This is a genomic window from Alcanivorax sp. MD8A (assembly GCF_002888555.1).
Lineage (GTDB): Bacteria > Pseudomonadota > Gammaproteobacteria > Pseudomonadales > Alcanivoracaceae > Alcanivorax.
Genome location: NZ_AQOQ01000001.1, coordinates 57,672 through 115,342, shown reverse-complemented (window position 1 = coordinate 115,342; position 57,671 = coordinate 57,672). Strand labels below are relative to the sequence as shown.

Genomic DNA, 57,671 nt, shown 5'->3' with positions numbered 1-57,671 from the left:
TGACCGCCACAACCCGCTTTGGCGACAACAGTGCCAATCTGCAAGGCAAGCTTCTGCCTGGCTGGCAGCTCGACAGCACACTGAAGCTGCAACGCCTCAGCCAGATACACCCGGACCTGGAAGGCCGCCTGTCCGGGCAGATCGCCCTGCGTGGCGAACTGGCGACCCCCAGGGTGAGTGGCCAGCTAAACGGTCAGCAAACCGGCTGGCAACAATGGTCCGTCAGCACCCTCACCGCCCGCTTCAAAGACCTGGGACTCGGCACACAACCCCAGCAGCTGACCCTCAATGCCGATCAGATCCAGCAAGACGAGCAACGCCGACTGGAAACGCTTGCCCTGACCCTGACAGGCACCCGCCAACAGCACCAACTGACCGTCAGCGCCACACAGCAGAGCGTTACCCTGGCAACCCGGCTTGGCGGTACGCTGGACAGCTCACTGGGTTGGCAAGGCGACGTCACTCAAAGCCAGATCAGCCACGAGACCCTGGGACAATGGCAGCAACAACAAAGCAGCGCCTTGACCCTGTCAGCCGAGAGCCAGTCACTGGCGCCGTTCTGCCTTCGCCAGGACGACAGCGCCCTGTGTGTGCAAGGTAACCACCAGGCGGATAACCGCATACAGGCACACGGCTCAGTCCAGGCGCTCCCCCTGTCACTACTGTCCCCCCTGACCGGTCCGGACTTCACTGTGGAAGGGCTTCTCGAGGCGACGGTCGCCATCGAGGGCAGCATCGACAATCCTCGGGGTGAGCTGCACGCACAAACACAAGAGGCCCGCATCAGCATCAATGCGCAGGATGCCCCCCCTCCCCTGGACATCCATACCCTGTCAGTACACAGCCAGCTACAAAACCGGCAACTCGACAGTGAGCTGCAGCTGGCGTCGAGCCTGGGTCAGGCCAAAGCAACCCTGCACCACGGCCTGCAAGCTGATTCACCTCTTGGCGGGAACGTTAACCTGACGCTCCACTCGCTGGGCATTATCGAGTTGTTTACCGCCGACCTGCGCGATATCGAGGGCACTCTCCGGGCCGATGTCGGCCTCGCCGGGACCCTGCGCGCACCGCACATGAATGGCCAGATTGAGCTCCAGAACGGGCAGGCGCTGGTGCCGGCACTGGGCACCGCCATCAGTGATGTCTCACTGGTGCTGTCGGGTTCCCCCGACGGAGACATCGCCGTCAATGGTCAGGCCACCATGGGAGACGGCAAGGCCACCTTGTCAGGCAGTATCCAACCACATCCCTGGCCCCTGTCGTTGTCCCTCACGGTTCGTGGCCAGAACCTGCTGGTGGCCAACCGACCCGATGCCCGCGTTCTTCTCAGCCCCGATCTGCAATTACAGGGCAACCTCGAAGGTCTGGCACTGACCGGAAGCCTGGTCATCCCGGAGGCAGACATCCGCCCGGTGGAACTGCCGGAGAATGCCATCACCGTCAGCCGTGACCAGGTGCTGGTGCATCAGCAAGGCGAAGACAACGGCAGCCTGCCCCTCTCTCTGAATGTCACCGTGACATTGGGCGACCAGGTGTACTTCAAGGGATTCGGTCTGGATGCCACTCTGGGCGGCACGCTGGCGATTGAACAGAAACCCCAACGCCCCCCTCAGCTGAACGGAGAGCTGGTCGTTCGCGAAGGCCGCTACCGGGCCTACGGCCAGAATCTGGCGATCAGTGATGGCCGGCTGATTTTCCAGGGCGCGCCGGATAACCCCGGGCTGGATATCCGCGCGATCCGCAAGGTGCCCAGCGAAGCGATCACCGTAGGAGTGCAATTGGGCGGCACCCTGCAAGAGCCGGAAGCCAGCCTGTTTTCGGACCCTGGTATGGAACAGAGCCAGATCATGTCCTACCTGCTCACCGGCCGGCCACTGGAAAGCGGGTCCAAAAGCGACGCCAGCCGCATTGCTCAGGCTCTGGCACTTTACGGACTGGAAAAAGGCAGCGGCGTCACAGAAAAGATTGGCGACAAGATCGGTGTGGATGACATCAGTGTTGGCAGCGACTGGGAAACCGACGATGCCTCCCTGATGCTGGGAAAACAGCTATCAGACCGGCTCTATCTAACCTATGCCATCGGCCTGTTTGATGCGGTGTCCACTGTCATGCTGCGCTACACCCTGACCCGCAGCCTGCACCTGGAGGCGCGTTCCAGCTCGGAGGCAAACAGCCTGGATATTATCTGGGAGAAGGAACTGCGCTAGAAGGGCAAGCTACCAGCTACCAGCTACCAGCTACCAGCTACCAGCTACCAATTGGACGGGCCTGGTTGGAATGGTTCCTTTTTCTGTTTGGCTTAATCCCCAGACTTTCCTCGTGATGCAGTGCAGCGCGGAGTGAATAGGGATTCGTGTAGCTCGGGCATCACCTCGTGTTGAAGCTTGTAGCTTGTAGCTCATAACTGATAGCTGATAACCGTCAGCATTAAGCCGGCAAGGCGTAGGTCCCGGTAACGTGGGCGACCATCTCATCGCTGCCTTCGCTGAACAGCTGCACTTCCAGCACCGCCGAACGACGCCCCAGTCGCAGGATTACCGCCTCCGCTATCAGGTCTTTCTGCGCCGGGCGAGAGAGGAAGTTGATATTGAGATTCTGGGTCACCGCCATTTCCACTCGTCCCAATGCACCAAGCACCGCAGCATACATGGCAGCATCCGCCAGCCCCATCATGGTCGGACCGGAAAGGGTGCCACCGGGGCGCAGGGCGGAAGGCCGGAACGGGCTACGCACCCGCGCCCGACGATCCCCAATGGACTCCACTACCAGCCCTTCTTCCGAGGCCGCAGGCAACCCTTCGTAAATCACCGCCTGCACCTGTTCAGCATTCAACATTCAGACTCTCCCAAAAAGGGCCCCGCAGGGCCCTAAAATTAGTGTGTTGTGGTCGTGCGTCTGCGCAGCGCAATCAGGAGCAACACCCCCAGGAGCGAGCCCATTGCTCCCCCTCCGCCACCGCCACTGCTAAAGCCGCTGCCTGATACCGCAGAGCTGTTACCACCACCCGAACTGGAGCCCCCTTCCGAGTCGGGTTCATCATCACCCGAATCACCACCTCCTGCTGCTGCATCGGGCACAAAACCCGGCGCATTGGTGATGTCTTTATCAATCGGAGTGAACCGGTACTGACCCTGATAAACCGTCGTTAGCAAAAGCGAATCAGTGGCAGGATCCACTACATCAACTCGCAGCGGGAAACCTGCCAGAGTCCCTTCACCTGCAGGCTCAAACGTCGCGTGCCCATCTGCGCCCAAAGTGAGGTGCCAGTTCTGGATTGTTGACGCCACCGACCCCGCTACATCGCCACCACTCAGATTATAGAATGCTGGAAGCCCTGCCCCTCCCTGAGCGGTCTCTGACCATACTCCCGCTTCCACCAGGGAAGGGAGAAAGTCCTGGGCACGCCCCTCTGAATACGCCTGACCGGTAGTATCAAACAAGGCAATGCTGTCTTGCTCCATATTCATGGCAATAAACGTCTGGGAGCGGGAAGCCACCAATGGCGCCTCAACAATCTCAAAAGCCTTATCCAATCTTCCGTTGTCATGCGGAGCAGAGAACGAAAACATGGTCTCACTCTCGGAGAAATTGAGCAGGCTGAGATCTTCTTCAGCCTTCAAGGCTAGCGTAGCCGTTTCGCCAAGCACCGCTCTGGCATCCCAACCATCAATCACACTGAAGGGGGAGCAACCTGACTCGCTGTCACAATGAGTGTACTGATCAAATCCACCATCCGGCCCCAACCCAGTGATCAGGCTGTAGTCAGGAAAAGAACTGACCTCCACCTGAAACAGCACCGCATGGCGGCTACCTTCAACGGTACCCAGATTAAAATGATAGGCGCCATAATCTGCGAAGTCCCGAGCGGGATCCTCAACAGGGCTGGGCGCATTTACGTCAATAAAAGATGCGTAAACGTCACTGCTACCATAAACATCGTAGGCTGACTCATACACCACCGCCAGCCAGTCATCACTAGTGCCCGGTGTCGCCCCACCCAACGTGGCCAACGCATCTGCCCGCCAACGCAGAGGAATCGTTGACTCCCAGCTTTGCGTACCCAAGTTATAAACCCGCACCATGGATTGACATCGCTCGTTACCCTGATGCAGCACATAAGCGTGGGAATTATCGTCACTTAACGCCACATGTCGGGGGGAAAGTCCATTTTGCAACTGGTAGTCAGACAAACCCGCATTGGCGTCTACGGAATAAGGTACTTTTCCATCATCGAAATCCAGCCCTTCACTTCGAGTAGACGCATCCACCTGAAGTACACCTGGCGCACTCTCACGAAACAGGTGTGAATCTGGGTCTGCACCGCTTCCCCAAAGATGCACAACTTCATACAGTTCTTCAGGAGTACCCGCCTTGTAGCGACTGTCAAACGCCCGCGCAGTATCATAGTGGATCAGATCAGAGCCCCAGGTTTGCTGGTCGACAGGCTCACAGGCAATAATTTTGTCACGCACTACAGACCAGTTGTCATCCTCGGCCTGATCCAGAAAACGGAAGCCGACTCCGGCAATCCAACCATTGTAGCCGCCGGCCACAGTCCACTCTGTCCCGTTATCCATCAGCAGCATGTCTCCAGTGCCACCTTCCAGCAGGAAAATATCTTCCGGTTGCCCAACATAGCTTTCCTGCCCCGGTGGAAGCGCAAACAGCTCTACCTCTGCTTCATTATCCGCCGACAAGGAAACGGGAAAAGCGAGTCGCAACAAATCGCTGCCGCCCGGGCTGTAAAGAGCCTGTATTGCGCCACTTGATGGATAAGCCCGAATTTTACGCATAGGGTCAGTAAGCGTAAGAGGGGCTGCCCCACCGACCGCACTGAGGTCCGTAGTACTCAAAGCGTAGACTGAGGTGCCGTCATTGAAGCTCGCATACAGAGTCGAACCCTGCACAGCAATATCCGTGGCCAAATTCAGGTTACGTTCGATCCGCCCGGTGGCATCAATCATGATGTCACCATTCAAGTCTCGTTTTTCCACCTTGCCTTGGTATGCGACGAAAACGCCATCGGCTACTGCATCTACCGCAATGGGCTCCATCTCAAGTTCAATGGCAGTGGAGCCACCACTGGTCGAGTTGTAAACATAAAGATGGGAAGCCGAGATCATGTAGGCGAAATCGCCAACCCGAACAGAATCAACGAGTTCTGCCTGGGCCCCTGAACACAAAGCAACCCCAAGGGCGCATCCTGACGCCCACGTCTTGAGACGGTTCATTCCTTCCCCCATGTACCCTGGATTATGGTTATTGCTGATACTTTATTCTGAACTCGATTCTAGACAACCTCGAATGCAAATGCCAAGACTGGAGTCACTGGCGCTTTATCCCTAGAATCGGCGTTCCCTTATAAATACTGATACAAAGACCCCTATGCGCACCTCCCAATACCTGCTCGCCACCGTCAAGGAAACCCCCTCTGATGCCGTCGTCATCAGCCATCAGCTGATGCTGCGTGCCGGTCTGGTGCGCAAGCTGGCTTCCGGCCTTTACACCTGGCTGCCCAGCGGGCTGAGGGTGCTGCGCAAGGTGGAACAGATCGTCCGCGAGGAAATGGACAAGGCGGGTGCCCAGGAAGTGCTGATGCCCGTGGTTCAGCCCATGGACCTGTGGGAAGAGTCCGGGCGGGCGCCGGCCTACGGCCCCGAGCTGCTGCGCATCACCGACCGGCATGACAATCCTTTCTGCTTGGGCCCCACCCATGAGGAAGTGATTACCGACATGGTCCGCAACGAGATTCACAGCTACAAGCAGCTGCCGGCCAACTTCTATCAGATCCAGACCAAGTTCCGCGATGAGATTCGTCCCCGCTTCGGCATCATGCGCTCGCGGGAATTCATCATGAAAGACGCCTACTCTTTCCACACCGATATGGATTCCCTGGCTGAGACCTACCAGATCATGCACCAGGCCTACTGCGCCATTTTTGACCGTCTGGGTCTGGATTACCGTCCGGTAGAAGCCGACACCGGTGCCATCGGGGGGGCGGCCAGCCATGAATTCCATGTGCTGGCAGAGTCCGGCGAAGACGACATTGCGTTTTCCGACAGCTCCGATTTCGCCGCCAACGTGGAACTGGCCGAAGCTCTGGCCCCCGCCACCGAGCGGCCCGCCCCCGGCGCGGCCATGGAAAAGGTCGATACCCCCAACGCCAAGACCATTGACGACCTGGTACAGCAGTTTGATCTGGCCATCGAGAAGACCATCAAGACTCTGGTCGTCAAGGGCGCCGAAGAAGGTACCCTGGTGGCGCTACTGGTGCGTGGCGATCACGAACTGAACGATATCAAGGCAGAAAAGCTGGATGCTGTTGCCTCGCCGCTGGAATTCGCCAGCGAAGACGACATCCGCAAGGCCATCGGTGCAGGCCCTGGCTCCCTCGGTCCCGTCAACCTGCCCATCAAGGCGATTGCTGACCGCAGTGTCGCGGTAATGAGCGACTTCGGCGCCGGCGCCAACGAAGACGGCCAACATTTCTTCAACATCAACTGGGAACGCGACGTGGCGCTGCCGGAAGTGGCCGATCTGCGTAACGTGGTCGAAGGGGATCCCAGCCCGGATGGCAAAGGGTCACTGACCATCAAGCGCGGCATCGAAGTGGGCCACATCTTCCAGCTCGGCACCAAGTACTCGGAAGCTCTGGGCGCCAAAGTGCTCGACGAAAACGGCAAATCGGTCATCATGCCCATGGGCTGCTACGGCATCGGGGTCACCCGGGTAGTGGCAGCAGCCATCGAGCAGAACCACGACGACCGCGGCATCATCTGGCCGGAAGCCATCGCCCCGTTCCAGGTTGCCCTGGTGCCCGTGAACATCAAGAAGAGCCCCCGCGAACGTGAACTGGCCGAGCAGCTGTATAGCGAACTCAGCGCCGCCGGTATTGAGGTCCTGTTTGACGACCGCGAAAAAGAGCGTCTGGGCGTCAAGCTGGCCGACACCGAACTGCTCGGCATCCCCCACCGGATCGTCATCGCTGAACGCGGCATGGACAATGGCGTGCTGGAATACAAGGGCCGTGGGGATGCGGAGAATACCGATGTGGCAGCGGATGAGGTGGTTGCGTTCGTGAAGGCGAAGTTGGGGAAGTGAACAGTTAACAATGAATAGTGAACAGCGCGCGGGCTATGCCCGTGCTGTTTGCAACGCAAGAGGCCGCGTCCAACTGCTGGACGCGGCCTCTTGCGTTTGAAGGATAGAAGCGTCAGGTACGCTGTTAACTGTTAACTACAGTTTGACGCTGCGCTTAACCGCCATCACCTGACTCATCGTATTGTCGCCATGGGCCGTCAATTGCCATAGAGGCAGGCCTCGGTTATCGGTTTCCTGGGCTTTGCTGATGAGCCCCAGGGCGCGCAGGTGGATCTTGAGCTGGTTGAAGGAGTGGGCGGCGAGCACCACGTTGCGCACAGCATGGGCGCGGGGGAAATCCGTCTGCACGTCGGCAAGCGCCTTGCGCACGATGAAATCTTCGAGTGCCTTCTGCATGACAGGCTCAGAGGCAGGGTTCAGCATCAGTGGCGCCACACAGGAAAACGCCTGATCCCAGCTGATCCGGGTGGTGACCATGGCCAGTTTGCAATCACCACCTTCGTACACATTACAAGAGTAGTCCAGCGCCACCTGGTCGCCGCCCCGGGCCAACGTCTTGAGCGCCGGGCGAGATTGAGCCAGAGACTCTTCCCGTTCTTTTTCCAGCTCACTGATACGCGCTTTTAGCGACTCGGCTTCTGCCCCGCCGCCAAGTCCGGTCTGATCCGCTCGCACCCAGCCGGGTGTACGATGCTCACGCATCAGGTTGGGGATCACCTTGTGAGCCAGCTCAGCCAGATTCGCTTCGGTGGTCCAGCGGAAACTGGGGACTTTTTCTTCCAGCAGGCGGACGAAATCATCACGGCGCACCTGACCATCACGGGTCGCTTCACGCTGGTCCGCTTCCAGCATGTCCGGGTTGTCATGAATAAAAGCAACGATGGGCTTGCGCTTGGTGGCCGCAAAAATGTATTCACGGTGAATCTCACTCAGCCCCATCGGCGACAAGTGCCCATAACGACCGCCCACCACCAGAATGAAGTAATCGCTGGTCTCGATCAGTTTCTGGATCACCGGCAGCAGGGTATTACCATCGGCCGCCGCGCTGTCCAGCCCGGTCGGAATCATGCCGTGCTCGATCATGGGCAACATCAATGCCTGCCTGGCCCCCTGCATATCGGGGTAGGTGGCACTGATAAAGACCTGGTAGCGTTTTGAGGCACTCACCCTGTTATCCTGCGTCCTGATGTCTGTGGCTGGCACCCATCATTGGGCTTGCTGGTGGGCTATTAAAGCGCCACCGCCCCCGGATCACAAGTTTCCGGCCCAATACGGCAGGCCTGCACTGGAGCCAACATGGGCCTGTGTGTCAGTTCATGCTAGCCTGAGCCCAGCCATAAGGATAGCGGCAGGCGTATTGGCCCAGCATTCGCCGCTGGCAAGGCTATAATTGACCTTTCTCTGGACAGGAATGGAACGCCATGCAAACCATCGCCTTTTACAACCTGAAAGGGGGTGTGGGGAAAACCGCCTCGGCCGTGAACGTGGCCTGGCATGCCGCCCGCTGGAAACACCGCACCCTGCTTTGGGATCTGGACCCGCAAGGCGCCGCGAGCTTCTATCTGGGGGTAGATGATGGCGATGGCTACAAGGCTGGCAACCTGATCAAGGGCAAGCAGCCTATTGGCCGGCTCAAGCGGGAAACCCGCTGGGCCAACCTGGATGCCATCCCCGCCGACCTGTCCATGCGCAATGCGGATATCAAGCTCACCGAAAACGGTGGCGCCAAGACCCGGCTTAAACAGCTGATCGCCCCGCTGGGCGAAAGCTACGAGCTGGTAATCCTGGATTGCCCGCCGACACTCAGCCCGGTAGCCGAAAGCATCTTTGCGGCGGTGGACTACCTGTTCGTACCGGTAATCCCGACCCACCTGTCAGTGCGGGCCTTCCAGCAGGTACTCGACTGGATCGACAGCAAGGACTACAAGCACCTTACCGTCGTGCCCTTCTTCAACATGGTCGACCGCCACCGCGACCTGCACGTAGAGATGCTGGTCAAACGCCCGAAAGTCATGAAAGGCGGCCTCAAGACCTGGATCCCCTACTCCACCCATGTCGAACAAATGGGCGACCACCGCGCCCCGGTAGGCGAATTCGCCCCCTACACTCCCAGTGCCCAGGCATTCAGGGCCATGTGGTTTGAGATTGCGGGGAAACTGAAGCTTTAATTAATAATGAATAGTTAATAATTAATAACGTCGCGAGACGGGTTTTCGTGTTTTGAAACGCATGAGGCCGCGCCCAGTGTTTGGGCGCGGCCTCATCGCTTGGTATGACGACAGTCGCTGCTCGCGCAGCTATTAATTATTCATTGTTCACTATTAATTGCTTTCCCACGGGTTCGCCCGCGCCAATATCTCCCCCAGATCCAGCCCCCGCGGCAAGGTGCCATAGTTGCGGTCACCGTGTGACCCGAGGCGTGAGGCGATGAACGCTTCGGCGACGGCCTGGTTACCGGCGGCGACCAGTTGGCTGGCCTGCATGGTCAGGGACAAGCGGTCGACGATATCGCGGGCGCGGTACTCCGCCTGATCCATATCGGCGAATTCCTGCTTCACGCTGTTCACCGCCTTGTCCAGCCGGGCATCGCTGCCTGCGGTTTTGGCCAGTTCGGCAAACCAGGTTTCCAGCACCGCCGGGGTTTTGGCCAGGGCACGCAGCATATCCAGTGCCTGCACATTGCCGGAGCCTTCCCAGATGGCATTGATGGGCGCCTCCCGGTACAGCCGCGCCATGATGAAATCTTCGGTGACACCGTTACCCCCCAGGCATTCCATTGCCTCGTAGGCATGAAACGGGGTGCGCTTGCAGATCCAGTACTTGCCCGCGGGCAGCCCCAGACGCAGCAGCAGCTTTTCATGAGTATTCGACGGGTCCAGTGAGGACTGGTCCAGCGCTTCTCCCATGCGCATGGCAATGGCCAGCGACCCTTCCACTTCCAGTTGCAGATCGGCGAGCACATTGCGCATCAGCGGCTGGTCAATCAGTGTCTTGCCAAAGGCTGCCCGGCCCATGGCATGGTTCACCGCCTGGGCAACCGCCTGGCGCTGGCCCGACGCGGAGCCAATCATGCAATCGAAACGGGTCATCGCCACCATCTCGATGATGGCGGGCACGCCGCGCCCTTCTTCGCCGACCATCCAGCCCAGCGCCCCCCGCAACTCGATTTCCGAGGACGCATTGGAGACATTACCCATCTTGTTCTTGAGGCGCTGCACCTGGATGGGGTTCTTGCTGCCATCCGGGCGCCAGCGCGGCACCAGAAAACAGCTCAAGCCGTTGGCCGTCTGCCCCAACACCAGAAAGGCATCGCACATGGGCGCCGAGGTGAACCACTTGTGGCCCACCAGCTCATAGGCCTCACCCGGGCCTTCCGCCCCAATGGGCAAGGCATGGGTGGTGTTGGCGCGCACATCAGAGCCGCCCTGCTTCTCGGTCATGCCCATGCCGATGGTCAATGCCTGTTTTTCTGTGTGCGGCACATTACGCGGGTCATAGGCATTGTTGAGAATCTTGGGCAGCCATTCCTTCGCCAGTGATGGCGTCAGATGGATAGAAGGGACTGCCGCAAACGTCATGGTCAGTGGACAGCCATGGCCGGCCTCCGCCTGGGCTTGCAGGTAGCTTTGCGCCGCACGGGCCACATGGGCTCCGGGTTTGGGATCGCGCCACGGCGCAGAATGAATACCTGACTCAAGCCCCAGAGCCATCAGCCGATGGTAAGACTCGTGGTATTTCACGTAGTCCACCCGGTATCCCTGACGGTCATGGGAGAAAAACTGCGGCTTGTGCTCGTTGGCCAGAAAGCCCCATTCAATCACTTCCGCACTACCGGTTTTCGCCCCGTGGGCCGACAGGGCATCTTCCGCCCAACCGGCACCATGGCGCTGCACCGCCTCACGCAAGGCGGTATCGCTGTCATAGGCGTTGTAATCTTCCAGCGCCCGGGCCTGGTTAAAGACCTCATGGGTCTGGGCCAGAGGGTCTGCGTTCAGGTTAGCATGTTTGGCATTCATGGGTTCTCTCCCGAAGAACTGGACTGCGGCATGATCGGGTGCGCCGGGGACATGCCCACCGCACGGAGACAAAATTGGGTCAGGGATGCCGCCAGGTCAGACCGGGGCAAAGGTTCAGACAAGGGACCGACCAAGGCTTCGGCAATGGCTCCAACCATGGCCGCGGCGCTGATGGCCGTGTCCTGCGCCGGCAGCACACCGCTGTCCACCCCCTCTGCCAGGAACTGCTGGTAGAGCTCGGCATAACGACGACGGTAGAGCAGACGCTCCGCGTCGACTGCCGGATCTACCGGCTCGGCAATCAGGGACCAGGCCAGTCGGGGAGCCGACTCGGCACGGCTGACAAACACCCGCAACACGTGGCTGAGCCGCTGGGCAAACGGTCCATCGTGGTCCATGGCCTCAGCCACGGCAGCCACCTCCCGCTCGGTAGCACAGCGAAACACTTCCGCCGCCAGCACCGACTTGTTGTCAAAATAACGATACAGCGTACCCACGCCCACCTTCGCCTCGCCGGCAAGGGTCTGCATGGTCAGGTTGGCAAAGCCGCCGTCCCGTACCAACGACTCCGCGCAACGCAGTAAATGCGCGCGCTGCGCCGCCTTGCGGGCACGGACAGTATCGGTTTCCCGGTAAGCCATGATCGGAATCCACATTCACTTCTTTAAAGAAGTGAACCATTATTCCGCTCTTCAGGCAAGGCCGGTAGTCGGGCTGGGGATGAGTTGAACTTTAAACTGCTCTTCACAGCGCCCCCGCCACGACGCCAAGCCCCGTCATCCCCAGCACCATCCCCCACAACGGCACCTTGCCACTGCGCAGCAGCCAGAAGCCAGCCACCACCACCAGCAAATCCCAGAACCCCTGCACTGCAGACACAAACACCGGCTGATACAGGGCCGCCAGCAGCAACCCCACCACCGCCGCATTGATACCCGCTACGGCACCGGCCAGCGCCGGGCGAGAGGACAGCCATTGCCAGGCGTCCATCAAACCGAGCACCAACAGAAAGCCGGGGAGGAAAATAGCCAGGGTGGCAACCAGCGCCCCCAACCAGGGGCTCGACGGCAACAGCACCGCCCCCAGATACGACGCCAGGGAGAACATGGGCCCCGGCACCGCCTGAGCCGCCGCATAGCCGGTCAGGAACGCATCCGGGCTGAGCTGTGGCCCCACCAATTCCTGCAGCAACGGCAGCACCACATGCCCGCCACCAAACACCAGAGCCCCGGCCGTGAAGAAATCATTCCACAGTCCCAGTAACCGGCCGCCAGCCAACACGGCAACTCCCGCGAGCAACGCCAATATCAGCAACGGAAAGCGCCGAATCACAGGCTGACCTTCGGCTGGAGCAACGGTGCCCGGTCTTAACCAGCGCCAACCCAACCCGGCCGCAACGATCAACGCGACAATCTGCCCATAAAGTGACGACCCGATAATCAGCAAACCCGCTACCGCCACGGCCAGGACGCGGGTCAGGCGGCCGGTGCAAAAACGCTTGCTCATGTTCCACACCGCATCGGCCACCACGATCACCGCCAACCATTTCAGTCCAGTGATGGCCCCACCTTGCAACGCATCCGGTAACCGGTGGGCATAGATACCCAGCAAGGCCATCAGCACAAACGAGGGCAGCGTGAAGGCCACAAAGGCGGTAAAGGCCCCCGCCACACCGCCTCGCAGACGGCCAATCGCGAAGCCCAGCTGGCTGGATGCCGGGCCGGGGAGAAACTGGGTCAAGGCCAGCAAACGGGCGAACTCAGCGTCATCCAGCCATTTCAGCTCTTCCACGAAACGGCGGTGAAAATAGCCCACATGAGCGGCAGGCCCTCCAAAGCTGACCAGACCCAGGAGCAAAAACTGACGAAAGATATCTTTCATGACTGACTCAAAAATCCGTTAATTCAGCCCCGGAACCTAGCACATTCAGGCGTCTGGAAGATGTCAGGTTTCGCCCCCGACAGGTATACTCCCGCCATGCAATCCGATGCCCACTCCGTCCTCCAGCATGTGTTCGGCTATCACCAGTTCCGCGGTGAGCAGCAGGCCATCATCGACACCCTTGTGAACGGCGACGACGCCCTGGTACTGATGCCCACCGGCGGCGGTAAATCCCTCTGTTACCAGATTCCTGCCCTGGTGCGGCACGGCACCGGCGTGGTGATCAGCCCACTGATCGCCCTGATGCAAGATCAGGTGGACGCCCTCAAGGCGCTGGGCGTCAAGGCGGGGTTTCTCAACTCCACCCTGAATTTCGAGCAGGTAAGGGCATTGGAAGACGCCTTGCTCAATGGCGAGCTGGACATGCTCTACATTGCGCCAGAGCGCCTGATACAGCCACGCACCCTGTCGCTGTTGCAGCAGGCAGATATCGCCCTGTTCGCCATCGACGAAGCCCACTGTGTATCCCAGTGGGGGCACGACTTCCGTAACGACTATCTGCAACTGTCGCTACTGCACCGGGAATTCCCCACCGTGCCGCGTATTGCGCTCACCGCCACGGCAGACCAGCGCACCCGGACAGAGATCGCCGAGCGGCTGGACCTTAGCCAGGCGCGGCACTTTGTTTCCAGTTTCGACCGCCCCAACATCCAGTACCGCATTGAACGCAAGGACGGCGCCCGTAACCAGCTACTGCGCTTTATCCGCACGGAACACAGCAGCGATGCAGGCATTGTCTACTGCCTGTCGCGCAACAAGGTGGAAACCGTGGCCGACTGGCTGTGCCAGCAGGGTATCCGTGCCCTGCCCTACCATGCCGGGCTCGCTCCCCAGGTAAGAGAAACCCACCAGCAGCGATTCCTGCGCGAAGACGGTATCGTCATGGTAGCCACCATCGCCTTCGGCATGGGCATCGACAAACCGGATGTCCGCTTCGTCGCCCACCTGGATCTGCCCAAAAGCATCGAGTCCTACTATCAGGAAACGGGCCGGGCCGGCCGCGACGGTGAACCGGCCACTGCCTGGATGGCCTATGGGCTGGAAGATGCCATCAAACTCAAGCAGATGCTGGCCCAGAGCAGCGGTAGCGAGCAACACAAGCGCAACGAGAACCAGCGCCTTGAAGCCATGCTTGGGCTCTGTGAAGTAACACACTGCCGGCGCCAGGCCCTGCTGCATTATTTCGATGAAACCCTGGACGCCCCCTGCGGCAACTGTGACACCTGCCTGAACCCTCCGGAAACCTTTGATGCCAGCGTTGCCGCCCAGAAAGCCCTCAGCTGTGTCTTTCGGACCGGCCAGCGCTTTGGCGTCAGCCACCTGGTGGATGTGCTCACCGGCAATCGCAGCGACAAGGTTGCCAGTGCCGGTCATGACCATGTCTCCACCTGGAATATCGGCAGTGAATTCAGTGCCAGCCAGTGGAAAAGCATCTACCGCCAGCTGGTTGCCCGCGGCCTGCTCAGTGTGGACATGAACGGCTACGGCGCCCTCAAGCTCACCGAAACCTGCCGCCCTTATCTGCGTGGCGAACAGCCCTTGCTCCTGCGCAAGGAGCTAGCCAGAGCAAAGAAAGCCACCACCCGCAAAAGCCAGGCCCATATCGCCGACGCCGACCGCACCCTGTGGGAAGCCCTGCGGGCCTGCCGCAAACGGTTGGCAGAGGAAGAAGGCGTACCGCCCTATGTGGTCTTCCACGATGCAACCCTGATGGACATGCTCGCCATCCGCCCACGCAACCGGCAGGAAATGGCCGCTGTCAGCGGCGTCGGGGATCGCAAGCTGGAACGCTATGGCGACGAATTCCTGGCGGTCCTCAACGACAGCGACGCCCCCACCGGGGTGGCTGAAACCGCCGGCCCGGACAGCAACGATATCCTCGCCCTGGCCCTGGCCAATATGCGCCCTGCCGACATTGCCCGCCAACAGGGTGTCAACGAGCAAACCGTTTACCGGGAGCTCAGCCAGTTGGTGGTCGGTAACCAACTCAGTCTGGAACAGGCCCTGGGTATCAGCGACGTGGAAATCGGCATCATTCAGGACGCCCTGCTCAGCCAGCCAAATCTTGCGGAAGACACCTTCAGCTACCGGCAACTGCGCGAATACCTGGCCGACGATTGGCCCACGGGCGTTTTGCACTGCGTCCGCCAGGCCCTTCTGTCACAGCACTGATTTTCGTTCAGTACGATCGTTCAAATAACATTCACGAGAGCGTTAACTCGCCAACACAATCCCCCGCCACACTCCCCTGGGAGCAATCATCAACCACTGGGGATACGATCGTGAAATTACTGAATTCGGGCCTCGCAGCACTGGCTGCGGCATTGATACTGAGCGGCTGCGGCGAGGATTCTTCGTCAGACAATGGCGACACCACCACGGAAAAAGACAGCACCTCAAGCACCACTGAAACCGTAAAGATTGGGATACTCCCTGATACCCAGGGAGGCGGCGACAATGTGGCCATGCATCCGATGAAGGCTGTACTGGACAAGGAACAAGCTCTGGGGGTCAACATCGTGATTCCCGTGGGCGACCTGACCGATCACGGCACCACCGGGGAGTTCGAGCAGTGGACGTCAATTGCCGAGGGCTACCGGGAGGCAGGCATTGAGTTCCTGCCACTCATGGGGAACCACGAGGACAGCTACGCCTATTCGGTCGAATGGATCGAAAACATGAAGCACTACATTCCGGACGATGCCGTTCACATGGCTGGCGCCCAATACCTGAATTACTACGTGGTCCGCGAAAACGTGCTGATCATTCTCCTCAAGTACTACAACCTGCCCATCGCCTTCCAGTGGATCAAGGACGCGGTCAACACTCACCGCGACGAGGTCGAACACATTGTCATCGCCAGCCACGACGGCCTGATTGGCGCCAAGTACGGTGAAACCCGGGAAATGATCGTTGAAGGCACCACCGGTGACGATTTGTTGCTGAACCAGTGGGATGACATCCGCGCGTTTTTTGCCCGTAACGACATCATCTGGGTGCAGGGTCACGAACACATGTACCAGCGCTCCGTGATTACCGCACCCATCTATGTTGATCCAACATCGTGGACCGAAGAAGAAGGTAATTACCGGATTCCCCAGTACACCCAGATTGCTTCCGGCAATGCATCCTACAAGGGGTATGAATTCCGCTATGGCGAGAGGGAGCTGGTGCAACGGATCATCCAGCAAAAAATGAACACCATGAGCAATGGCTCTACTGCCTACGACGCGAATGCCTCAGTACTGACTTTCAGTGGCCCTCGTGTTGACTACGAATCGTGGTTCACCGAACACACCATCAAGAGCAATGAGGACGGCGTAAAGGAACTGGCCGAGCCCGACTGGAAACTACTGGACCGTTTCTCCCGTACCACCAACCGCTGCGAGCGAGTGGTTTACCCCAACTCCATCCCCGAGGGCACACGCCCGGTGATGTATCTGGATAGCCAGTACATCAGCAATGACTGCCAGGGCGAAGATGGCAGCATCGCCCGTATGGTGGCCGGCACCAACAACACCTTCAACCGCCTCGAGAGCCGCACCCGAGACATGGAACTGACCCCGGGATTCAGCCGCGCGCAATCCGTTGAAGACCTGATGCGACTGTCATACCAGTTCCTGTTTCAGTACAACCAGCCCTGGACACCCAATCTCAACGCGGAAAACCGGGTGGTACCCAATGGTGGCGACAGCAATGTGCTCGACATTCCCGAAACCACCATGGATCTGAAGGAAGATGTGGCCATGAGCTGGCTGGCCAGCGATGGCAGTACGCTTAGCGATATCCTGATTATCAGCGGCACCCAGAACCAGACAGGCACCTATTCCAGTGCCTACGGGGCCGTCAAGGACATCGAAGCGGATGCAGGTCTGCCCGGCAGCCAGCCCGACGGAAGCGCCAAAACCGCGCACTCCCTACCGGACAGTGCCAGCAAGGACTGGGATCTCGCCACCGCCATTTCGGACCGTTATGCCCTGACATTTGATGCATCAGACAACCTTGATACGGCATCAGCCACGCTGGGCATCATGACTTCAGCGGGCTGGGAGGCAGTGACTCCTGAAGGCTGCGTGGTGGAGCAACCCTTTGACAGTAGCTTCCTGTCCACGCCCCCCGTGCGGGAGTCGCTCTGTGATGGCAGCCCCCTTGTCGGTTTTGACTCCGACCATGGCCAACGCTGGTGGGCCGTGCTGGAGCAGGACGCCGAACTCGCCCTGATTTCACGGTAAACACCTGACTCCCCCGCCTGACGGGGGAGTCAACTTTCCTCCTCCTCTCTTTTAAAGGAGCGCGAAAACTGCAGGATCAGGAAGTTGATGATCGACAACACCAGCGCGATTTCGTAGCGGCTATAGGCCACCGAGATGCCGATGGCGCCGGTGTTCCACAAACTCGCCGCCGTAGCGGTACCGCTGACATTGCCCCCGTTTTTCAGGATCGCACCACCACCGATAAAGCCCATCCCTGTGATCAGTCCATACATCACCCGCGCTTCCGCATCCGAGCCGGTATAGACCTGCATCCCGACCAGCATGTATCCACAGGCCGCAATAGAGACCAACGGGAAGGTTCTCAGCCCCGCCCCCCGGGCCATTTGTTCACGGTTCCACGCCACTGGCAGTGCGAGAACAAAGGCAATACCCAGCTGATAAAGATGGGTTAATACCTGATTCCAATCCAGATCATTCATTCGCCACCTCCCTGCGACATGGACAATATCCTGCATTGCATAACCGCACTTATCAGTCACGCTCTGTAAGAAAAAGCTTACAACCGAGCAACAGAAACGCCATCGCTCCGGGGCTACTTTAGAGCCTGAAGCTTAAAGAATAACCACAGGGGATCGAAAGATGGAACATGATGAGATGCTGGATATGGATTGGGTTCCGGAATCACTGGAGTCTATCTTTGAAGATAATCACGCCGACATTACTGGCGGCTGGGAGTCGGTCACCGACCATCAGGACAGCCACGCGGCCTAACCACTGTCACTGGTCGGAAACCGCTCGAACCGGGACCTCGAATCAGGTAGGCTTGCCGCCCTTTCCCCGTTGATTCGTCCCCCATGCATTTTTCTGATCTTGGGCTTTGTGAAGCCCTGCAAACTGCTGTTGCCGATCAGGGCTACAGCACTCCATCCCCCATTCAGGCGCAAGCGATCCCCGCTGTACTGGAAGGCCGCGATGTCATGGCAGCCGCCCAGACCGGTACCGGTAAAACCGCCGGCTTCACCCTGCCCCTGCTGGAACGTCTGCGTACCGGCAAGGCCGCCAGCCATAATCAGGTGCGAGCGCTGGTGCTAACGCCAACCCGCGAACTGGCCGCCCAGGTGGCCGATAGTGTTGCCACCTACGGCAAACACTTGCCGCTGAAATCCACGGTGGTCTTCGGTGGGGTCAAGATCAACCCGCAAATGCAGCGCCTGCGTGGCGGCGTGGACATTCTGGTGGCAACCCCGGGTCGCCTGCTGGATCTGTACCAGCAAAATGCCGTGAAGTTCGATCATCTGGAAGTGCTGGTACTGGACGAAGCCGACCGCATGCTGGACATGGGTTTTATCCATGACATTCGCAAGATTCTCGCCCTGCTGCCCAAGCGTCGCCAGAACCTGATGTTCTCAGCGACGTTCTCACCGGACATTCGTGCGCTGGCCAAGGGGCTGGTGAATGATCCGGTGGAAGTGGATGTCAGCCCGCGCAACACCACCACCGAGCTGGTCACTCAATGGATTGCTCCGGTGGACAAGAAACGCAAGCCCGCCTTGCTGACGCACCTGATCCAGGAACACAACTGGTATCAGGTACTGGTCTTCAGCCGCACCAAGCATGGGGCCAACCGTCTGGCCAAGCAGCTGGAAGGCAGTGGCATCGAAGCGGCCGCGATCCATGGCAACAAGAGCCAGAATGCCCGCACCCGCGCGCTGGCGGACTTCAAGAGCGGCAAGATTCGCGCTCTGGTGGCCACGGATATCGCCGCCCGGGGCCTGGATATCGAGCAGTTGCCTCAAGTAGTCAACGTGGATCTGCCCAACGTCCCGGAAGACTATGTGCACCGCATTGGCCGCACCGGTCGCGCCGGCGCCACCGGTCAGGCCATTTCGCTGGTCAGCGCAGACGAATTCCAGCAGCTCACCGATATCGAACGGCTGACCCAGCAACAGCTGGAACGCAAGATTGTGGCCGGTTTCGAACCGGGCGAGCCGCTGCCTGCCGCACGCCCGCTGCAAGCACCCAAGCGAAAACGGCCCAAGAAGCCTAAGAAACCCGGGGTAGCTCAAGACCAGCGTCAGTCATCGTCAGGGAGTCAGGGCGATCAGAAAGCGGCCCGCCCTGCCGGCAATCGCCCGCCTCGTGGCAACAAGCCTGGCGGCGGAAATGGCCAGCAACGCCGCCGGCGCCGCCCTGGCGGCAACCGTGCACAGCCCAAGACCGGGTCATAACCTACCCCTGATCGCGGCTCCCACCGGGGGCCCCAAACGGTAAGAGCAGTCGCTCCACCGCGAATAAAGGGTTCTTCGCGGATTTGCGGGAAAAGCCAGGCTTGATCCTCCCACCTATCCGTAGGAGCGTCGCTGGCGGCACGATAGCCCAAACCCACAGAGGGCACAGAGACCACTGAGCAAAGACGCTCTTAAGCTCTGTACCCTCTATTGCTATTAACGGTTGTGGTTATCGCGCCGCCACCGAGCGTAGCGAAGGAACGCCCGCAGGGTGGCCCCCCAAAAAAAGAGAAGGCGCCCACGGCGCCTTCTCTGGATCAAGCTGGAGAGGAAACCCTTACCGCTGCATCAGCAACGACGCATAGTGCCCCATGTAGTTCTTCAGCTCGGCATTACCCAAATCACGCAGCACCTTGTTGTTGACGGAGTGGACCGCCTTGCGGCTTCCATCCACGCCCACGTTGAGGGCTTTCTGGGTAACGAAACCAATCTTCACGTGTTTGGTGTTCACCACAAAGACCTCATCGATGATCTTGTCTGCCAGCTCGCCCATCACACGGGTGACCAGCGCCACATCTTCGGCGCCACGACCTTCAGCACACAGATCACAGGCTTTGCGGAAATCCGCTGCAAAGGCGTCTTCGACGGGAAAAGCAATATAGGCCTGATTGCCGTTATCTTCGCCAGCCTGCCAGTACATGTCCTTCACGTTGGCCACAACAGGGGCAAATTCCTTGTTGGAGACTTTCTTGAAAATCTGGCGGGTCAGCATGCTGGAGGCCTTCCCTGCGGTAGACACAGCAAAATCGATCACCTTCTTCTGACCACCTGAGAGGTTGGCCATATTGGCAGGCTCCACCAGAAACAGGCTGATGACACGGTCAGTGAGGAAATCCACCATGTGGATGAATTTCTCGGCACTGTCCTTGTGGTCGTGCTCGATGGCATGAAGGAAGTCTTCGGTGCTGTTCACCAGCGCCGGGTTAGCGGGAATCGCTACCACGTTCTGCATGGGATAAGTCCTGGCCTGTTCAAAGAGCCCGCCATGATAGCTGTGCAGCAGGGCGATTTGAAACTGCCACAGGGGCCAAATTACAAGACCCGTACGTCAATCAGGTAATTCAGAGACATCTGACTCGGCCAGTGCTGCGGCGGTCTCCGCGGCCTGTATATCCACCGGAGGGGACGTCAGCATGGTCCCGTTCATGGCGCAGTCCGGCCCCAAAGTGACGGCATCGAAGGTGGCTGCCGCATCCTGGTTTGTCCAATCCAGACTGACAGGCCCGGGGCCACAAATGCCGCCCAACAACGGTACCCGCACTTTCACCTGCATATCCTGAACCGTGAGCTGACCGGGGTGATCCACCTGTCCCTGCCACGGCAACCCCAGTGCCTTGAGGCTTTTGCACAGCGGATTAAGGCCACCAAAAGACACCGCGGTCACTTCAATCGCCCCATCGCCGGCCACATGGCCGTCGAACGTCGTATCGCAACTCACCGGAATACTGCCTTTCTTCATTGCCAGATCACCGCTGGCCGAAAATCCCCCTGCTGGCACCACCACCACGGGCGTTTCCGCCCACAAGGCACTCGCCAGCATTGCTACCCCCGCAGCAATCGCTGTCCTTATCATTATTATCCTTCCTTGAATCTATCACTTGAGCGATGGTGTCACGACAGGGCGAGACTGCCAAGAGAGAGTATCGGCAGAAAGACAGCAGGCCTTGCCGGCCTGCTGAAGAAAATTCAGAAAAATCGATCAGGCGATCTGGTAACCGAGGGTGCCAAGCACGCCGAGAATCACACACCATTTGGCGGTGACATAGAAAGGCTTGTTGCGGCGCTTGACGGATTTAAGAAACTGCTTGTAGGCCAGCACGCCCTTGCCCAATTTGTTACCCACGCCGGTATGTTCCGGGTCCAGGTTATCGATGAAGAACAAGCGATTGAAGAACCAGCCAAAGCCCCAGTAAATCTTCTCGACAAACTTGAGCTTCATGGGGCGGTCTACGTCCGTCATCAAAATGATGCGCGGAGTATCGGTGTTGTTCCAGGCGGAGTGGATATAGGTCTCGTCGAACACCACGCTGTCGCCATCGCGCCAGATATAGTCTGCTTCATTGATCGTCAGGCCACACCCTTCGTCGTTGGGGGTACTCAGCCCCATGGAATAACGCAGGGTGTAGGCGAACGGGTCGTGGTGGCGATTCAGCTTCTTGCCCGGCATCAGCACCGCAAACAGGGCGATATTCATGGACGGAATCTGATCCAGCAAAGCCATGGTCTTCGGCGCCAGCGCGTAGGCCGATGGCAACTTGTTGTCGTACACCTTCAGATAAAAGCTGGTCCAGCGGCCATCCTTGTAAAAGCTGCTGGCAGGCAGGTCGTCCTTGGCGGTGATGTTGCCGCCGGTGTACAGGGCCAACGCCTCATCACGGATGGTTTCCCAGTTATCTTCGATCAGCTGCAGTTCCGGGAAGTGAGCCTTGTCGACCTGGGGAGTGGTCGGCACCTTAGACAACAGGTAGGCCGGGATATTGAACGGCACCATAAAGGTGGAAAAGTCCGTCAACTGGCGCTTGAGCCCGAAGGGCTCCGCATTACGGATACGAATAAAAATGATACAGCCCACATAAATTAGCAGGGCGCTAATAATCACTGCCATGAATGAACCCTCGACAACATATCGCCCGCCTTCCGCGAGCCCTTTTACCGGGGCATTCTAAAGCAAAATCCGCTGCAAATCCGGACCTCCATCTCCCCAGCCCCACCTTTGCTCGGCCAATCCTGCCATCAGGCCCTATCTGCGATTGGCCTTGGCGACGCCACAGGGTACATTCTCAGGCTGTTACCCATAATCGAGATCCCGTTCATGCCACGGATTCAGGCCCTGTGTGCCCTGCTATTGCTGCTTCCTGCCCTGTCACTGGCCCAGGATGCCCCTCCCACCTTCAAGGACGTGCTGGACACCGGCGAGAAATCCGAAGCAGTCATCGCAGAAGCATTAGAGAACGATAGCCTGCAACCGGGCGAAACCCCACTGTCTACCCTTCTGGCGATCATGGACGCCGGCAATCGCAACGACTGGAAAAGTGCCAGTCAGTACTTGGACATGCGCTATCTGCCAGCGGATATGGCCGATGCCGACCCGGCCGTGCTGATGGAGCAGCTGGCCATTGTCTGGGGACAGCAGCGGGTCCTCGATCTCACTCGTCTGTCCAATGAGCCGCAAGGGCACCAGGAAGATGGCCTACCCAGTTACCGCGACAAACTCGGCACCCTGACCCTGCCGGACGACACCCTGGCCCTGTACCTGCAGCGTATCCCGGAAAACGGTCGCCGGGTCTGGAAAATTTCCAACGCCACGGTGCAAGACATTCCCATGCTGTGGGAACAATTTGGCTATAACCCGGTGGTCATCAAGCTGGGAGACTTCCTGCCGGAATTCACCTTCCTGCATATGCAGAACTGGCAAGTTGCCGGCTTTTTGCTGATTCTGATCGGCGCCTGGCTGATTGCTGCGCTGCTCAGAAAGATCCTGCTGCAGCTACTGGAGCATTCCGAACGATATCGTGACACCTTGCACCGTTTTGTGGTGATGCCGCTGCGCTGGTTCGTGTTCTTCAAGCTGCTACAAATGGGAGTGGGCGAGCTGGGGCTGTCGATACGTGCCCGCGTCTACCTGAATGAATCCGCTCTCGGCTATCTGGCAACGGTATTCCTGGTGCTGGGCATCATCGAGCTGCTCTCTGCCCTGTTTCTCAGCAATGCCAATAACCAGAAATACTGGTCCGGCATTATTCGACCGGTTCGCACCATTCTGAAAATGATCGCCATCGTGGTGATCTTCCTGCTGTGGTTGAGCGACTCGGGTTACGATATCACCACGGTTCTGACGGGCCTTGGCATTGGCTCCATTGCGGTGGCACTGGCGGCGCAGAAGACCCTGGAAAATGTCATCGGCGCCTTTACGCTCTATATCGCCAAACCCATTCAGCCCGGCGACTTCTGTGTCGTGGGCAGTACCGCCGGGGTGGTGGAAGAGATTGGCCTGCGCTCCACCCGGATACGCCGCATGGATCGTAGCGTGGTCTATGTTCCTAACTCGGTTCTGTCCAGTGCCAGCATCGAGAACATCAGCGAATCGGACTTCCGCCGCTACCAGCGAGACCTGCATATCCGTTTGGGGGCCAGCCCGGATCAACTACGTAACCTGCTCGCCGACTTGCGCAGGCTGATTTACAGCCATCCGCGACTGACCGAGCGCGCGGCCCGGGTACGCTTTGTGGAGATTCTGCGCGACAGTTACCGCCTGCAGATCAACTGCTACGTGGACAGCAGCGAATTCAGCCAGTTTCTGGCCGTCAGCGAAGATCTGAACCTGCGCATCCTGACCTTGCTGGAGCAACACGGGATGCAGCTGGCCGTGCCAGTCCAGCAATGGGTGCGAGGCGATGCCCCGCCCTCCCAACAGGACAACACCCTGCCGCCGGAAACACTTCAGGCCTTTCCCGACTTCGACAAGGAAGAAAAATCCGGTATGAAAGGCTCACTGGACTACCCTGAAAAAGGTCGACATGAATAGCCATAATCCAACCCTTGCCCCCCTTTCACTGCTCGCCGGGTTACTGCTACTCACTGCCTGCAGCTTTCGCCCCGGCAACGTGGATACGGACACCCTGCGCGCCGAGGCGAGACACCATCACGAAACACAATTGACCGTCAGCGCCACCGTGATCAGCGACAGCGACGCCCGCGACATTTTTGGCGTCGCACTGGGAAACCATGGCATCCAGGCGGTCTGGATCGAAGTGGATAACCGCACCGACCAACAGCTGTATTACCTGCCCGTCACCACCGACCAACAGTATTTTTCTCCTCTGGAAGTGGCCTGGAAAGTGAAAGGCAAGTTCAACAGCGAGGGAGAGCAAGCTATCGACCGAATGTTCGTGTCCCGTGCCATGCCTATCAATGTCCCTGAAGGTGAGCGTACCAGTGGCTTTGTTTTCACCAATCGTGACCTTGGGGTAAAGGTGATCAATGTGGACCTGCTGGGGGGCGGAAAAAGCTGGCAAACCTCTTTTCTGGTGGATGTGCCAGGCATCAAACTGGATGTTGAGAAAGTCAATTTCTCCGGCTTGTATGAAGCGCACGAATACCAGCAACTCGACCGTGAAGGCCTGCGCGAATGGTTAGCTGAGCAGCCCTGTTGTACCGCCAATGAAGACAGCAGCAACAGTGGCGACCCGGTGAACTTTGTCCTGGTCGGCAACAGTCAGCTATTGCTGAGTGCCATGGTTCAGCGTGGCTGGGACGTTACCGAGCGCATTCACGGCGGCTCCATCTGGAAAACCACCAAATCGTTCCTGCTGGGTTCCAGCTACCGCTACTCGCCAGTGAGTTCGCTCTATACGCTGGGCCGCCCACAGGATCTGGCCTTGCAGAAAGCCCGCGGCAACATTCACCAGCGTAACCACCTACGCCTGTGGCAGGCCCCTGTTCTGTGCGATGGCGAACCGGTGTGGCTTGGCCAGATCAGTCGGGACATTGGTGTGCGATTCACCTTCAAATCCCCAACCCTGACAACACACAAGATTGACCCGGATGTGGACGAAGCCCGGGATTACCTGCTCCAGGACATGATTTTCTCGCAACGCCTGGCCGAGTTCGGCTATGTCAGGAGCATGCCGCCCAAATCCATCGCGGAACCCGGCCACAATCTCACCGGAGACCCGTTTATCACCGACGGATTACGGCTGGTGATGTTCTTCCATAGTCCAATGACGCCCATGCACGAGGTAAAAGATCTGCGCTGGGAAATCGCGGACCGGGACCGCCGTGACTGGATAGAACAGACAAACGCCACTGAGCACTGACTTCCCCGCACCCACGGGGCATTGTCATAAAGACTTAATATGTATATACATTGACTATCTATTTGATAGCCAGCACAGTGTTTGCAAGTCACTGATAATCCAGCGACGATGCAGCCTGTTTCTCATGATGGTTTTCCATGTCCAAAGACAAGAGCAAGCCCAAGAAGAAAAACAGTCAACTCATCGTTCGCATTAACGACGAAGAGCGCCTGCGTTTTATCGAGCTCTGCGAAGAGCTGGACACCAGTGCGGCGCGGGAAGTCCGTCGTTTTATCCGTGACTTTATCAAGGCCGAGGAAACGAAATCTGGTCATTAGCCAGGTTCAGGCCGCTCAACTTGCGAATCATGGAGAGACATCATGTCCCAGAAGAAAAAGCTGAAAAAAGCCATCAAACAAAGCAAGGCCAAAATCAGCAAACACGAAAGCGTGCTGAAGAAACTGAAGAAGAAGCTCAAAAAGCTCTGATTCGGTCGACAAGAAGCGGTCCTCAGCCACCCGCTGGCTTGGGTCCGCGAGAAACAAAAAAGCCTCTTTTCAGAGGCTTTTTTGCATTCTAGCCAAGCCGCACAGGCAGCCTGGTACGGGAGGACTTACTTGCCAGCATCCAGCGCCTGGTAGTAATCCATCAGGATCTGAGCCACTTCCGGGCGAGAGAATTCCGGCGGCGGCGCAATGCCCTGCCCCAGCATCTCACGCACCTTGGTGCCAGACAGCAGAACAAAATCGTCCTTGGTGTGATCTGGCACATCACGCATCATCACAACGCGATCCAGCTTTTTGGAGTAAGCCGTGTGATCGGCTTCGAAGATCTTGATCTCCAGCGCGCCAGCCGGCACCTTCTCCTGGAAGATGGTTTGCGCATCGAATGCACCGTAGTAGTCACCCACACCGGCGTGGTCACGACCCACAATCAGATGGCTGCAGCCACAGTTCTGACGGAACACCGCGTGCAGTACCGCCTCACGAGGACCTGCGTAGAGCATGTCGAAACCATAGCCGGTGATCATCACGGTGTTGGGCGGGAAGTACACTTCCACCATTTTGCGGATGGAGGCATCACGTACGTCAGCCGGGATATCCCCCGCTTTCAGTTTGCCCAGCAGCATGTGAATCAGAATACCGTCCGCATTCAGTGCTTCCTGGGCCATGCGGCACAGTTCTTCGTGAGCACGGTGCATCGGGTTACGAGTCTGGAAGGCAACCACGTTGCTCCAGCCACGCTCGACAAACTCATTGCGGATAGAAACGGCAGTGCGGAAGGTATCCGGGAAATCATCGGCGAAGTAGGAGTAGTTCAACACCTGGATATCACCAGAAACGATGAAGTTCCCCGCGGCAAGGAAGTTGGCCACACCTGGATGCTGCTTGTCGGTGGTGGAAAACACCTGTTCGGCCACAGCTTCCAGTTCAGCATCGGAGGCTTCTTCGATGGCGGATACATCCATCACCGCAATCACCGGCTCGCCGTCCACGTTAGGATCGCGCAAGGCAATGCGCTTGGCGTCTTTGATGGCGCTCACGTCCTTCAGCATATTGACGATCGGCACCGGCCAGAACAGGCCATTGGCAGTAGTCAGGTTTTCCGCCACGGACAGCATATCCGCCTTGTTCATGTAGCCGGTCAGCGGGGTGAAATAGCCAGCCCCCATCATCACCGCATTCGCGGCAGCTGCCGAGCTAATCACCACCGAAGGCAGTGACTCCGCTTCCTTCTGCAAGGCAATGCGCGCAGCTTCATCGGCGACATACAGGGGGGTGAGTGCATCCGCGCCATGCGGCTTGACCAAAGCGACCATCATTTACTCCAAAGGCTTAATCAACGGGGTGTCCATATCGCGGCGCAGTATAACAAAGGATGGGGGCTGAGTGGCAGGCAGAAACTTGCCCCGGGAATCAGAGAGTTACCCTGCGGCACCATGACAACGCCTCCACAGGCAACAGGACCGGTAATTCCGCAAAGAACCAAAAAATACCCGGCACAGGCCGGGTAAAACGAGGAATGTTGTCGGGAAAGCTATGGAGCTCGGCTCCAGCCGCTTTCCTTGTCGGCGCACACCCAGTCCCTGGAAGCTTCGAGAGACCCGACAAACCGGTAATGAAAACTGCCCGTTGCATCATGGCTATCACGGGTACTGACCAACGATGGCGCGATGGCACCCCCCTCACAAGCCCAGCGGCCACCTTTGAGTTGATTGCAATGCTTCACATAGAGGCGGTGCTCACAGACATTACGGTAACGCACCGCAAAACGGTCACCGTCCCAATGCGAGTCTTCCACCTGAAGGCACCAGTCCGGGGCTGCCCAGCATCCATCCCGGTCCGCCTGCACCGTCACTGCAGCAGCGGACACCATGCCGAACAACCCCAGACCCGCCAGTAGTCCCCTCATTGCCATATGGCTACCCCCTCTTTCGCAGCACACACCGTTGCTAACGAAACAGCATGACCACCAGCCCCCGCTGGTGACGACGCAGGGAGAGTAATTTGGCCACAGGACTGCCGCATCCCCCATATGGGGTAGGAAAAAGGGATAGGTCCGCTTAAACGAACTTGGGACGCGGCAAAAAGAACCGGAAATTGCCGGCATCGTACGGGAAAACATCATGAAATCGACGCAATACGCCGTAGATCAGGGTTGATGCCGCGAATTAAACAATACGGGGCACCGGGTAAAGATTGTATCTTCACCAGGCCACCCCTGCGCCTTAAACGATAGGAGGCTCACCGGCCAGGGTCGGACCTTTTTCGATGTCGGAGGTGAACACCTCCAGGGACTGGGCCACTTCGCTGACTTCCTCGAAGCGGGCAATGTGGTAGAGAGCTTCGCCTTCATTCACCAGCGGCAGGTTGTTGCGGCCCACCAGGATGCCGGCGGCGGGGGCGTGGATGGAGACATCATCGCCACCGAAGGGGCTGGAGATGCGACCGATGAGATCGCCTTTCTTGATCCAGGCACCCAGTGCCACCAGTGACAGGAAGACGCCATCGCGCTCGGCACGCACCCAGCTGGAGGAGCGGGCGATGTAGGGTTCGGCGGGTGGTTTGGTGCGGCGGATGCCGGTCATGCCCAGATGTTGCATGATGTTGAGCACGCCTTTCACCCCAGCACGAATGCTGGCTTCGTCGAAGCGCAGCGCTTCACCGGCTTCATAGGTGATGACCGGAATGCCCTGGGCTTCCGCCACTTCCCGCAGGGTCCCTTCCCCTAATACCGAGTTGATGACCACCGGCACACCGAAGGCGTTGGCCATGGCCGCGGTGTCATCGTTGGACAGGTCCGCTCGAATCTGCGGCAGGTTGGCGCGGTGAATGGCGCCGGTGTGCAGATCCACTGCGTGGGTGGCACGATCCAGCACCTGGCTCTTGAACTGCCAGGCCATACGTGCGCCCAGGCTACCGGTTTCAGAGCCCGGGAAGCACCGGTTCAGATCGCGACGGTCTGGCAGATAACGGGTCTTGTGAATAAAGCCGAATACATTCACCACCGGCACCGCCAGCAGGGTGCCATTGATGCTTTTCAGGGCAGAGTGGCGCAGCAAGCGGCGAATGATCTCCACCCCATTCAACTCGTCACCATGAATGGCAGCACTGACCATCAGTACCGGACCGGGCTTGCGGCCATGAACAACATGGATCGGCACGTTAAGCGGCGTCTGGGTGTAAAGTTGTGCCAGCGGCAATTCCACCTTGGCCCGAGTGCCAGGCTGCACGGTAATGCCATCAATTTCAAAAGGCGCGTTTTTCGGTTCTTTTGGATTTTTCATTCTTGACTGATTACCTTGGAGATCACCCACAGGGCAAGGCCAGCTTTGGCATTGTCACGTCTCAAGCATCCATCGCCATGCAAGCATGGCTCCTACAGCAGGCATTAGCCTTTTGCGCCTTTGGTCTGGGTGCGATAGGGACGCGCATCTTTTTCGATGAACTGAATGATCATACCCGCCACATCTTTGTTGGTAGCGGTTTCGATACCCTCCAGCCCCGGCGAGGAGTTCACTTCCATCACCACCGGGCCGTGGTTCGAGCGCAGGATATCCACCCCAGCCACATTCAGACCCATGATCTTGGCGGCACGCACCGCCGTGGCCCGCTCTTCCGGGGTTATGCGGATCAGGCTGGCACTGCCTCCGCGGTGCAGGTTGGAACGGAACTCACCCGGTGCCGCCTGGCGTTTCATCGCCGCGATCACCTTGCCGCCCACCACGAAACAGCGAATGTCGGCACCACCGGCTTCCTTGATGTATTCCTGCACCATCACCGAGACGTTCAAGCCCATAAAGGCTTCGATCACTGACTCTGCCGCCTTGCGGGTTTCCGCCAGCACCACGCCAATGCCCTGGGTACCTTCCAGCATCTTGATCACCAACGGTGCTCCACGCACCATGTTGATCAGATCAGGAATATCATCCGGGGAGTGGGCAAAGCCGGTGATGGGCAAACCCACACCTTTGCGCGACAACAGCTGCAGGGAACGCAGCTTGTCCCGGGAACGGGAGATAGCCACGGACTCATTCACCGGGAATACGCCCATCATCTCAAACTGGCGCAGCACCGCCGTACCGTATTGGGTAATGGACGCGCCGATACGGGGAATCACCGCATCAAACCCTTCCAGCACTTCGCCCTTGAAGTGAATTTCCGGTTTGTGCGCCACCATGCTCATGTAGCAACGCAGGGTATCGATCACGTGCATTTCGTGACCAGCCGCCTCGCCGGCTTCCACCAGGCGGCGAGTGGAATAGAGTCGCTTGTTTCTCGAAAGAATCGCAATTTTCATGGCAGCACTTTGGTTAATAAACGTATTAAGTTAAGGAGATCAGTGAGACGCCAGACCGTTACGGCCTGTCCTTGTCACCACCCAGCAGGAAGGATTCTGTGGGCTCGACCCTGATTTCTGTCATCGCGGTACGGCCCAGTAACATGCGGAACTTCATGGTTTCCCGGTCCGTCAGGGTGATTTCGATGGGCCAACGGCGTCCACCGAGATCAATCTCGGTGAGAATCACCGGCCGCTCTTCCTTGTGACCACCGGAATCCGTCACCACCCGGCGGTCCAGTACCGGGGCTTCACACACCGTCACCTGGGGCTGATCCTGAATGGGATGCAGGGAAAAACGCACCCATTCTGTGTCGTCCCGCTTGAAGGATTCGACTTCAAACGCATGTATGGCCGAGGTTCGCGCCCCGGTGTCCACCTTCATCTTGATGGCATCAATGCCCAGTTCCGGCAGACTGGCCCACTCGCGCCAGCCCACAGTGACTTTTCCCATCAGTCCCGTCCCAGCAATTCGATCTTGTAACCGTCCGGGTCTTCCACGAAGGCCAGCACCGTGGTGCCATGCTTCATGGGTCCGGGTTCACGGGTAATCTTGCCGCCCCGCTCGCGAATACGCTCACAAGCAGCGTACACGTCATCCACGGCCAGCGCGATATGGCCGTAACCGGTTCCTAGATCATAGCGGGACTGATCCCAGTTATGGGTGAGCTCCAGCACCGGGCCCTCGGCCTCCGGCTGGTAGCCGACAAAGACGTTGGTAAAACGGCCTTCCGGGTAATCCTTGCGGCGGATTTCGTGCATGCCCAGTACTTCGGTATAGAAAGCCACCGAGGCATCTACATCCCCCACACGCAGCATGGTATGCAGAATTCGCATGGTTCTTTGCTCCAGTTTGCGGTCCAGATTGCAGGCACCGGGAGCACCTACCCCATCAGGGGCGAATAGTGGTGTGGGCGGGGACAATTGACAATGAAAAACTCGTAAAGAGCGCAATTTTCTCCGTCAGGGTCAGGCTGCACAGCCATGACCCTAACGGAGGGCCAATGGCAGGGATCAGGGCAGGAACAAGGAGCCCTGATCGTCCACCCAGCTTTGCGGGACCTTGCCCTCACGAATCCGCTGCGGGTGATCGCCAACGTCTACCCGGGCGACCTCCTGCCCACTGGCATAGTGAAAGACCGACATCTGGTCTGTGCCGCTCCAGGAAATATAGCAATGTTCGCCATCAGCGCTGGTGGTGACCCAGTAAGGCTTCTCCCCCACCCCGGTCTTGATACGGTATTCAAACGTTTGCCGATCTACCAGGGCCACATAATCACTCATGGTTCCCGCCACACACAGCGTATCGCCGGCATCATTCATGGCAATGCCATGATGGGCCGAGTCGTTCAGGTACCGCTCAATGGGCATGTCCGGTACCAGATTGGGCAGCGTTGCCAGACGGGTAATACGATCGTCCTGCATGTCATATTCGATAAAACCATGAAGGAAAGAGAGCTGGAAGTAGAAATAGCGCTCATCCGGCGTGTGGGCCATGGGCCGAACAGCCGGACTAAGGTCCGGATACCCGGCTTCTTCCAGCTTCACTTTCATGTCGATCTTTTTGAGGATCTCCAGCGTGTGGGCATCCACCACCTGAAAGACCCGTTCGCCCTTGAGCTTGATGGGGTCCCGGTCCAGCGGCAGGAACACATGACCAATGCTGGCATGATAAAGCCGCTCGCCATCGTCGGAATATACGTTCTCATGGGGCGAGTTTCCTGACGGGAACTGGCCCACCTCTTCGCCGGTCTGCACATCCAGAATATGCACCACCTTCCCCGTAGAAGCGGATACCGCCACCTGCTGGCCATCCGGTGAAATGGCCATGTGGTCAGAACGATACCCTTCCACTTCAAAACACCACGCGATCTTGCCGCTGGCAATGTCCAGCGCCACCACGTCCGCAAAACTGGGGCGGGACACAATCAGCAGTCGACCATCGTTGCTGCTGTACATGTCATCCACAAACTGGTGATGCCCCTCACCGATAAAGGTCTTGATGGCCTGAAAGAACAGCAACTCCACCGGATTCAGGTAAATCTCGGCAATGCGTTTGTTCTTGTCAGGGATCCCGTTGATGCGACCAAGCCGCTCGTGGCTTGCCACATCAATCACATCGATGGTGCCTTCCCAGTTGTTCCCCACAAAGATCACGTCACGTTCGCCGCTGGCCGCACTGCCACCGTTGTCACCCTCATCGTCCCACCAGTTCCACCAGCTGGCCGACGCTGGCAAGGGAAGTAAAAAAGCAACCATGACTATCAATGTGAAGGCGCTGTAGCGGCGACAGTGCCGGAGTGAGGTGAGCAACATGTCCTTGTCTCCCTTTACGGTGTTGTTGTTGTGATTAGTGCACAACCGTAAACGTATTTGCCGGCAGGGTTCAAAAGGCAAGCGTCAGGAATGTGGGAGCGCCCGCAGCACAAGCGGGACAGGGATCACTAAAGCGACGAAAGTGCCAGTCTATAACTGGCACTTTCGTCTAAGGTTTCCGTCATCCAGGCCACCGTCATGGCGGCCGTACAACCCGCCGGCTCAGGGAAGAAAGAGCGAGCCCTGGGCCTCGACCCAGGCGATCGGCACCCGCCCTTCACGAATCCGCTGGGGGTGGTCTCCCACATCGACCCGGGCCACTTCCTGCCCGCTGGCATAATGGAAAATGGACATCTGGTCGGTGCCACTCCAGGACACGTAGCAATGCTCGCCATCTTCACTGGTGGTGACCCAGTAGGGCTTTTCACCAATGCCGGTCTTGAGCGAGTACTCGAAGGTCTCCCGGTTTACCAGCGCCACATAGTCGCTCATGGTGCCGGCCACACACAGGGTGGTGTTGTCGGCGCTCAGCGCAATGCCGTGATGGGCAGAGTCGTTGACGTACACTTCCTGCGGCGTATCGGGGATCAGGTTGGGGAGCGACGCCACGCGGGTAATCCGGTCCTCTTCCATGTCGTACTCGATAAAGCCATGGAGAAATGACAGCTGGAAGTAGAAATACCGCTCGTCATGGGTATGGGCCATGGGCCGCACGGCCGGGCTCAGGTCGGCATACCCGGCCTCTTCCAGCTTGGTCTTGATGTCCAGCTTGCGCAGGATCTCGAACGTCTCGGCGTCCACCACCTGAAATACCCGCTCGCCCTTGAGCTTTTTCAGCGGATCACGGTCCAGCGGGGTAAACACATGACCAATGCTGGCGTGGTAAATCCGTTTTCCATCCTCGGAATACACATTCTCGTGGGGCGAATTCCCTGACGGAAACCGGCCGACCTCTTCCCCGGTCTGCACGTCGAGCACATGCACCACATTACCGGTGGAGGCCGACACAGCCACATGCTTGCCGTCCGGGGAGATGGCCATGTGATCGGAGCGATTGCCGTCAACCTCGAAGCGCCATTCGATCTCGCCACTGGCAATGTCCAGCGCCACCACATCAGCATAGCTGGGCCGGGAAACAATCAGCAGGCGACCATCGTTAGAGCTATACATGTCATCCACGTACTGGTGATGCCCTTCGCCAATGAATTGCTGAATGGCGATAAAGAACACCAGGTCCACCGGGTTCAGCACGATGGCAGCCTCGCGGGCCTGCTTGTCGGGAATCCCGTTGATCCGCCCCAGCCGCTCATGGGTGTCCCGATCGACCACATCGATCATGCCTTCCCAGTTGTTACCCACAAAAATCACATCACGGGAGGTTGGCGCCGGGGGAACAGGATCAGGTTCGGACGGGGTATTGGGGGTGGCCGTCGTGCCCGTGTCGGCAGGGGCCGTACTGTTCGGCGATGGCGCAGTACTGTCACTCTCTCCACCGCAACCGCTGATGACCAGAGCCAGAGTCGCAGCCAACAGAGCGCGACGATGCAAGGACGGCAGAAACATAACCGGATCTCCCCAGGGTCGAATGTTGTTATTGTCGATCCCCAGAGCCTAGTTGTGACCATGGTACAAATTAAAGGGCGTTTCCTTTGCGTTATGTAAATCGCAGGTTCAGCAAAATGACTCGCCAGAAACAAAAAACCGCCGCGGCCTCTCGGCCAGCGGCGGTTTCGCTCAGCGTTCGACGTTAGTCAATCAGCTCAGCTTGCGCCCGTTCTTGGCCGCAATGCGCAGACGCAGGGCGTTCAGCTTGATAAAGCCTTCCGCATCTTTCTGGTCATAGGCACCCGCATCGTCCTCGAACGTGGCGATGGAAGCATCGAACAGGCTGTCGTTGTCGGAGCGACGCCCCACCACGGTGGCATTGCCCTTGTAGAGCTTCATGCGTACTTCACCGTTGACGTGTTCCTGGGTCGCATCGATCAGTTTCTGCAGGGCCAGACGCTCCGGGCTCCACCAGTAACCGTTGTAGACCAGCTCGGCGTACTTCGGCATCACGGAATCTTTCAGGTGCGCGGATTCACGATCCAGGGTCAGAGACTCAATGGCACGGTGCGCCGGCAGCATAATGGTGCCACCGGGGGTTTCGTAGCAGCCGCGGGACTTCATACCCACGTAGCGGTTTTCCACCAGGTCCAGACGGCCAATGCCGTTGTCGCCACCCAGCTTGTTCAGTTTGGTCAGCACGTCGGCCGGGCTCAGACGCTCGCCATCAATGGACACGATGTCGCCTTTCTCAAAGCCCAGGGTAATGTAAGTGGCCTGATCCGGCGCCGCTTCCGGGCTCACGCTCCAGCGCCACATGTCGTCTTCGGCTTCCCACCACGGGTCTTCCAGATTGCCGCCCTCATAGGAGATGTGCAGCAGGTTGGCATCCATGGAGTACGGGGATTTCTTCTTCTTGCTGGAGAAGTCCACCGGGATGTTGCGCTCTTCGCAGTACGCCATCAGCTTTTCGCGGGAGTTCAGATCCCACTCACGCCACGGCGCAATCACCTGAATGCCGGGGGCCAGGGCGTACGCTCCCAGCTCAAAACGCACCTGGTCATTGCCCTTGCCGGTCGCACCGTGGGAGATGGCGTCAGCTCCGGTTTCCTCGGCAATTTCCACCAGTCGCTTGGCGATAAGCGGACGCGCGATAGAGGTCCCCAGCAGGTACTCACCTTCGTAGATGGTGTTGGCGCGGAACATGGGGAAAACGTAGTCACGCACGAACTCTTCGCGCAGGTCTTCAATGTAGATTTCCTTGACGCCCATGGCCTGTGCCTTGGCGCGGGCCGGCTCCACTTCCTCGCCCTGGCCGATATCGGCGGTGAAGGTCACCACCTCGCAGTCGTAGGTATCCTGCAGCCATTTAACGATGACCGAGGTATCCAGGCCGCCGGAATAGGCCAGCACTACCTTGTTGATCTTGGACATTGAAAGACTCCGCAAAAGGGTGGTCGTCAGCGCGGTCGCGGCCACCCGATGAATCGAGGTCGCGTATTGTACCCGCCCGCCCGTGCCGACGTCACCTGTCACCACCGCCGGGATTCCGGTAGCATAGCGACTTCCCGGCCAGGCCCAGTGCCTGAGCCGGGGCTTTTTGTCTGTTGGAGTCATCATGAGCGATCAGCACCCCAGCCTGGCGCTGCGGTTTCGGGGGTTTCTGCCGGTAGTCATCGACGTGGAAACCGGGGGATTCAATGCCAGTACCGATGCCTTGCTGGAAGTCGCCGCCGTCCTGATTGATATGGACGCCCAGGGCTACCTGCGCCCTTCCACGCGTATCCAGTTCCATGTAGACCCCTTCCCGGGGGCAAACATCGAGCAGGCCGCACTGGATTTCACCGGTATCGATCCTGACAACCCCTTACGTGGCGCGGTCTCCGAAGACACCGCCCTGAAGGGCGTGTTCGAGCCAGTCCGCAAGGCCATAAAGAAACATGGTTGCAACCGTGCCGTGCTGGTGGGCCATAACAGCTTCTTCGATCTGGGTTTCATGAACGCTGCCGCCGAACGGGCGGATATCAAGCGCAATCCGTTCCACCCGTTCTCCAGCTTCGACACCGCTGCCCTCGCTGGCCTTGTCTACGGTCAAACCGTGTTGGCGAAAGCCTGTGAGGCCGCCGGCATCCGCTTCAGCCAGCGCGAAGCCCACTCCGCACTGTATGACGCCACCCGCACGGCAGAGTTGTTCTGCTCCATGGTGAACCGCTTCCGCGACCTGGGCGGCTGGCCGCCCCCTCCCCCCGGCGAAATGCCGCCGACTCTGGCAAAAGCATTAGACTGATTGGACGCCTGACGCTGCCCATTGTTTTGACCCTGTTTTAAGCGTCAAGCATCTGGCGTCAGGCCTCCAGCGAGCGGGCACAAAAAAAGGGCCGCTAAAAAGCGGCCCTTTTTTTGTGCCTGCGACAATTACAGCTTGTCTGCATTACCAGACAGGTACTCGGCTACGCCATCCGGGGAGGCGTTCATGCCGGCGTCGCCTTTCTGCCAGCCAGCCGGGCACACTTCACCGTGCTCTTCGTGGAACTGCAGGGCGTCAACCAGACGGATCAGCTCTTCCATGTTACGACCCAGCGGCAGATCGTTAACGATCTGGCTACGTACCACGCCGTTCTGGTCGATCAGGAAAACACCACGGAAGGCCATGCCACCTTCAGACTCTACGTCGTAGGACTGGGCGATGGTGTGGTTCATGTCAGCGGCCAGGGTATATTTCACCGGACCAATACCGCCTTCGTTGATGGGGGTGTTACGCCAGGCGTTGTGGGTGAAGTGGCTGTCGATGGACACGCCGATCACTTCCACACCACGCTCCTTGAAAGCGTCCATACGGTGATCCAGTGCGATCAGCTCGGACGGACATACGAAGGTGAAATCCAGCGGGTAGAAGAATACCAGGCCGTACTTGCCCTTGATGGCTTCGGACAGGGTGAATTCGTCAACGATGCTGCCATCGCCCAGGACGGCAGGAACAGTGAAATCCGGTGCGGGCTTACCAACCAGAACAGCCATGTTTATCTCCTTGTGTGAGAGGGGTAAAACCGGGGACATCACGTCCCGCGAAACTGTGCTCTATCATGGGGATTCCGGCGCGGCATGCAACCGGCTTTGTTGCGGAATCCAACCAATTGCTCAATGAATAGGCAATTGGGGCACTTCTGCAGCCATCTTTAGCGGCGGCTTCGACTCCAGATCACCGTGCCGGTAATGGCCAGAATGGTGAGTACCAGGGCCGCGAAGTCCATCACCAACTGCCCCGCCAGGCCGGCAATCCGGCCCGCGTGCAGATCCAGCAACAACCGCTGCCAGGTCAGGGAAGGCGGCACACTCTGGTCAATCAGGGCTTTTTCCAGACCGTTTGGCAATGGCCTGGCGTCCAGCGGCTGCCAGTCCCCCTGATACGGACTTGCCATCAGCTGGTCCACGTCGTAACGCAGCAATCCATCGCCGGTGTCCAGGATCAATCCAGTGTCATCACTGCCCAGATGTTCAAAGGCCGGTAACCCATAGGCCTTGCCGATGCGTTCCACCAGCTGACCATTGCCGTCCAGCAGCATCAGCTCCTGCCCGCAACCGACAATCAACAGTCCGTTGTGGCGCGCAACCCCATGCAATGGCGGCGTGCAATGCAGAGTGTCAGCACCATCCACATACAAGCGCTCATTCAGTTCTGCATACCACTGACCTTCCAGAGAATAGCCCCTGATGTCGCTGGGCACCGGCGCACCGTACCAGCGCGCCAGCAAGGGCGACATGGGCTTGCTGGACCAGCCAAGGGACTCGATGTGATTGAGCATCACCCCCGTAATCGACAGCACCAGCACCGGCAATGCCACCGCCAGCCCCAGCCAGCGGTGCCAGCGACGCCACTGGCGTGTAGGGTTCCGTTTTTTCACCTAGCTACCTCAATGAGGCCAATAATCCACGTCGATTGTAGGCGCTAATGCATTAGGGCCAACACCGGAACCTCCAGCAGTCTGAGCAAAACCGTCAAGAGCCCCACACGCAGGCATAAAAAACCCGGCGCTGGGCCGGGCATTCATTCATTACAGAGTAACGAGATCAGTCGCTGCCGCCAGTCTCTGCCGCTGCGCCATCCACCAGCTCCTTGAGCTGACCGGAGCGATACATGTCCATGATGATGTCGCAGCCACCCACCAGCTCGCCACCCACCCACAGCTGGGGATAGGTCGGCCAGTTGGCATACTCCTTCAAACTCTGACGAATTTCCGGCGCTTCCAGGATATTCACATAGGCAAACGGCTTTCCCACCGCGGTCATGGCTTCCACCACCTGAGCGGAGAAGCCGCACTGGGGGAACTGCGGGGTGCCCTTCATGTAAAGGATCACCGGGTTTTTTTCGATCTGGTCTTTGATGACCTGAATAACATCCATACTGAACTACCTGGCGTTTTGAGGGGGTTGATTGGCTCTATTCTAGCACTGATGGCCCTGCTCCTCCCAGATGGGGCCGGAGAGCCACGCCTTCAAGGGTCACGGAACAGAAAAGGGGGCCGAGGCCCACCGCTGTCCCACATTTTTCAGGCTCCTCTTTGGGACAGGCCCCTCTTCCTTTGTGGGAGCTTGCTTGCAAGCGAATTCGGCCTTTGCGAACACGTCTTCGCCTGCAAGCAAGCGCTTACCCTGGAAGAATCTAGGGAGCCTCTGAAGATTGGCTCACCGCCAATTCATGTCTTCATATCACGAGATACCCTGCCGGCATGTCAGCCCCGCAGAGCTCCGTCAAGCAGACACAAACTGTGGGACAGCGGTGGGCCTCGGCCCCCAGTTCTGTTGTCACCGCTTTCCACCTCAGAAGCGTACTTTCATGCCCACATAGCCAGTGCGCGGCTTGTTGGGGCGAGCCCCTGCGGGATCACGGGAGACAATTTCCTGATCGTCAAACACGTTATCCACTTTGGCATACACTTCCATGTCGCTATTCACGTGGTAGGTGGCCACCACATCTGCGATCACGTAGTCACTGGTGCGTTTGAACGTGGTGCTCTGACCAGTACGGTCACAGCTGTTGTCGATGCACATGCCATCCGTGTGGCTGACCGACATCAATGCAGACCAGGCAGCGGCTTTTTCCAGGCCGAAGGTCAGGCTGGCCAGATGTTCAGGCAGGTAAGGCAGCACATCGCCATCCAGCACGGACAGATCATCAGCGTCCCTGGTGATTTCGCCATCGGTGTAGGTATAGGCCAGCCGAACCGGAACTCGCAGGCCATTGTCACCCTCCCAGGCCACGCTGTTCAGCCCCACCTCCAGACCGCGAACCTCGGATTCACCAAAGCTCTGGGTGCCGGAATCATTGCCATTGGGACATGGATTGGCGATGGAACAGTTCTGGATCGTGTTCTCATAGTCGCTGTAGAACGCGATCACATCGGCACTGAAGTTTTCCTGCCAGTAGCGGAAACCGGTTTCATAGTTAACACTCTTTTCCGCCTCGGTACCTTTCTGGGAGGAGGCTCCGGCCGGCGCAAACCCCTGATGCACACCAGCCAGCAGTGACCAGTTGTCATTTAGCAGCCAGGTGGCACCCAGGCCCGCCATCAGCTCTTCGTTGCGGTTTTCTGTCCGTGAACTCACCGTGTTGCGAGCCGGGTCACCCCAGCGCTTGCTCTTGCTCTCCACGTTCTCGTACCGCAACGAGCCGGTGACAATGAAATCCCCCACATAAGCGTGATCGATGATCCAGGCCGACATGGCATCGGCATTTTCCAGACGGTTATCACCGCCGGTGGGCAATGTGGACGTCTGATACACCAGGCTGCCATTAGTCTGATCGAAGGTGTCCGTGGGCTGATAACGATCCACTTCGTCCTGGTGGTAGCGGGCCCCTACGATCAGATCATTTTGCACAGAGCCTACCTGGAACTGGTGACTCAGTTCAGTCTGAATTCCTTCAGAAATGTACTCACGGTTGTTGTTCTTGAACACTAGATCAGAGGCGTCGGCGCTACCACGCAGAACTGCTTGCTTGACTCCACCATTGGTGTTGGCATCCGACACATAACCACCAATGCCCTGGCCATCAATACTGGCCAGCTTGTACCAGTTGCGGTTGAACTCGTTGCGGTACACTACAGAGTTCAACCGGGTATTTTCAGCAAACACCAGAGTGTGGCGCAGGGACACCGCATCCCTGTCATTGTCCATCTGGTCGATATCACTCATGCCGTAACGCCGGTTGGCATCACGCTCAAAATCCCGGTCGGTCAGCCCCAGATAGGTTTCGTCGGAGACTTCGCTGGAATGCTCCAGTTTCAGTTCCAGCGCCTGCTGGATAGCGGCGGTTTCCGGAGCCTGCCAACGTAGCTTGGCTACATAATCACGCTTGTCAAAACCACTGTCACGGTTGGAACGGTCAATATCCTTGAAGCCCAGGGTGCGTTGCTGATGCGCTTCCAGCATGAAACCAAACTGGCCCTCAGTGGCGCCATAATAGGCATGAGCTCGCTGAGATCCGTCCTCTCCACCTTCCACATTCACCATGCCTGAAGCACGGGCAGGAATCGGGGTAGACAGGAAATTGATGGCACCCCCAACAGTGAAGGGACCGTAGCGCAAGGTGTCTGGACCTTTCAGGACTTCAACGCCATAGAAACGACCAGCACTGGGAAAATAATAGGCTGCCGGTGCAGCGTAAGGTGCCGGGGCAATCAACACCCCGTCTTCCATGAGAGAAACCTTGCTGGAGCGGTCACGACCGGAGCCACGAATACCGATGTTCGGACGCAGGCCATAACCTTCTTCTTCCTGGAAATACACGCCGGGCACATCTCGCAGAATGCGGTGCACATCCGTGTTTTCCTTTTCTTCCAAATCTTCGTTAGACAGTACGTAAGCAGAACCACTGATACTGAAAGTATCCTGGCGATCCCCGAGGATCTGTACCGGTTTCAGTTCATTGGTCTGATCCGCAAAAGCCGGAGCTGCTCCGGTAGCCATGGCAGAGGCGATGGCACAGCAAATTAGGCGACGCTGTAAATGCATAAGTATTCCTTCCCGACGCAAATGCAAAAAATGTAAACATCGTAAGCACGGGAAAAATACAGTGAAGAAGAACCAACTTCAATTATTTATCATTCTCATTTATACCTCGTATCGTAATACCCTCCCCCGCCAGGAGAGGCTACCAGCAACCGATCACCGACTCTGGCGGCAAAACCAGTCTTTGACGGCAACAACCTGCCGTTATGCCGGTTTTCCCCCACTGCGCCATTCTTTCCGCCCGCCAGCCCCCAGGGCGCGGAACGGCGGCGGTCTGTGAGCAGGGTGACCTGAGCTTCCGCAAGAAACTCCAGCTCACGGACAAGACCATCCCCACCGCAGAACACTCCGGCCCCACCGCTGCCATGGCGAATACGGTATTCCAGTACCCGCAGCGGATAATGAGCCTCCAGGCTCTCGATGGGGGTGTTCAAAGTATTGGTCATGTGGGTATGCACAGCGCTGAGTCCAGCCCCGCCCGCATGGGCGCCGGCGCCACCGGCCATGGTTTCGTAATAATCCCAGCCCTGCTCCCCTGAAGCGCCCATGGCCACATTGTTCATGGTGCCCTGGCTGGCGGCGGGCACCGCCTCCGGGGCCGCCTGGGCCAGGGCGCCCAGCACCACATCCACCACCCGGGAGCTGGTTTCCACGTTGCCGGCAGCCACGGCCGCCGGACGATGGGCATTAAGCAAGGATCCCGGCGGTGCGGACAGGCTGATGGGACGGAACAGACCATCGCAGGCCGGCACATCATCATCCATCAGACAGCGAAAACAGTAGTAGGCCGCGGCGGCGACCACCGATAGCGGGCAATTGATATTGCCGGCCACCTGATCCGCCGTGCCGGTGAAATCCAGCGATGCACTATCGCCCTCGATACGCAGGGTCACCGAAATGGTGATGTCCTGCTGACCCTGACCGTCATCATCCATCACGTCCGTAAAGTGGTATTGTCCATCCGGCAGCGCCGCAATACGGGCGCGGGCGCGTTTCTCTCCGTAGGCATTGAGGGCATCGAACCCGTGACCAATATCTGCCAGGGTGGCCGCCATCTCCGCCAATCGGCGGGCCCCGGTTTCACAGGCGCTGGCCTGGGCAGCAAAATCCCCGAACCGCAGGTTTTCCATGGGCGGCGAATCGGCCCCTGGCAGCGGCTCCAGACCCGCCAGACGGCGGCACAGGGGAATCTGCCACTGGCCAGCCGCTTTCAACAGGGTGGGGGCAATCACCAGCCCTTCCTGCGTCAGATGGGTGGACACCGGCATGGAACCGGGACTATGCGCGCCAATATTGGCATGGTGGGCCCGGGTGACCGCAAAGCCGATCAGGGCGCTGTCCGCCGCATACACCGGTGCGACCACGGTCACATCCGGCAGATGGGTGCCGCCCAGATAGGGGTCATTGACCACCAGCAAATCGCCTGGCGTCCACTCGCGATCACTGACCAAATCAGCCATGGCATAGGCCATGGAGCCCAGATGCACCGGGATATGCGCCGCCTGGGCACAGAGCCGCCCCTGCGCATCGAAGATCGCGCAGGAGAAATCCAGCCGATCCTTGATGTTGGGCGACAAGGCACTGAGCCGCAGCACCGCCCCCATTTCATCACAGATACCGGAGAGGCGATTGGCGAAAATGCTGAGCTGGATGGGATTCATAAGGGCAATGAACAGTGAACAGTTAATAGTTAACAGCTAAAAAAACAGTGACAAAATCAGGCCGGCCCCAGCCTACCCTTATTCGCTGTTCACTGTTAACTATTAACTGTTCACTAAAATGTGCGCTATCATCGGCGGTTCCCGGCAGCCCACAGCTGCCGTTTTTTGTTTCAGCGAGGCTGAAACAGACGAATTTGCGTTAACGAGTCAGGGTAATGAGTCAGCAATATTTGATTCCCACCTACGCACGGCAGCCGGTGGCGTTTGTGCGCGGTGAAGGGGTGTGGCTGTTCGATGAGAACGGCGACAAGTACATGGATGCCATTTCCGGCATCGGGGTCTGCAACCTGGGACACTGCCATCCGGCGGTGAGCCGAACGCTGGCCGAACAGGCCGGGCAGCTGATGCACACCTCCAATCTGTACCGTATTCCCGCCCAGGAATCCCTGGCTCAGCGTCTGTGTGAGCTGAGCGGCATGCAGAGCGTGTTTTTCTCCAATTCCGGGGCCGAAGCCAACGAGGCAGCCATCAAGATTGCGCGCCTGTATGGCAACCGCAAAGGCATTACCAAACCCGTGGTAGCCGTGATGGAAGGCAGCTTCCATGGCCGCACCATGGCCACCTTGTCGGCTACCGCCAATGCCAAGGTGCAGGAGGGCTTCGGTCCGTTGGTAGAAGGCTTTGTCCGGGTGCCGTTCAATGATCCGGATGCGGTTGCATCGCTGGCCGGCAATCCGGATGTGGTGGCGGTACTGGTTGAGCCAGTGCAGGGTGAGGGTGGCATCAATATCCCGAATGCAGGCTACCTCACCGCTCTGCGTCAGCTCTGTGACCAGAATGACTGGCTGCTGATGCTGGATGAAATCCAGACCGGCAACGGTCGGACCGGGCATTACTTTGCCTGCATGGGCGAGAATGTGGTGCCGGATGTTCTGACCACAGCCAAAGGCCTGGGCAACGGTTTCCCCATCGGCGCCTGTCTGGTCGCTGGCAAGGCTGAGGGCGTGTTTGGACCGGGCAACCACGGCAGCACCTATGGCGGCAACCCGCTGGGCTGCGCCGCGGCCCTGACGGTGGTCAACACTCTCACTGACGACGTGGTCGACAGCGTCAACGACAAGGGCGCCTGGCTCAAGCAGGCCTTCCAGACCTCACTGGCAGATCTGGCCATGGTGACGGGCGTTCGCCAGAAGGGCCTGATGCTGGCCATCCAGCTCGATCGGCCCTGTGCGGAGCTGGTTAACCTGGCGCGTGAAGCCGGCCTGCTGATCAATGTGACCGCCGGCTCCGTGGTCCGGTTGCTGCCGCCCCTGGTGATCAGCCAACAAGAGATGCAAACCCTGGTGGACGGGCTGAGAGCCGTCATTCGCCAGTTTGCCGCTGCCCAGGAGGTCGCATGACTCGCCACTTCCTGACCCTCAACGACCTGACCTCCGACGAACTGGGTTACCTGATCCAGCGCGCCATTGAGCTGAAAACCATGCAGCGCAACGGCCAGCGTCACGAGCCCCTGCAGGGCAAGACCCTGGGCATGATCTTCGAGAAGTCTTCCACCCGCACCCGGGTGTCGTTCGAAGTGGCCATGACCCAGTTCGGCGGCGCCAGCATTTTCCTGTCGCCCCGTGATACCCAGCTAGGCCGCGGCGAGCCGATCGAAGACTCTGCCCGGGTACTGTCACGCATGGTCGATGCGGTGATGATCCGCACCTTTGATCATGCCACGGTGGAAACCTTTGCCGCGCATTCTGCGGTGCCGGTCATCAATGCGCTGACCGACGATTTCCACCCTTGTCAGCTGCTGGCCGACATGCAGACCTTCGTGGAGCATCGCGGCAGCATTCAGGGCAAGAAAGTGGTCTGGGTCGGTGACGGCAACAACATGTGTGCCAGTTATATCAATGCGGCCAACCGCTTCGACTTTGAACTGGTGATCAGCAGCCCATCAGGATTTACCCCCAGCGAAACACTGATGAGCCGCTACCCGGAACGGGTCAGCCTGCAGGCGGATGTACGCGAAGCGGTAAAGGGGGCCCATCTGGTGGTGACCGACGTGTGGGCCTCCATGGGACAGGAAGACGAGCAGGAAAGCCGTCTGAATGCCTTTGAAGGCTATCAGGTGACTCCGGAACTGATGGACCTGGCCGATGCCGACGCCCTGTTCATGCACTGCCTGCCTGCCCACCGCGGCGAGGAAGTCAGCCACGAGATGATGGACGACCCCCGTGCCGTGGTCTGGGATGAAGCCGAAAACCGTCTGCATGCCCAGAAGGCGCTGCTGGAATTCCTGCTGACCGGGCAGCATTGAGCCAACCCTCTGCATAACCTGCCTGGCGGGAACATGCCGCCTGACAGGCTGATGAAGCGTGGAGCCCACGACCATGAACAAGGCGTTGCTGAGTATTCAAAACCTGGCCTGTGGTTACCATCAACAGGCCGTGGTGAAAGATCTCAGTCTGTCACTGGCGGCAGGCGAAATTGCCTGTCTGTTGGGCCCCAGCGGTTGCGGCAAGACCACTACGCTACGTGCCATTGCTGGCCTGGAACCCGTCACCGATGGCAGCATTCGTATCGGTGAGCGCACCGTTTCCAGCCGCCAGCAACAACTGCCCCCGGAACAGCGCGGGCTCGGCATGGTCTTTCAGGAACATGCACTGTTTCCCCATCTCACCGTTGCCGACAACGTCGCCTTCGGTCTTCGCAAGCTGCCGGCCGGACAACGGGATCAACGGGTCAAGGAGTGCCTGGCTCGGGTTCGACTGGCCGGCATGGAAGCGCGCTACCCCCACGAATTATCTGGCGGGCAACAACAGCGGGTAGCACTGGCCAGAGCACTGGCCCCTCGCCCGGCCCTGCTGTTGCTCGACGAACCCTTTGCCAGCCTGGATCTGGATTTGCGTCGCCAGCTGGCGCGAGAACTGGGGGACATTCTGCGCGAGGAAAACGTCACAGCCCTGATGGTCACTCACGACCAGGAGGAAGCGTTTGCGCTTGCCGACAAGGTCGGCGTCATGAACCACGGCGAGCTGGAACAATGGGATACCCCGTATAATATCTACCACGCTCCTGCGACCCGGTTTGTAGCCGAGTTTGCCGGCTACGGTGCCTTCCTCCGTGGCGAAGTCACCACTGCCCACAGCGTACTCACCAGTCTCGGCGAAGTCTCTGGCCGACGTCAGGATACCCTGACACCTGGCACCGCCGTGGACGTCTTGCTTCGTCCCGAAGACCTGGTCGCCGACGAAACGGCCACCCTCGCCCTGCCGGTGACCCGACGCCAATTCACCGGCGCCACCATCCTCTACCACCTGCGCATCAGCGCCAATGAGACCCTGCTCTGCCAGACCGATAGCCACATCAACGTGCTGGAAGGCGATGCCCTGCATGTCAGGCTTGGGACCAAGCATTTGGTCACTTTTTTAGTTAACAGTGAATAGTTAACAGTGAACAGCTCGCGAGTTCGCGATGCTCTGAATTTGAAATGCATGAGGCCGCGCCCAGAGTCAGGACGCGGCCTCATGCATTTCAAACCCAACCCCGTGTTATTCCGCGGGTTTTCGCTGTTAACTATTCACTGTTAACTGCTCTTCAAGCCACCTGACTCTGATCCCGCCCACCACTCTTGGCCTTGTACAGGCCTTCATCGGCACGGTTGATGAGGGCGTCGATGGTGTCGGTGTCACGGTAGGCGGCGACGCCGACGGACAAGCTGACAGCGGCAGGGCCACCTTCAGCGCCGAAGCTCTCTTCGCGCCAACGCTTGCGCAGTCGCTCCGCCACACGCACCGCACCCAACTCATCGCTTTGCGGCAGGATCAACAGGAACTCTTCTCCTCCCAGCCGGCCGAAATAATCACCGTCGCGCATCCCTGCCATAGCCACCTGCGAAAACCGTCGCAGCACTCTGTCGCCCCATTCATGACCAAAGCGGTCGTTGATCTGTTTGAAATGATCCAGATCCACATAGCAGACCGCGAAGGGCAGCTTCTTGCGCACCGCGAGGGCGCGCTGGCGCTCCAGAATCTCCAGCAGATGCCGGCGATTGAACAACCCGGTCAGGTCATCTCGAATCGCCATCTCGCGCACTTGCTCCACCGCTTTGGCCAGCTCCCGGTTCTTGTCTTCCAGGGTATCGCGCAGACGGTTAATACCGCCTCCGGTAATCGCAAAACTGATAGCAATCATGGAAAACACCAGCCACTGCAAAGCCTCGACGGAAAAGCTCAGCTGGATCCAGCGATCATTCAACGCCAGCCAGAGCATGATCGCATAGGCCCCGCTTCCCAGTAGCGCCACCCCCACCATGGTCCTTCCTGACAAACGGAACGACACCAGCAGCAACCCGGCAAAGTAGAGCGTCACCGCACTAAGACGAAACTCATCCACATAGTAGCCACTGACCATGAACACCAGGGTGAAGTGCAGAATAAGAAACAGGGACAGGGACGGCTCACGCAGTTTCAAGGTCCAGCCAGAGACCAGCAAGACCTGATACGCCAACAACGACCCCCACACCCCGGCCAGCAATGCCAACCCGGTTTCCACACTGATCTGGAGATAGCCTTGACGGAAGTACAGCACGCATAACAGTGTATGCATGGCCATGATGGCAATAGCGGAGCGACCATGGCGCTTGAGAAGACGACGTTCATTCAGGGTAAACCGCTTTGCCTGGCGAAGGTCCTGATTCATGGCGCCTCCCCCAAAATCATGCGGTCACGGCCGGATTCCTTGGCACGATACAGAGCCTGATCCGCCCGGCGCACCACCTCTGCAGGCGACTCCTGATCGGCCAGCATGGCCAGGCCTGCCGAGGCGGTCACGGCCAACCCCGGGGCGTCGTCAAAGCGTTGACTGCGCATCCCCATCAGGATCCCTTCCAGCAGGTTGACGGCCTCAGCCTGGTCGCTGACCGGCAATACCAGCATGAACTCCTCGCCCCCCAGGCGGGCCGCGAAATCCTGGCCTCCCAGATGACGTTGAACCACTTCCGCAAAGCGCACCAGCACTTCATCACCGCAGCTATGCCCATACTGATCATTGATACGTTTGAAATGATCCAGATCCACGTACGCGACAGCCAGAGAAAACGCCCCTCGCGACGCCTGTCCGCACGCCTTGGAAAGCAGTTCCATGGCATGACGACGACGATAGAAACCAGTCAGTTCGTCCTTTACAGCCATTTCATGAATACGTTCGACCACCTCAGACAATTGCTGATTCCGCTTGCCCAGCAGGCTGCGGATGGCGGAAATTTCCGATGCCAGCAGGGTCACCGCCGCCACCATGGCCGAGAACAGGCCCCACTGCATCCACTCACCACGCAGATCGACCACTTCTGGCCAGTACAGACCCACCACCCCGAGAATCGCTGCGTAACTCAGCACACAGTACAGTGCCAAAGCAACAAACTGGCGTAGCGACGCCTGCAATACGCCCAGTTGCACCACCGCGAAGAAAATCATCATTACACACAGGCGGGCCTGATCGACCACCAGTGCGGTTACCAGCAGGCCAGTTGTCGACCACACCATCAAGGGGAAGATCATCGAAGGTTCGGAAAGACGACGGTTCAGGCCCAGCAGCATGAACGCCATGAACAGCAAGTGGCCACCCCAGATAATGCCGAACAGCGGGTAAAAGACCGCATCTCCACCGCGGAAAAAATCCAGCTGCAGCGTGATCCAGCACAGCAGCGTATGGGCACCGCCTCCCGCCAGGATGGCAAACAATACCCGGCGCACTCGCTGGCCCTGCATGGCTGCAGGATGAAGGGTCAAAGCATGATCCATTAAGGATTCCCAAAGAGTGTGGCCTCCCACCCGCACCACACTGATATGACGATTTAGTATTAATTATGCGTCAATACTAATGCTAAATGCCTATTGGTTCACAGTTTGACCGTCTACCAATTCGCACCGCCCGTCGCCAGCGGCCAGTAAACATCTGATTTACTTGAGGAAGCAGAGCTGCAAAGCGCGAGCGGCGATCCGGCCGCGAGGCCCTCGCCGGCCCTTCATTCGCGGTGGAAGCACCGCTCCCACAGTTTGTGGTGGCTTGCAGTAGGGAAGTGTCCGCTGGGAGAGATTGCATGCAAACGAAGGGGCGACTCGTGCCTGCATCCGGATTTGCCAGCCTGCAGACCGGCCACAGGCAGCAGGCAATAGAGTGGGAGCGGTCGTTCGACCGCGATTGCCTCACCAGGCTCTTCACTCGCGGTGGTGCCACCGTTCCCACACTTTGTGCTGGCTAGCAGTGGGGACCTGCCCGCTGTGGGAGATTGCTTGCAAGCGGAGAGGGAAAACGGAAGCGCAAGAGACTCCGAAAAGTTACTGACCCGCGTCCCGGCAGACCCGTGCCACGGCATCTCGCCAACCTTGATAACGACGCTCCCGGTCAGACTCTTCCAGTGCTGGCGCAAACTCGCGCTCACACTGCCAGCGCGACGCAACCGCTTCCAGCGAGTCGTACAAGCCAACCCCCAGACCGGCCAGATAGGCAGCGCCGAGCGCCGTGGTTTCGGTCACCTGCGGGCGATCCACACAGACACCCAGCACATCAGACAAGGTCTGGCTCAGCCAGTTGTTCACCACCATGCCCCCATCCACTCGCAAGGTCGTGGGACGGGTACCGCAGTCCGCCGCCATGGCATCGAGCAAATCCCGTGACTGGTAACACACCGCTTCAAGGCCCGCGGTGACCACTTCGGCAATGCCTGTATCCCGGGTCAGTCCCAGCAACGCACCACGCGCATGCGGGTCCCACCAGGGCGCCCCCAGGCCGGTAAATGCCGGCACCAGGTACACCCCGCCAGCGGAACCGGCACGACGCGCCAGGGCTTCCGTCTCACTGGCATCGCGAATCAGGTTAAGCCCATCACGCAACCACTGGATCGCCGCCCCCGCGACAAAGATAGAGCCCTCAAGGGCATACGTTGTCTTGCCGTTGACCCGGTAGCCAACGGTGGTCAGCAAGCGGTTTTCCGAAACCACCGCATCTCCGGTGTTCATGACCATGAAACAGCCCGTGCCATAGGTGCTTTTCACCATCCCAGGCTCGAAACAGGCCTGGCCAACCAGTGCCGCTTGCTGGTCCCCGGCAATGCCTGCCACCGGTACCGCCGCACCCAGCAACTCCGGGCAAGTCAGCCCAAACTCACCGGCGCTGTCCCGCACCTCTGGCAACACTGAAGCGGGCACCTGAAACAGCGCCAGCAACTCCTCGTCCCAGCACTGGCGATGGATATCAAACAGCAGGGTCCGCGACGCATTGGTGGCATCGGTCGCGTGCACCTTGCCGCGGGTCAGCTGCCATAACAACCAGCAATCGATGGTGCCAAAGGCCAGCTCCCCTGCCTCGGCCCGTTGCCGTGCACCCGGCACATTGTCCAGCAACCAGGCCAGCTTGGTGGCCGAAAAGTACGGGTCCAGCAACAAACCGGTGCGCTCACGCACGACCCCCTCATGCCCCTCATCACGCAAGGCCTCACAGGTGGATGCGGTGCGCCGGTCCTGCCAGACGATCGCCCGGGCCAACGGGTCGCCCGTGGCACGGTCCCACAGGACGGTGGTTTCGCGCTGATTGGTAATACCGATGGCCGCCAGCTGCTGCGCCTCCACATGCGCGTTGCGCAGTGCCTCACGACACAGCGTCAAGGTATCGTTCCAGATTTCCTTGGCGTCGTGCTCCACCCAGCCATCTGACGGGAAGTGCTGGCGAAATTCCTTCTGTGCCTGCCCCAGGGCATGGCCATCGGCATTGAAGACAATGGCACGGGTGCTAGTGGTGCCCTGATCAATGGAGAGGATGTATGACATGCGGCGAACACCTTGTTGTTTTGAGAACCTCTGAATAATGTCTTGCGTGCTCATCCATGATCGACAGAGACGCAAAAGCCGCGGCATTTTACCTGCCGGCAGACCAACAGATTACGCGATTTCGGACAGGTTTATGGACAAAGCCGGACTTCAGCCCATACGTACCAGAACGTGCTGTTCCTGCTGGGTACGCGGAAGCTCCACGGTAAATCGGGCGCCACCCGCCGGGCTCTCTTCGACGCGAATAACCCCACCATGCCAGTCCACGATACGCTTCACGATAGACAGCCCCAGTCCGTAACCGCCACTGGCCCGATGACGACTTTTATCCAGCCGGGCAAACGGCTTGAAAACCCGCTCGCGCTCATGCTCGGGAATGCCGGGGCCGTCATCATCCACATGGATCACCACCTGCCCGTCGGATTCCGACACCCGCATAACGATGGAAGAGCCGGCATACCGCAGCGCATTCGTGACCAGGTTTTGCAGCACACGATGCAGGTAGCGTTCCTCGGCTTCCACATCCAGCCGGGGGTTGGCACATTCGACCGTAATGGTGGTATCCCCCCGAATCGTCTCCAGCTCTTCTCGCAGTTGCTCACACAGCTCTGCCACTACCACCGGTTTGAACTCGATGTTCGGGGTGCCCTGCTCGAGGCGGGCATAGGTGAGAATCTCATCGATCAGCTGATCAAGCTGTTCGATGTCATGATCCATGGCGTTGAGTCTTTCCCGACGCATGTCGGCGGACTCGATATCAGCCAGCATCTCCAATCCAAAACGCAGCCGCGCAACCGGGGTGCGCAACTCGTGACTCACGGCCCGGGTCATTTCTCGCTGTGATTCGATCAGCCTGCGAATGTGCGCGGTCATGCCGTTAAACGTCGCCGCTACCTGCCCGATGGCATCGTTGCCCTCGATATTGGCGTACGCGCCCAGGTCTCCGGTACCCAACTGGCTTACTGCCCGGTCCAGCTGCTTGAGACGTCGCTGTAACGGACTGACCTGCAGATAGGTCGCAAATGCCACCGCCAGCAAACTCAGCGCCCCGGCAATCAGCAACAACTCAATCGGAAATTGATCAAACAGGCTCAGAGGCCCCAGCATCAACAACATGCCGGTCTGCGCTACCGGAGCAAAAATCCGGATACTGGAATCACGGCGGGTACTGTCATCCAGGGCAATCACCACCTCGCGGCGGTTGAGCCTCTGCTCCTGCTCATCGTCGAGGCTGACACTGTCGCGGCTCACCAGACTCAGGCTATAGCCAAAGTGCTGTTGCAGCCTCGCCAGCGCTGGCTGCCATTCGGCTTCCGGAAAGTGAGACAGGTGATTGAGGATCAGCACCGCCGTGGCCCGCGCCTGCTGCTCGGAGACCTTGGTCATGCGGGTGGTGATATAGGCATCTTCACCGGGCAGCTGGAACAGAATGTCCGCATAGCCCTCGCTGTCGTTGAGCCGCATGACTACCAGACCATCGCTCAGATGCAGATCTTCGCGATAACCCAGTTGCAGTTCCTGTGCATTTTTCAGGGTGATCTCGGCATTGAACAGCTTGCTGAGCACTTGGCTCCAGCGTTCCCGCTCCTGGGACTCATAGCGCTGATACCCCTCTGCCATCAGGTAGAAGGTGCCGCGAGCCATGGCTTCCCGGTACAGGTCCGAGCGGTAGTGGTTTACCAGTTCTACAGAGGCATAGGTGATGGCACCGATAAAACACAGTGCCAGCAACAAGCCCCCGTAGAGCCGCAGGAAAATACTATTCAAACGTCACCCGCGTGCGGCAGACAGATCAGGCCGCGCCGATTTCCTTGACGAACAGATACCCCTTGGAGCGCACGGTCTTGATACGCTTGGGGTTTTCCGGGTCATCCCCGACCTTGGGTCGAATCCGCGAAATGCGCACATCGATGGAACGGTCCTGGCCGTCGTATTGAATGCCGCGCAGTTTTTCGAAAATGGTTTCGCGAGACAACACCGTGCCGGCGTTGGACGCCAACAACCACAGCAGGTCGTATTCCGCGCTGGTCAGATCCACAGATTCCCCTGCCAGGGTGACTTCCCGGGCGGAGTTGTCGATCACCAGGACACCGAATTCCAACCGTGCCGGAGAGTTATCGCGTTCGCTGTCAGTTTCCACCCGGCGCAGCAGGGCACGAATCCGTGCCAGCAGTACCCGCGGCTTCACCGGCTTGGCCACATAATCGTCCGCCCCCATTTCCAGGCCCAGCACCTGGTCCATGTCGTCGGTTCGGGCCGTCAGCATAAGAATCGGGTTCTTGTACGCGCTGCGGACTTCCCGGCACACGGTCAATCCGTCTGCTCCCGGCAACATAAGATCGAGAACCACCAGATCCGGCTGCTCGGCACGAATCCGGCGAATGGCCTCTTCCCCGTCACTGACGACGGTCACATCGAGTCCATTGGCTTGAAGATATTCACAGGTCAGATCGGCGAGACGCTCATCGTCTTCCACGATCATGATGGCTGGCGGGTTATCCTGAACCGTTGTCATCCCGTCCTTATCCTTTTAGATGTCCTGTCATTATTGTCGTTGTTCGCAGTGCCAACCCGGCAACTGTTACAAACGTATCCCTACCGCATGTTTATACGCATCCGCATTCCCCACGGCAACCTGCAGGAAGGTTGTAAGGCGCCTCAGGCCCCGATTTCGGGGTGGCTTTTCCGTTGACAAACACAATATCTAGTGTTCCCCCGCACGGAAAAAGTGCGCCGGCAATGCACCCACATTGCTCCACAACTTATCCACAAAATTTCCCCAGGCGAAATGCTTGCAAAACCGCGATGCCAACTATAACTTGTACTGAACTCGAGCGCCGACCCCAATATGTTGGGTTTTTGTTAAACGGTCACGAGTTTTCAATCTGTCCGTAATCAACATGAAAAATGCCAGCGCGATCAGCCGCTTAGAGCATTTCAACCACTCAGGGACAACGGCAGACTCATGGAAGGGACACAAGATATAGTGGTTAACAGGCAATTCAGCCCACACCACCCGCAACAATGCGTTTTTTGCGCCATGATCCAGTGTCATGGCGCTTTGCGTGGTTAGCCCCACGCACCCTGCTGACATCAGCAGCAAGACCACACAACAGACAGAACAGCACCACAACGAGTACAACGGAGAGGGCACCATGCAAACGGATATGAGCCAGAACCCACAGGGCGCCGCCGCCCAGGCCGGTGACAGCACCGAACAGGACCAGAACATTGCCAGCACGGCACCGGGCCAGCTGCGCGTCATCAAGCGCAACGGCAAGGTTGTCAGCTACGATGATGACAAGATCACCGTGGCCATCAGCAAGGCATTTCTGGCCGTAGAAGGCGGTACCGCTGCCGCCTCTTCCCGTATCCATGACGTGGTGGCCCGTCTGACCGAGCAGGTCAGCGCGACCTTCAAGCGTCGTATGCCCTCCGGCGGCACCATCCATATTGAAGAGATTCAGGATCAGGTAGAACTGGCGCTAATGCGTAACGGCGAGCACAAGGTTGCCCGCGACTACGTACTCTACCGTGAGCGTCAGGCCACCAAGCGTGCCGAACAAGCCGCGACCCAACTGCCCGAGCCGACCCACAAGGTCGACATGAACGTCACCATGGAAGACGGCAGCAAGGCGCCACTGGACATGGCGCGTCTTGAGCACCTGATCCGCTCCGCCTGTGACGGTCTTGCCGATGTCAACGCAGACAAGATCATCACCGAAACCGTGAAGAACCTGTACGACGGCGTCTCCATCAACGACGTGAACACCTCCATGGTGATCACCGCGCGCACCATGATCGAAGTGGAGCCCAACTACTCCCAGGTCACCGCCCGCCTGCTGATGGACAAGATCCGCGCCGAGGCCCTTCAGTTCCTGGGCGTGGCCGAGCGTGCCAGCCACGAAGAAATGAACACCCTTTACGGTGCCGCCCTGCAGGCGTACATCAGCCGGGGCATTGAGCTTGAGCTGCTCTCTCCGCAGCTCGGTGAGTACGACCTGGAAAAACTGGGCGCGGCCATCAATGGCGACCGTGACCTGCAGTTCTCCTACCTGGGTCTGCAGACCCTGTACGACCGTTACTTCATTCACCATAACGACACCCGCATCGAGCTGCCGCAGTGCTTCTTCATGCGTGTCGCCATGGGCCTGGCCGTCGAAGAAGACAACCGTGAAGAGCGCGCCATCGAGTTCTACAACCTGTTGTCCAGCTTCGACTACATGAGCTCTACCCCGACCCTGTTCAACAGCGGCACCCTGCGTCCGCAGCTGTCCAGCTGCTACCTGACCACCGTGCCGGATGATCTGCACGGCATCTACGGTGCTATCCAGGACAATGCCATGCTGTCCAAGTTTGCCGGCGGCCTGGGTAACGACTGGACCCCGGTGCGCGCGCTTGGTTCTTACATCAAAGGCACCAATGGCAAATCCCAGGGCGTGGTGCCATTCCTGAAAGTCGTCAACGACACCGCCGTGGCCGTGAACCAGGGTGGCAAGCGCAAAGGCGCCGTGTGTGCCTACCTGGAAACCTGGCACATGGACATCGAGGAATTCCTCGAGCTGCGCAAGAACACCGGTGACGACCGCCGTCGTACCCACGACATGAACAGCGCCAACTGGATTCCGGACCTGTTCATGAAGCGCGTGCTCAACGAGCAGGACTGGACCCTGTTCAGCCCCAACGACACCCCGGACCTGCACGACCTGTACGGCGAAGCTTTCGAGAAGGCCTACCTGGCGTACGAAGAGCAGACCCGCAGCGGCGAACTGAAGCACTTCAAGCGCATCCCGGCCATCAACCTGTGGCGCAAGATGCTGTCCATGCTGTTCGAAACCGGCCACCCGTGGTTCACCTTCAAGGATCCGTGCAACCTGCGTAGCCCGCAGCAGCACGTGGGCGTGGTGCACTCCTCCAACCTGTGCACCGAGATCACCCTGAACACCAACAAGGATGAAATCGCCGTCTGCAACCTGGGTTCCGTGAACCTGGCACAGCACGTGGACGAAAACGGCCTGGATACCGAGAAGCTGCAGCGCACCATCAACACCGCTGTGCGCATGCTCGATAACGTGGTGGACATCAATTACTACAGCGTGCCCCAGGCGAAGAACTCCAACTTCAAACACCGCCCGGTTGGCCTGGGCATCATGGGTTTCCAGGATGCCCTGTACAAGCAAGGCATCAGCTACGCCTCCAGCGACGCCGTCCAGTTTGCCGACAACTCCATGGAAGCCGTGAGCTACTACGCCATTCAAGCTTCCGCCAAACTGGCGGAAGAGCGCGGCGCCTACGAGACGTTCGATGGTTCCCTGTGGAGCCAGGGCATCCTGCCCATCGACTCCATCGACATTCTGGTGAAACAGCGTGGCGAGGAATACTGCAAAGTCGACCGTAGCCAGACTCTGGACTGGAACAGCGTTCGCGAGATGGCCAAAAAAGGCATGCGTAACTCCAACGTGATGGCGATCGCGCCGACCGCGACCATTGCCAACATTACCGGGGTGTCGCAGTCCATTGAGCCCACCTATCAGAACCTGTACGTGAAATCGAACCTGTCCGGCGAGTTCACCGTGGTGAACCCGTATCTGGTGAACGCTCTCAAAGAGCGCGGCCTGTGGGACAACGTGATGGTCAACGACCTGAAGTACTACGATGGCTCAGCACAGCCCATCGAGCGTATTCCGGCCGACCTCAAGGAACAGTTCCGTACCGCGTTCGAGGTAGAGCCGCGCTGGTTGGTGGAAGCCGCCAGCCGTCGCCAGAAATGGATCGACCAGGCCCAGTCCCTGAACCTGTACATCGCCGAAGCCAACGGCAAGAAACTGGATGTCACGTACAAGATGGCGTGGCTGGTAGGCCTGAAAACCACTTACTACCTGCGCGCCATCGGTGCCACCCAGGCAGAAAAGTCCACCATCAACGATGGCAAGCTGAACCGCGTCTCCTCCAAAGTGGAAGAGCCCGCCGCAGAGTTCGGCCAGGCCGCGGATGTGCCGCAAGCCTGCTCCATCGATGACCCGGATTGTGAGGCTTGTCAGTAACCGTAGCCAGCCAGGTCTTGGGAAATACCCAAGACCTGCGCTACCGGAAAGGGTCGGACGTCTGAGGTCGGACGTCTGACGACAAAAGATAAAAGCGTCCGACGTCAGACTTCTGATGTCCGACCGGCAGAAGAATACGCAAGCGGTGATCACCACCACCAACCTTGTAAGAACGGAATGGAGAGAGACACATGCTGAGCTGGGACGAATTCAATGCGCAAGAGACGCCTGCCGCCAAGCCGCAACCAAAGCCCGCAACGCCGCCGCAATCTGAGACGGTTTCTGACCAAGCGGCATCTGCACCTCAAGCACCGGCACCGGGAAGTGCAGCGGATGCTGGAGATTCAGGAAGCGATGAGCTGCGAGGACGAACCGACAACGCCGTAACCGACGCCGTCGAACGCGCCCAAGCCGCCGTGGCCGAAATGGACGTAGCCGAAGGCGTTGCCGAGCTGGAAGGCACTGCCGGTCGTGTGGAAGTGGACGACAAGCGCATGATCAACTGCCGCGCCGACCTCAACCAGCTGGTACCGTTCAAATACGACTGGGCCTGGCAGAAATACCTGGATGGCTGCGCCAACCACTGGATGCCCCAGGAAGTGAACATGAACGCCGACCTGGCGCTGTGGAAAAAGCCTGACGGACTGACCGAAGACGAGCGCCGCATCGTCAAGCGTAACCTGGGTTTCTTCTCCACCGCCGACTCCCTGGTTGCCAACAACCTGGTGCTGGCCATCTACCGCCTGATCACCAACCCGGAGTGTCGTCAGTACATCCTGCGTCAATCCTTTGAGGAAGCGATCCACACCCACGCCTACCAGTACTGCATCGAGTCCCTGGGCATGGATGAAGGTGAGATCTTCAACATGTACCGCGAGATTCCTGCCGTGGCCAAGAAGGCCCAGTGGGGAATCCAGTACACCCGCGACCTGTCCGATCCGGAGTTCAAGACAGGCACCGTGGAAACCGACAAGGCACTGCTGGAAAACCTGATCGCGTTCTACTGCGTACTGGAAGGCATCTTCTTCTACTGTGGCTTCACCCAGATCCTTTCCATGGGTCGCCGCAACAAGATGACCGGTGTCGCCG

At 58.7% G+C, this 57,671-nt stretch carries 46 protein-coding genes (2 of these 46 cut by a window edge); 16 read left to right on the top strand and 30 right to left on the bottom strand.

The window, feature by feature from the left end; all coding sequences use genetic code 11:
• A protein-coding gene (locus A15D_RS00430) for a translocation/assembly module TamB domain-containing protein (protein ID WP_102790325.1) crosses the window boundary here: on the top strand, positions 1-2,207 show its 3' portion. Its footprint begins 1,237 nt before the window's first position; only the last 2,207 of its 3,444 coding nucleotides appear in the window; the start codon falls outside the window, past its left edge; its stop codon occupies positions 2,205-2,207.
• Between the two features lie 220 nt (positions 2,208-2,427).
• Here the strand turns inward: A15D_RS00430 and A15D_RS00425 are convergent, their stop codons facing one another.
• On the bottom strand, positions 2,428-2,835 hold the full coding sequence (locus A15D_RS00425) for a PaaI family thioesterase (RefSeq protein ID WP_102790324.1): 408 nt from the start codon (positions 2,833-2,835) through the stop codon (positions 2,428-2,430).
• Between the two features lie 38 nt (positions 2,836-2,873).
• Positions 2,874-5,231: a lactonase family protein gene (locus tag A15D_RS00420; protein WP_146026823.1), complete on the bottom strand. Its 2,358-nt coding sequence runs from the start codon at positions 5,229-5,231 to the stop codon at positions 2,874-2,876.
• 154 nt (positions 5,232-5,385) lie between these two features.
• Between A15D_RS00420 and A15D_RS00415 the strand changes: the two genes are divergently transcribed.
• Complete coding sequence (locus tag A15D_RS00415; RefSeq protein WP_102790322.1) at positions 5,386-7,101, top strand: proline--tRNA ligase; 1,716 nt, start codon at positions 5,386-5,388, stop codon at positions 7,099-7,101.
• A gap of 135 nt (positions 7,102-7,236) precedes the next feature.
• Here A15D_RS00415 and A15D_RS00410 read toward each other — a convergent pair whose 3' ends face one another.
• On the bottom strand, positions 7,237-8,268 hold the full coding sequence (locus A15D_RS00410; protein WP_233191984.1) for a DUF4062 domain-containing protein: 1,032 nt from the start codon (positions 8,266-8,268) through the stop codon (positions 7,237-7,239).
• 254 nt (positions 8,269-8,522) lie between these two features.
• Here A15D_RS00410 and A15D_RS00405 point away from each other — a divergent pair, with 254 nt between their 5' ends.
• The gene (locus tag A15D_RS00405) at positions 8,523-9,269 is read left to right on the top strand and encodes a ParA family protein (RefSeq protein ID WP_102790321.1); all 747 of its coding nucleotides are present in this window, start codon (positions 8,523-8,525) and stop codon (positions 9,267-9,269) included.
• A 153-nt stretch (positions 9,270-9,422) separates the two neighbouring features.
• Here the strand turns inward: A15D_RS00405 and A15D_RS00400 are convergent, their stop codons facing one another.
• The 3 genes from A15D_RS00400 to chrA all read right to left on the bottom strand — a co-directional run bounded on the left by A15D_RS00400 (position 9,423) and on the right by chrA (position 12,998).
• On the bottom strand, positions 9,423-11,117 hold the full coding sequence (locus A15D_RS00400) for an acyl-CoA dehydrogenase family protein (protein WP_102790320.1): 1,695 nt from the start codon (positions 11,115-11,117) through the stop codon (positions 9,423-9,425).
• Positions 11,114-11,758 (bottom strand): TetR/AcrR family transcriptional regulator, encoded by a 645-nt coding sequence (locus A15D_RS00395; protein ID WP_199175710.1) that lies wholly within the window; start codon positions 11,756-11,758, stop codon positions 11,114-11,116. Before A15D_RS00395 ends, A15D_RS00400 begins: the two co-directional genes overlap by 4 nt.
• Before the next feature lie 103 nt (positions 11,759-11,861).
• On the bottom strand, positions 11,862-12,998 hold the full coding sequence (gene chrA / locus A15D_RS00390; protein WP_102790318.1) for a chromate efflux transporter: 1,137 nt from the start codon (positions 12,996-12,998) through the stop codon (positions 11,862-11,864).
• A 96-nt stretch (positions 12,999-13,094) separates the two neighbouring features.
• Here chrA and recQ point away from each other — a divergent pair, with 96 nt between their 5' ends.
• Positions 13,095-15,230, top strand: a complete 2,136-nt coding sequence (recQ, locus tag A15D_RS00385) for a DNA helicase RecQ (RefSeq protein ID WP_102790317.1) — start codon at positions 13,095-13,097, stop codon at positions 15,228-15,230.
• Between the two features lie 110 nt (positions 15,231-15,340).
• Entirely contained in the window at positions 15,341-17,290 is a 1,950-nt protein-coding gene (locus A15D_RS00380; RefSeq protein ID WP_199175708.1) for a metallophosphoesterase, read from the top strand.
• Between the two features lie 29 nt (positions 17,291-17,319).
• Here A15D_RS00380 and A15D_RS00375 read toward each other — a convergent pair whose 3' ends face one another.
• Complete coding sequence (locus tag A15D_RS00375) at positions 17,320-17,751, bottom strand: MgtC/SapB family protein (RefSeq protein ID WP_102790316.1); 432 nt, start codon at positions 17,749-17,751, stop codon at positions 17,320-17,322.
• A 160-nt stretch (positions 17,752-17,911) separates the two neighbouring features.
• Between A15D_RS00375 and A15D_RS17430 the strand changes: the two genes are divergently transcribed.
• Entirely contained in the window at positions 17,912-18,043 is a 132-nt protein-coding gene (locus tag A15D_RS17430; RefSeq protein ID WP_255407642.1) for a hypothetical protein, read from the top strand.
• A gap of 83 nt (positions 18,044-18,126) precedes the next feature.
• Positions 18,127-19,500: a DEAD/DEAH box helicase gene (locus A15D_RS00370; protein WP_102790315.1), complete on the top strand. Its 1,374-nt coding sequence runs from the start codon at positions 18,127-18,129 to the stop codon at positions 19,498-19,500.
• 337 nt (positions 19,501-19,837) lie between these two features.
• Here the strand turns inward: A15D_RS00370 and A15D_RS00365 are convergent, their stop codons facing one another.
• From A15D_RS00365 to A15D_RS00355, 3 genes are all read right to left on the bottom strand, one after another.
• Positions 19,838-20,512 carry a hypothetical protein gene (locus A15D_RS00365; RefSeq protein WP_102790314.1) on the bottom strand — a complete coding sequence of 225 codons (675 nt, stop codon included), beginning with the start codon at positions 20,510-20,512 and terminating at the stop codon, positions 19,838-19,840.
• 96 nt (positions 20,513-20,608) lie between these two features.
• Positions 20,609-21,133 carry an activator protein gene (locus A15D_RS00360; RefSeq protein WP_102790313.1) on the bottom strand — a complete coding sequence of 175 codons (525 nt, stop codon included), beginning with the start codon at positions 21,131-21,133 and terminating at the stop codon, positions 20,609-20,611.
• Positions 21,134-21,259: 126 nt separating this feature from the next.
• Positions 21,260-22,165, bottom strand: a complete 906-nt coding sequence (locus tag A15D_RS00355) for an aspartyl/asparaginyl beta-hydroxylase domain-containing protein (protein WP_102790312.1) — start codon at positions 22,163-22,165, stop codon at positions 21,260-21,262.
• Positions 22,166-22,372: 207 nt separating this feature from the next.
• Between A15D_RS00355 and A15D_RS00350 the strand changes: the two genes are divergently transcribed.
• From A15D_RS00350 to A15D_RS00340, 3 genes are all read left to right on the top strand, one after another.
• Complete coding sequence (locus tag A15D_RS00350; protein WP_102790311.1) at positions 22,373-24,085, top strand: mechanosensitive ion channel family protein; 1,713 nt, start codon at positions 22,373-22,375, stop codon at positions 24,083-24,085.
• Positions 24,078-25,376, top strand: a complete 1,299-nt coding sequence (locus tag A15D_RS00345; protein ID WP_102790310.1) for an LssY C-terminal domain-containing protein — start codon at positions 24,078-24,080, stop codon at positions 25,374-25,376. The genes A15D_RS00350 and A15D_RS00345 overlap by 8 nt, the downstream gene beginning before the upstream one ends.
• 137 nt (positions 25,377-25,513) lie before the next feature.
• A complete protein-coding gene (locus A15D_RS00340; protein ID WP_102790309.1) occupies positions 25,514-25,693 on the top strand; it encodes a hypothetical protein in 180 nt (59 codons plus the stop codon).
• A 275-nt stretch (positions 25,694-25,968) separates the two neighbouring features.
• On the opposite strand, the gene sat is transcribed toward A15D_RS00340, so the two are convergent.
• The 9 genes from sat to A15D_RS00295 form a co-directional block, all read right to left on the bottom strand.
• Positions 25,969-27,177, bottom strand: coding sequence for a sulfate adenylyltransferase (gene sat / locus A15D_RS00335; RefSeq protein ID WP_233191981.1), 1,209 nt, complete (start codon positions 27,175-27,177; stop codon positions 25,969-25,971).
• Positions 27,178-27,392: 215 nt separating this feature from the next.
• Positions 27,393-27,773 (bottom strand): hypothetical protein, encoded by a 381-nt coding sequence (locus tag A15D_RS00330; RefSeq protein ID WP_146026822.1) that lies wholly within the window; start codon positions 27,771-27,773, stop codon positions 27,393-27,395.
• A 310-nt stretch (positions 27,774-28,083) separates the two neighbouring features.
• The gene (locus tag A15D_RS00325) at positions 28,084-29,142 is read right to left on the bottom strand and encodes a succinylglutamate desuccinylase/aspartoacylase family protein (RefSeq protein WP_102790306.1); all 1,059 of its coding nucleotides are present in this window, start codon (positions 29,140-29,142) and stop codon (positions 28,084-28,086) included.
• A gap of 104 nt (positions 29,143-29,246) precedes the next feature.
• Positions 29,247-30,155 carry a 30S ribosomal protein S6--L-glutamate ligase gene (rimK, locus tag A15D_RS00320; RefSeq protein WP_022983970.1) on the bottom strand — a complete coding sequence of 303 codons (909 nt, stop codon included), beginning with the start codon at positions 30,153-30,155 and terminating at the stop codon, positions 29,247-29,249.
• A gap of 58 nt (positions 30,156-30,213) precedes the next feature.
• A complete protein-coding gene (locus tag A15D_RS00315; RefSeq protein WP_022983971.1) occupies positions 30,214-30,648 on the bottom strand; it encodes an ATP-dependent zinc protease in 435 nt (144 codons plus the stop codon).
• A complete protein-coding gene (gloA, locus tag A15D_RS00310; RefSeq protein WP_022983972.1) occupies positions 30,648-31,031 on the bottom strand; it encodes a lactoylglutathione lyase in 384 nt (127 codons plus the stop codon). The genes A15D_RS00315 and gloA overlap by 1 nt, the downstream gene beginning before the upstream one ends.
• A 177-nt stretch (positions 31,032-31,208) precedes the next feature.
• A complete protein-coding gene (locus tag A15D_RS00305; protein ID WP_102790305.1) occupies positions 31,209-32,510 on the bottom strand; it encodes a YncE family protein in 1,302 nt (433 codons plus the stop codon).
• 222 nt (positions 32,511-32,732) lie between these two features.
• Positions 32,733-34,073 (bottom strand): serine/threonine protein kinase, encoded by a 1,341-nt coding sequence (locus A15D_RS00300; RefSeq protein WP_102790304.1) that lies wholly within the window; start codon positions 34,071-34,073, stop codon positions 32,733-32,735.
• Positions 34,074-34,265: 192 nt separating this feature from the next.
• Entirely contained in the window at positions 34,266-35,489 is a 1,224-nt protein-coding gene (locus tag A15D_RS00295) for an argininosuccinate synthase (RefSeq protein WP_102790303.1), read from the bottom strand.
• Positions 35,490-35,673: 184 nt separating this feature from the next.
• Here A15D_RS00295 and rnt point away from each other — a divergent pair, with 184 nt between their 5' ends.
• Entirely contained in the window at positions 35,674-36,342 is a 669-nt protein-coding gene (gene rnt, locus A15D_RS00290; RefSeq protein WP_102790302.1) for a ribonuclease T, read from the top strand.
• A 128-nt stretch (positions 36,343-36,470) separates the two neighbouring features.
• Here rnt and A15D_RS00285 read toward each other — a convergent pair whose 3' ends face one another.
• The 5 genes from A15D_RS00285 to A15D_RS00265 form a co-directional block, all read right to left on the bottom strand.
• Positions 36,471-37,073, bottom strand: a complete 603-nt coding sequence (locus tag A15D_RS00285) for a peroxiredoxin (RefSeq protein ID WP_102790301.1) — start codon at positions 37,071-37,073, stop codon at positions 36,471-36,473.
• A 158-nt stretch (positions 37,074-37,231) separates the two neighbouring features.
• Positions 37,232-37,957, bottom strand: coding sequence for a PepSY-associated TM helix domain-containing protein (locus A15D_RS00280; protein ID WP_102790300.1), 726 nt, complete (start codon positions 37,955-37,957; stop codon positions 37,232-37,234).
• A gap of 166 nt (positions 37,958-38,123) precedes the next feature.
• Positions 38,124-38,456 carry a Grx4 family monothiol glutaredoxin gene (gene grxD / locus A15D_RS00275; RefSeq protein WP_102790299.1) on the bottom strand — a complete coding sequence of 111 codons (333 nt, stop codon included), beginning with the start codon at positions 38,454-38,456 and terminating at the stop codon, positions 38,124-38,126.
• Positions 38,457-38,873: 417 nt separating this feature from the next.
• Positions 38,874-41,066 (bottom strand): TonB-dependent receptor domain-containing protein, encoded by a 2,193-nt coding sequence (locus A15D_RS00270; RefSeq protein WP_102790298.1) that lies wholly within the window; start codon positions 41,064-41,066, stop codon positions 38,874-38,876.
• Between the two features lie 95 nt (positions 41,067-41,161).
• Positions 41,162-42,724, bottom strand: a complete 1,563-nt coding sequence (locus tag A15D_RS00265) for a hydantoinase B/oxoprolinase family protein (protein ID WP_102790297.1) — start codon at positions 42,722-42,724, stop codon at positions 41,162-41,164.
• A 215-nt stretch (positions 42,725-42,939) separates the two neighbouring features.
• Between A15D_RS00265 and A15D_RS00260 the strand changes: the two genes are divergently transcribed.
• The 3 genes from A15D_RS00260 (at position 42,940) to A15D_RS00250 (ending at position 46,158) form a co-directional block, all read left to right on the top strand.
• Positions 42,940-44,124, top strand: coding sequence for an aspartate aminotransferase family protein (locus A15D_RS00260; RefSeq protein WP_102790296.1), 1,185 nt, complete (start codon positions 42,940-42,942; stop codon positions 44,122-44,124).
• Positions 44,121-45,029 (top strand): ornithine carbamoyltransferase, encoded by a 909-nt coding sequence (argF, locus tag A15D_RS00255; RefSeq protein ID WP_102790295.1) that lies wholly within the window; start codon positions 44,121-44,123, stop codon positions 45,027-45,029. Before A15D_RS00260 ends, argF begins: the two co-directional genes overlap by 4 nt.
• A 73-nt stretch (positions 45,030-45,102) precedes the next feature.
• Positions 45,103-46,158: an ABC transporter ATP-binding protein gene (locus A15D_RS00250; RefSeq protein WP_102790294.1), complete on the top strand. Its 1,056-nt coding sequence runs from the start codon at positions 45,103-45,105 to the stop codon at positions 46,156-46,158.
• A gap of 151 nt (positions 46,159-46,309) precedes the next feature.
• Here A15D_RS00250 and A15D_RS00245 read toward each other — a convergent pair whose 3' ends face one another.
• The 6 genes from A15D_RS00245 to A15D_RS17110 all read right to left on the bottom strand — a co-directional run bounded on the left by A15D_RS00245 (position 46,310) and on the right by A15D_RS17110 (position 53,593).
• The gene (locus tag A15D_RS00245; RefSeq protein ID WP_102790293.1) at positions 46,310-47,413 is read right to left on the bottom strand and encodes a GGDEF domain-containing protein; all 1,104 of its coding nucleotides are present in this window, start codon (positions 47,411-47,413) and stop codon (positions 46,310-46,312) included.
• Positions 47,410-48,513: a diguanylate cyclase gene (locus tag A15D_RS00240; protein ID WP_102790292.1), complete on the bottom strand. Its 1,104-nt coding sequence runs from the start codon at positions 48,511-48,513 to the stop codon at positions 47,410-47,412. The genes A15D_RS00245 and A15D_RS00240 overlap by 4 nt, the downstream gene beginning before the upstream one ends.
• Positions 48,514-49,050: 537 nt before the next feature.
• Complete coding sequence (gene glpK / locus A15D_RS00235) at positions 49,051-50,538, bottom strand: glycerol kinase GlpK (protein WP_102790291.1); 1,488 nt, start codon at positions 50,536-50,538, stop codon at positions 49,051-49,053.
• A gap of 150 nt (positions 50,539-50,688) precedes the next feature.
• A complete protein-coding gene (locus tag A15D_RS00230) occupies positions 50,689-52,305 on the bottom strand; it encodes an ATP-binding protein (RefSeq protein ID WP_102790290.1) in 1,617 nt (538 codons plus the stop codon).
• Between the two features lie 25 nt (positions 52,306-52,330).
• Complete coding sequence (locus A15D_RS00225; RefSeq protein WP_102790289.1) at positions 52,331-53,053, bottom strand: response regulator; 723 nt, start codon at positions 53,051-53,053, stop codon at positions 52,331-52,333.
• A 297-nt stretch (positions 53,054-53,350) separates the two neighbouring features.
• Positions 53,351-53,593, bottom strand: coding sequence for a hypothetical protein (locus A15D_RS17110; RefSeq protein WP_146026821.1), 243 nt, complete (start codon positions 53,591-53,593; stop codon positions 53,351-53,353).
• Between the two features lie 100 nt (positions 53,594-53,693).
• Between A15D_RS17110 and A15D_RS00220 the strand changes: the two genes are divergently transcribed.
• Both A15D_RS00220 and A15D_RS00215 read left to right on the top strand, forming a co-directional pair.
• Positions 53,694-56,582, top strand: coding sequence for a ribonucleoside-diphosphate reductase subunit alpha (locus A15D_RS00220; protein ID WP_102790288.1), 2,889 nt, complete (start codon positions 53,694-53,696; stop codon positions 56,580-56,582).
• Between the two features lie 191 nt (positions 56,583-56,773).
• A protein-coding gene (locus A15D_RS00215; protein WP_102790287.1) for a ribonucleotide-diphosphate reductase subunit beta crosses the window boundary here: on the top strand, positions 56,774-57,671 show its 5' portion. Its footprint extends 395 nt past the window's final position; the window shows 898 of its 1,293 coding nt (coding positions 1-898); it begins with the start codon at positions 56,774-56,776; its stop codon lies beyond the right edge, outside the window.

Coding starts and splice junctions, on each gene's coding strand:
- A15D_RS00425 (WP_102790324.1), bottom strand. CDS start 2,835: ATGTTGAATGCTGAACAGGTGCAGGCGGTGATTTACGAAGGGTTGCCT.
- A15D_RS00420 (WP_146026823.1), bottom strand. CDS start 5,231: ATGAACCGTCTCAAGACGTGGGCGTCAGGATGCGCCCTTGGGGTTGCT.
- A15D_RS00415 (WP_102790322.1), top strand. CDS start 5,386: ATGCGCACCTCCCAATACCTGCTCGCCACCGTCAAGGAAACCCCCTCT.
- A15D_RS00405 (WP_102790321.1), top strand. CDS start 8,523: ATGCAAACCATCGCCTTTTACAACCTGAAAGGGGGTGTGGGGAAAACC.
- A15D_RS00400 (WP_102790320.1), bottom strand. CDS start 11,117: ATGAATGCCAAACATGCTAACCTGAACGCAGACCCTCTGGCCCAGACC.
- A15D_RS00395 (WP_199175710.1), bottom strand. CDS start 11,758: ATGGCTTACCGGGAAACCGATACTGTCCGTGCCCGCAAGGCGGCGCAG.
- chrA (WP_102790318.1), bottom strand. CDS start 12,998: ATGAAAGATATCTTTCGTCAGTTTTTGCTCCTGGGTCTGGTCAGCTTT.
- recQ (WP_102790317.1), top strand. CDS start 13,095: ATGCAATCCGATGCCCACTCCGTCCTCCAGCATGTGTTCGGCTATCAC.
- A15D_RS00375 (WP_102790316.1), bottom strand. CDS start 17,751: ATGAATGATCTGGATTGGAATCAGGTATTAACCCATCTTTATCAGCTG.
- A15D_RS17430 (WP_255407642.1), top strand. CDS start 17,912: ATGGAACATGATGAGATGCTGGATATGGATTGGGTTCCGGAATCACTG.
- A15D_RS00370 (WP_102790315.1), top strand. CDS start 18,127: ATGCATTTTTCTGATCTTGGGCTTTGTGAAGCCCTGCAAACTGCTGTT.
- A15D_RS00365 (WP_102790314.1), bottom strand. CDS start 20,512: ATGCAGAACGTGGTAGCGATTCCCGCTAACCCGGCGCTGGTGAACAGC.
- A15D_RS00360 (WP_102790313.1), bottom strand. CDS start 21,133: ATGATAAGGACAGCGATTGCTGCGGGGGTAGCAATGCTGGCGAGTGCC.
- A15D_RS00355 (WP_102790312.1), bottom strand. CDS start 22,165: ATGGCAGTGATTATTAGCGCCCTGCTAATTTATGTGGGCTGTATCATT.
- A15D_RS00350 (WP_102790311.1), top strand. CDS start 22,373: ATGCCACGGATTCAGGCCCTGTGTGCCCTGCTATTGCTGCTTCCTGCC.
- A15D_RS00345 (WP_102790310.1), top strand. CDS start 24,078: ATGAATAGCCATAATCCAACCCTTGCCCCCCTTTCACTGCTCGCCGGG.
- A15D_RS00340 (WP_102790309.1), top strand. CDS start 25,514: ATGTCCAAAGACAAGAGCAAGCCCAAGAAGAAAAACAGTCAACTCATC.
- sat (WP_233191981.1), bottom strand. CDS start 27,177: ATGATGGTCGCTTTGGTCAAGCCGCATGGCGCGGATGCACTCACCCCC.
- A15D_RS00330 (WP_146026822.1), bottom strand. CDS start 27,773: ATGGCAATGAGGGGACTACTGGCGGGTCTGGGGTTGTTCGGCATGGTG.
- A15D_RS00325 (WP_102790306.1), bottom strand. CDS start 29,142: ATGAAAAATCCAAAAGAACCGAAAAACGCGCCTTTTGAAATTGATGGC.
- rimK (WP_022983970.1), bottom strand. CDS start 30,155: ATGAAAATTGCGATTCTTTCGAGAAACAAGCGACTCTATTCCACTCGC.
- A15D_RS00315 (WP_022983971.1), bottom strand. CDS start 30,648: ATGGGAAAAGTCACTGTGGGCTGGCGCGAGTGGGCCAGTCTGCCGGAA.
- gloA (WP_022983972.1), bottom strand. CDS start 31,031: ATGCGAATTCTGCATACCATGCTGCGTGTGGGGGATGTAGATGCCTCG.
- A15D_RS00305 (WP_102790305.1), bottom strand. CDS start 32,510: ATGTTGCTCACCTCACTCCGGCACTGTCGCCGCTACAGCGCCTTCACA.
- A15D_RS00300 (WP_102790304.1), bottom strand. CDS start 34,073: ATGTTTCTGCCGTCCTTGCATCGTCGCGCTCTGTTGGCTGCGACTCTG.
- A15D_RS00295 (WP_102790303.1), bottom strand. CDS start 35,489: ATGTCCAAGATCAACAAGGTAGTGCTGGCCTATTCCGGCGGCCTGGAT.
- rnt (WP_102790302.1), top strand. CDS start 35,674: ATGAGCGATCAGCACCCCAGCCTGGCGCTGCGGTTTCGGGGGTTTCTG.
- A15D_RS00285 (WP_102790301.1), bottom strand. CDS start 37,073: ATGGCTGTTCTGGTTGGTAAGCCCGCACCGGATTTCACTGTTCCTGCC.
- grxD (WP_102790299.1), bottom strand. CDS start 38,456: ATGGATGTTATTCAGGTCATCAAAGACCAGATCGAAAAAAACCCGGTG.
- A15D_RS00270 (WP_102790298.1), bottom strand. CDS start 41,066: ATGCATTTACAGCGTCGCCTAATTTGCTGTGCCATCGCCTCTGCCATG.
- A15D_RS00265 (WP_102790297.1), bottom strand. CDS start 42,724: ATGAATCCCATCCAGCTCAGCATTTTCGCCAATCGCCTCTCCGGTATC.
- A15D_RS00260 (WP_102790296.1), top strand. CDS start 42,940: ATGAGTCAGCAATATTTGATTCCCACCTACGCACGGCAGCCGGTGGCG.
- argF (WP_102790295.1), top strand. CDS start 44,121: ATGACTCGCCACTTCCTGACCCTCAACGACCTGACCTCCGACGAACTG.
- A15D_RS00250 (WP_102790294.1), top strand. CDS start 45,103: ATGAACAAGGCGTTGCTGAGTATTCAAAACCTGGCCTGTGGTTACCAT.
- A15D_RS00245 (WP_102790293.1), bottom strand. CDS start 47,413: ATGAATCAGGACCTTCGCCAGGCAAAGCGGTTTACCCTGAATGAACGT.
- A15D_RS00240 (WP_102790292.1), bottom strand. CDS start 48,513: ATGGATCATGCTTTGACCCTTCATCCTGCAGCCATGCAGGGCCAGCGA.
- glpK (WP_102790291.1), bottom strand. CDS start 50,538: ATGTCATACATCCTCTCCATTGATCAGGGCACCACTAGCACCCGTGCC.
- A15D_RS00225 (WP_102790289.1), bottom strand. CDS start 53,053: ATGACAACGGTTCAGGATAACCCGCCAGCCATCATGATCGTGGAAGAC.
- A15D_RS17110 (WP_146026821.1), bottom strand. CDS start 53,593: ATGACACTGGATCATGGCGCAAAAAACGCATTGTTGCGGGTGGTGTGG.
- A15D_RS00220 (WP_102790288.1), top strand. CDS start 53,694: ATGCAAACGGATATGAGCCAGAACCCACAGGGCGCCGCCGCCCAGGCC.